Below are 45,209 nucleotides of genomic sequence, written 5' to 3'. Positions count from 1 at the left end.
CAAATCTCTGGTGATGGGATGGGACAGCCGCTGGGGTACGGTGCAAAAGGTGACGGCGGACGGCAGCACCAGCACTGGAACTTACCGCCCATACGGTCTGGATTGCAGCGGATTCGTGGATTGGGTGTTCTACAACGCTACAGACGGCGGGTACATCATCGGTCATGGTGGCGGCGCGGCCAGCCAGCATACCTACTGCACAGCAATCTCCTGGGCAGACGCGCTTCCCGGCGATCTCGTATTTTACCCGGATGACACCCATGTGGGAATCGTCGCCGGTTGGGATGAAAACGGAAATATCCTCATTGTCCATTGTGCCAGCGGCTATAACAATGTGGTCATTACAGGCAAAGAGGGTTTTGTTTCGGTTGGCAGACCCCGATATTTCGCATAATAAAAATCCGGTGAGGTAGTTTCTTACGAAACTGCCTCGCCGGATTTTTTTACTTGATAACTGGCTCCAAATTTTCAAACAGCGGGTCGTCAAAAAATTCCCGGACACTGATGCCTAAACCATCACATATCTTTTGAATGGAAACTACACCGGGATTTTTGCTTTTTGTGTTCAACATACTGTAAATTGTAGATGGTGCTACGCCGCACAGATTTGCCAGAGTATTGACGGCAATGCCGCGATCCAGGCAAAGCGCATGAATACGCCGGGCAACCGCTTCTTTTGCGTTCGTAGAGCACCACCACCTTTCAATTACGATAACAGTTTAGTATTATTTGCGATTTATCGTGTGGGATATATCCCAAATGCAGGAATTGTGATAAGATATGGGATATATCGCAGAAATCAGGTGATCATATTTCCAGTTGTTTTTTTATTGGCCATAGGGACGCAGAGGAAGCAGTTTTCCTAAAACTATTGGAGGCTGTCGAACAGCATATCGTGGAGTATGGCGTGACGGAGTTTTTTGTGGGGCATTATGGGCGGTTTGACGCTTTGGCCGCCCGGGCGGTGAAGGATGCAAAAAAGCGCCACCCTGAAGTGATGCTTACGCTGCTGTTGCCTTATCATACGTTTAACCACCCCATCCAAACGCCAAAAGGATTCGACGGGACCTTTTATCCGCCAGGGATGGAGACTGTGCCAAAAAGGGTAGCTATTGTGCAGGCCAACCATTATATGATCGATACCTGTGACTACTTGATTGTCTATGTCTGGCATCCGGCCAGCAATGCGTTGGAACTTGCAGAATATGCCCAGCAAAGGGGGAAAATACATATTACTTATTTATCGAGAGAAATATAGTTTCCAGCAGATTGAAGTAAAATCGAAAAATGGAAATAGTAAGGATGGTAGATCAGATGAAGACAGCTCATTGGATTGTATGCCCGCTTTGCCAAAGAAACTTGCAAATTAAGATATACGAGGACACAGTGCTTTTGGATTTTCCGGTTTACTGTGACTCCTGCCAAAAGGAAATGATTATCAATGTCGTTAAATGCAGGCTCCAATTAAAAAATGAATCATGTCAAGACAATGCTGAATGATAAGATAGACAAATTGTAGCGGAAGGTCTGCTTCCCTCAGAATTGAGAAAGCAGACTTTTCTAAGTAGAACGAGTATTCGAGAAAACTGTTAATAATCACCTCTTGCGAAAAGCGAACATTTGTTCTATAATGTGGGTGAAAAGTGGCGAATGATACGGGAGGTGACCAAGGCATGAAAAACCGAACATACATCGCCATTGATCTGAAGTCGTTCTATGCTTCAGTGGAATGTGTGGAACGGGGCCTTGACCCTATGACCACCAATCTGGTGGTAGCCGACAAGTCCCGCACGGAAAAAACCATCTGCCTTGCCGTGTCACCCAGCCTGAAAGCCTACGGCATCTCAGGCCGGGCCAGGCTGTTTGAGGTGGTGCAGCGGGTCAAAGAGGTCAATGTGCAGCGGAAGCGAAATGCCCCCGGACGCACACTGACCGGCTCCTCCACAGACGATTTGCAACTGAAAGCTTCGCCGGAGCTGGCGCTGGATTATATCGTGGCACCGCCGCAGATGGCCAAATACATGGAATGCAGCGCACACATTTTTGGCGTGTACCTGAAGTATATCGCCCCGGAGGACATTCACTCGTATTCCATCGACGAGGTGTTTATCGACGCAACCAACTATCTGCCCACATACAAAATGACAGCCAGAGAGCTTGCCATGACCATGATCCTGGATGTCCTGAAGACGACCGGGATCACCGCCACAGCGGGGATCGGGACAAATCTCTACCTCTGCAAAGTAGCCATGGACATCGTGGCGAAGCACATCAAACCCGACAAGTACGGCGTCCGCATTGCCAAGCTGGATGAGATGAGCTACCGCCGTCTGCTGTGGGGTCATCGTCCGCTGACGGACTTCTGGCGGGTTGGCCGGGGATATGCCAGAAAGCTGGAGGCTCATGGCCTCTACACTATGGGCGATATTGCCCGATGTTCCATCGGAAAGCCTACGGACTACTTCAACGAGGATTTGCTGTACAAACTCTTTGGCATCAACGCAGAGCTGCTGATCGACCATGCCTGGGGATGGGAGCCGTGTACCATCGAACAGATCAAGGCATATAAGCCCAGTTCCAACAGCATCGCCTCCGGGCAGGTCCTGCAATCTCCTTACACTTGGGAAAAAGCAAGACTTGTGGTCCGGGAAATGACAGATTTGCTGTCCCTTGACTTGGTGGATAAGGGACTGGTGACAGACCAGCTCATTCTGACGATTGGATATGACATTGAGAATCTGAAAGACCCAAATATCAGAAAAGACTATCAGGGAGCAGTCACCACTGACCACTATGGCCGGGAGATACCCAAGCACGCTACCGGCACCGCCAATCTGGGCCGCCACACGGCATCCACCAAGCTTCTGACGCAGGCGATTCTGGAACTGTATGACCGTATTGCAGATCCCAAACTGCTGGTCCGGCGCATCTCCATCTCCGCAAACCATGTGGTCAGTGAGGAAGATGCACCGAAAAAAGACGCCGCAGAGCAGCTTGACCTTTTCACCGATTACGCTGCCAAACAGCAAAAACAGGCGGAGGAAGAAGCGGAACTGGCTCGCGAAAAGAAGATGCAGGAAACCATGCTGACCATCAAAAAGAAGTTTGGCAAAAACGCGATTTTGAAAGGCATGAATCTGGAGGATGGCGCTACCGCCAGGGACCGGAACAGTCAGATTGGAGGTCATCGAGCATGACCAGTCGTTACGATGACATCATCCATTTGCAGCACCCTACTTCTTCAAAGCATCCCCGTATGGCAGCCCTTGGACGGGCAGCTCAGTTCTCACCATTTGCTGCGCTTACCGGCTATGAGGGTAGTATCCGGGAAACCGCCAGATTGACTGACGCAAAAGCAGAACTGGACGAGGACAAAATAGCTGCACTGGATATGAAACTGCGGTTTTTGGCTGACCATCTCTCAGAATGTCCGGAGGTGTCTATCACCTACTTCAAGCCAGACAGCAGAAAACAGGGCGGTGCCTATCAAGTCATTACAGGCATGGTCAAGAAGATAGACGCTTTTGAGAAAACTGTTTTGATGGCAGAAGGTACGCTGATTCCTATTGCGGATATTTTTGAGATTTCAGGAAGTTTGTGCTCCTCTATTGATAAGAAATAAGGTTGACTATGAGCTGTTAAAATCCCACAAAGTAAATTGCGTCTGAATGATACCAAAAAAATCTTGGAATTCACTTGACAAATAGAGAAGCGTATGCTATTTTATTCATGTGGTTAGCGAATGCTAACCAAGAATCAGAACGGGCGACTGGGCGGCCCGTTTGATTTTGAAGATTAGTTAGCTACAACTAACCTTGAGAAATGAAATCTGCGGGGGAATCGCAAACCCTCCCGCAGAGCAAACAGAGCAAACAGAGCAGACAGGCAGAATGCTCTGCTTGCATGGCAAGAATACAGGCCTTTGCAAGCCATGAAGGAACACCTCCCTGTATTTCTGCCCAGACCCACGGAAGCGCTTTTGGGAAGGAGTGCTTCTGATCCTCCCTAACGCCCAGACAGTTTCATTCCTGACCCCTATGGAGCTGTCTGGGCCCCTCTCTCAAATTCGTCAGAAAGGATGAAATGACATGAATAAACTGGCTATTGTTTACTGGAGCGGTACCGGCAATACGGAGACCATGGCAAACTGCATCGCGGAGGGCGCCAAAGAGGCCGGCGCGGAAGTGGAGCTGATGGGACCGTCTGAGTTCTCCGCGGCGCGCTTCTCTGAGTTCGGCGTGGTGGCTTTCGGCTGTCCCGCCATGGGAAGCGAGGTTCTGGAGGAGGCGGAGTTCGATCCGATGTTCTCCGGTCTGGAGGGCTCTCTCGGCGGCAAGCGGATCGCTCTCTTTGGCTCCTACGGCTGGGGCGACGGACAGTGGATGCGGGACTGGTGTGCCCGCTGCGAAGCGGCTAACGCCAACCTCTATGAGGAGGAGGGCCTGACTGTGAATGAAGCCCCTGACGCAGATGCGCAGGAGGTTTGCCGGGAGCTGGGCCGCAAGCTGGCCACGTGGTAAACAGCCCTTTTTTGCCAAATTGAACTGACCCTGGTTTTGATACTTATCTCCTTTTTTCCCTCATTTGCCCCGCATGGTATGCCATCCATGCGGGGCTACTCCTTTGGGTCGCATACAAAATAAATTGCCTGCAATGCTTGCAGTGACAAATATCTGGTTAAAAAGCATGGGCTCCATAGAAGTGTTTGACTTCTGTGGAGCCCATGCTTTTTTATGTCAGCAGGAAGAAGCTTTCACTACCACCAGGTGCATCTTGAACGCAGTCACAGCCTGTACTGCGTGAGGGATGCCGGCCGGCATGATAATGGATTCTCCCGCGTTCAGGGTGTGGGGAACGCCGTCAATGGTGATTTGTGCCGTTCCCTCCAAAATGGTCGCCATAGCGTCTCCGGGAGCAGCGTGGGTGCTGATAGCCTCACCCGCATCAAAGGCAAACAGGGTGATCCCCGCACCGGGCTGTTGGGCCAGGGTCAGGCTGACAACCTTACCCGCTTCATATTCCACTTGGCCCATCATGGCAAAGGGCTGTGCATGAGGGATATTTTTAATCAGTGTATCCATGAGTCATTCCTCCTAATAGTTATGAAAGCGTGATTTGCAGCAGCTTGCAGCCATCCGGAGCAGCCACTGCGTGGGGAGTGTGGGCAGGAACAGCCAGGCAATCGCCGGTCTGAAGACAACGGCTGTCCTCTCCCGCAGAGACATAAAGCGCCCCCTCCAGAATGTAGTAGAGGGTATCGCCAAAATAGCATTCCTCACTGATACTTTCCCCGTCGCCAAAGGCCAAAAGAGTCATTTGGCAGTGTTCCTGCTGGCTCATGGCCATGCTGACCACGCGGCCAGGTTGAATCTGAATCAGCTGGGTGAGCTGCTGGGGCTGCTGTGTGGGCAGGTTGCGTAAAAAATACATTGCTCATACCTCCATGGGTCGTCTTGTCCTTAGGATACCCCATGATACAGGATCAGTCCATTGCTACAGCAACAACAATCAGGTTGTGATGCGGCCAATAATTTCCCGCCGGATCTCCGTCAGTTCTGGCGCCGAGGCATCCCGGCCTTCCTGGCCGGGCAGGGTGATCCATGTCTGAATAGTGGTTGGCCTGGGAGTCAGGACGGCAATTCGGGTGGCCACGGTCAACGCCTCATCAATTTCGTGGGTGACAAATAGAACGCCCGGCTTTTTGATCTGCCAGATCTTCAGAAGCATATCCACCATCTCCATGCGGATGCCGTAGTCCAGCCCCTGAAAGGGCTCATCCATCAGGAAGAACGCTCCGCCGAAATGGAAGGCCCGCGCCAGCGCACAGCGACGGGCCATGCCACCGGAGAGCTGCGTGGGATAATATCCCTCAAAGCCTTTCAGCCCTACATCGGAAATGAGGGTGCGGACTGCCTCCGGCTCGACATCTTCACGAACCAGACGGATGTTTTCTTCTACCGTTCGCCAAGGCAGCAGGCGGGGACTTTGAAACATATAGCTCAGTCTTGTATCGGTTCCCTCGACGGTACCCGTGTCAGGTGTTGCCAGGCCTGAAATCAGGTTAAGAAGCGTGGTCTTTCCGCAGCCGGAAGGACCGATCAGGGCCACGATCTCCCCCGGAGAAAGCGTCAAAGACAAGTCAGACAGGACAAGCAATCCGTCATAGGACTTGGAGATACCGCTCAGTTTCAGCATGTCACACCTTCTTTCCTGCAAAAAGCCATCCGCAGCAATCTTTGCGTGAGATAGCACCCCAATACCAGCAGCAGCGACCAGGCAATGATGGCGTCGGGCTCGATGTTGAGCCGGGCAGTGGTGATGGCTCCTCCGATTCCGCTGTTTGTGGTAAGAACCTCTCCCATGACTGCCAGCTTCCAGCCCCCTCCGATAACGATCTCCAGCGCTGAGCGTAAGTAGGGACGGATGGAAGGAAGGGTTACATGGCGCAGCGTTTTCCAGCAGGAAAAACGGTAGAGGCGCGCCATCTCCAACAACTGTGGATCTACGCTGCGGACGCCGTGACTGAGATTGATCACCACGGTGGGGACTGTGGCTGTGGCCACAATGAAGACACAGGGCTTTCCGTTAAATCCGAACCACACCAGCGCCAGAACCACCCAGCACACGGGCGGAATGGCCTGAAGCACATGAATCAGTGGGGTTCCCACATCCTCTATCTTGGGACACAGGCCAAACAACAGTCCCAGAACAGCGCCAACTCCCACGCCGATGGCCAGCCCGGCAATCAGCCTCAGGATCGTTGCTCCTATGGTGGCTCCGAAATCCGACTGCGTCATCAACCTAACCAATGTGGAGAGAACTTGGGCAATGGGGGGTACCACCAGCGGCGGGAAAAAGAGAGAGGCCAGCTGCCAGACACCCAGCAGCAGGCACACTCCCAAAGCGCGGCGGAACCACAGTCCCGTCTTACCCCGCATAGAACAGTCCCTCATCGGGCAGCTTTCCGCCGATCATAGAGGGTTCAAAGTTGTAAATAAGGTTATAGAAGGTATCCAGCTCCTCTTTGGCATCTTGGGCGCTCTTAAAGGTCAAGCCCATATTGGGAATAGCTGCCTCCACAATTGCCGCTTTCATGCCCAGATACTCCTCAGCCAGAGCAGCAGCCTCGGCCGGGTGATCCAACACCCACTGCGCGCTCTCCTCATAGGCAGCCTGGAACTGAGCGGCCAGCTCGGGGTTCTCATCCAGGAAAGTCTGGGTAGTACCGAAGCCTGCATTGGGGATCATGGTATCGGTGTTGGTGGATCGCTGCCACTCGGTTTCAAAGCTGAGTGCCCGGCGCACATTCTCATTCTGTGCCATGGCGGAAGTGACCTGAGGCTCGATCAGAGTGGCGTATTCCGCCTCCCCGGAGGCCAGAAGGGCGGCTACCTCTGCGGTGCTGGCGTAGACCACCTGGACATTTTCGCCAACCGTCAAACCGGCCTCACTCATAAAATACTGAGTAAGCGCATCCGGGGGAGAGGACTGAAGGGGAATATATACCGTTTTTCCCTTCAAGTCGCTCCAAGTGGTAAAGTTCGGATCGGTGGTCATGAAGTATGTGACACCCCAGGTGTTCACATTCATCAGGCGAACGTCCAGTCCCTTGTTATAGAGGGTGGATATTACTGTCAGGGGAAAAGCGTACATGTCATGTTCCCCGCCCTGGACCATAGCCAGGAGTTCCTGCGGAGCATTCCATACATTTAGTTCAATGGTCACATTTTCACCCAGAAGCTGCCCCTCCATCATATGAAGAACCGGCAGAGCGGGCGGGGCCGTAGGAACGCCGACAGAGATGGTAACCGGTTCAGTCGCCTGACTGGATTCCTCTGGTTTGTCATTTGGGTTGGTGCTGTCCGTGGGCGCATTACCCCCGGAACAGCCTGCCAGGGCAAAGAGCATCATGGCAGAAGCCAGGATGGACGCAAGAGTTCGTTTCATTTTGGATCCTCCGATCTGAATTATGATGATTGCGGTTAGCCAATACTAACCGCAGGCAAAATTATTACACAAAAAAACATGGCCGTCCGTTGCCATGGCAACGGACGGCCATGTTTTTGTCTATGCGGTCAAAAATTCATTGTCCAGAATTTGAACGACCTGTCCCTGATAAGTGAGGATGCCCTCCTTCTGCATCCGTCCCAGTTCTCGGGAAAGGGCACTGCGGTCTACACACAGATAGTCCGCCATCTCTCCACGTCCCATCTCCAACCGAATCTCCCCATTGGGGGCAACCGGTAATCCTTGGAGATAGACTTTGATTCGGTTGCGAAGCCGGTTCTGTGCCAGAATACGCATCTTCTGATTGAGAAACAAAGCTCCCCGGCCCATTTCCTGCAACAAATTGGCGGTCACCCGCATCCGGTACGGGCACCCATTCTCTTGCTGAAGCAATAAAGGATCAAAGTCCAGATAGAGCACCTCTGTGTCATCGAGGGCGTCAATTTGAATGGGACTGTCTTGAGACATGGAGCAGACCAACGTCTCCCCGAACACGCGCCCCCGATTCAGGCGATCAATGGTTAGTAGATTCCCGTCCTCGCTGTAAAGTGAGATCCTCAAGGTGCCAGACATAACAACGCCAGGGCGTTTTTGACAATCTCCAATCCGCAGGAGCACGGTGCCCTTTGGAATTGCCCGCACCTCTCCATGCAGACAGTTAAGAACATTCTGATATTTTTCTTCCGGGATACCGTCGAACAACTGGCAACGGCGCATTGCTACAAAAATCGAGACCATGAGATTCCTCCGTGTTGCCGTGGCAACCGACAAAATTAAAGAATACTATTATAGTTAGTCTATACTAACCTAAATTATACTACTTAGAAACCAAAAAGTCAATGCGAAGGAAAGAGAGGCTCTCTATGAATGGAATCGGTTTAGACTGTGGAAATTCCACCGTCAAATTAGTGGTGCTCTCGCGGGAGGGTACACTTTTGTGGTCTAAATCCTCCGCACACCACGGTGCCGCGGTTCAAACGACTCAGATGCTTCTTAGCGAACTGCTGCAGGCGGACAGCAATGCCTACGGCTATCCGGTGATGCTTACCGGCAGCGCAGGAGATCGACTTTTAGATGCCTGTCCCGAACTTTTGACTCTGGGCGATATTCCCGCTATCCATCGCGGCATCCATCTGCTGGCACCAGAAGCGAAATCTGCCATCGAAATCGGCAGTCAGAGTGCCCGTTTCCTCACAGATCTGGATCGTGGCACTCCACCCAGATTTGCAGTGAACGAACACTGTGCAGGGGGCACTGGTTCCTTTTTTGAGGACCAAATGTCTCGGCTGGGCCTGCGGATCGAAGACTATTCCGAACTGGTAGCAAAGGCCCGCTCAATTCCCCGCCTCTCCGGCCGATGTGCTGTCTTTGCCAAAACGGATATTATTCACCGACAGCAGGAGGGGGTATCTACTCCGGACATTCTGCTGGGCCTCTGCTACGCTATGGTACGCAACTATAAAGCGGTTATCGTGCGGGGACTTACGGTGGAGAAACCTGTGGCTTTGTGCGGCGGAGTTGGCCGCAATGCAGGAGTTCTTCGGGCTATCCAGGATGTTTTTGGCTTGACAGAAGAAGAATTGATTTTACCAGAGAATTTCCTCTATGCTGGCGCTGCAGGGGCTGCACTGGCTGCTCAGGAGATGGGAGCATGTTCCATGGGGGAACTGCTGGCCTCTCTGTGCGGGCAGGATTCAAACATGGGAGACCGGCTGCACTGTCGTCAGCCACTGAGTACCGATCCCAAGGTTTTTGTATCCGATCCGCCTGTTTCCGGCCATGTCCCACCACAGGGCTGCGCTTTGGGCATTGATGTAGGTTCTACCAGTACGGACCTGGTTCTCATGGATCAATTCGGAGAACTGGTGGACTTCCAGTATCTCCGCACCGCCGGAGACCCAGAGGCTGCGGTGCGAAAGGGACTGGAGAATATCCGCTCCCGTTTTGGGCGGATTCCCCTTCTGGCAGTAGGCGTCACTGGCTCCGGACGAGAGCGGGTCGGCCGGCTCATTGGCGCGGATGCCGTGCGAGATGAGATTACAGCCCAGGCAAGAGCTGCCATCCAATGTATGCCTAAAGCAGATACAGTCTTTGAGATAGGCGGTCAAGATTCTAAATACATCTCCCTTCAGAATGGGCAGATTGCAGACTTTCAAATGAACAAAATCTGCGCTGCCGGAACCGGCTCCTTTGTTGAGGAGCAGGCCGCACGCATGGACATCCCTTTGAAGGACTTCGGCCACCTGGCTCTTACCGCAAAGGCCCCGGTGGAATTGGGAGAGCGATGCACAGTGTTTATCGAGACCGCCATCCAATCTGCCCGGGCACAGGGAGCTACACGGGCAGAGGTAGCAGCCGGTTTGTGCCAGTCCATTGTCCGAAATTATCTTCATAAGGTAGTCGGGAGCAAGCCAGTAGGACACCATATTGTCCTCCAGGGCGGCGTGGCCTACAACCCCGGCATCGTGGCCGCTTTCCGTCAGGAATTTGGAGATCGGCTCACAGTCTCTCCCTGCTTCTCCATCAGTGGAGCATACGGCGCCGCCCTACTTGCCCTGGAATCCACGAAAGGCCCTACCCGCTTTCATGGGTTCGACAAGCAGCCGGAAAAGGAGGACGCCCTGTCCACGGAGGTCCAGCGCAACATCACTTTTTACCAGCGCGGCCCACAGTTGCTGTTGGAGGGATATGATCCAACACCTGTCCCCGGACGGAAAACGGTGGGAGTACCTTTTGCCCTGATGATCCACAAGTTCTTTCCTATGGCCAACGCATTCTTCCGGCAGTTGGGATTCAATGTACTGCTCTCGCCGTCTACCAACGAGGAGATCATCCGCCTCTCCCAGCAGACGACCCAGGCGGAGACCTGTTACCCGGTAAAGCTGATCCATGGTCATATGGCCTGGTTGGTCGAGCACGGTGTTGACTACATCTTTCTCCCCTCCATCCATACCATGAGGCATGAGACCTCTCAGGTGGAGCACAACTACGGCTGTGTCTATATGCAGACCGCGCCCCAATTAGCCGCCCGTGCTCTCCGTCTGGCGGAGCGGGGAATTGAGTTGCTCAACCCTGTGTTCGATCTGGACTTTGGGCAGGAAGCGATGGCGTCAGCTATGCTGGGCCTGGGGAAACAGCTTGGTATCCCGAAACTGCGGTGTCTCCCTGCCCTGATGGCTGGAGCCCAAGCGGTACGCCACCATACAGCAGCAGTAGAGCGGCAGGGCCGCGAACTGCTCGCTTCTCTGAAGCTTGAGGACAAAGTGCTTGTACTGATCACCCGGAACTACGGTCTTTCCGATCCGGTGCTGAATATGGGAATCCCTCGTTTGCTACTGGAACGGGGGCACAAGGTAATTACTCTCTCCCATTTGCCTGCTCACGACCTGGATCTGTCAGCGGACTACCCCAATCTGTACTGGCCCTTCGGGCAACACATCCTCTCCGGGGCTAAACTCGTGGCCCACCACCCCAATCTATACGCCGTATATCTGACCAACCACGGCTGTGGACCGGATACGATGCTCTCCTATCTGTTCCGAAAGGAGATGGGCGAAAAACCCTATCTGCACATTGAGGTGGATGAGCACTTCTCGCCAGTGGGAGTTATTACTCGCATCGAGGCATTTCTCCAGAGCCTGGAGAACCGCCCGTCTCAGCCACTGCCGGAACGCTTTCAGCTCACGGCTGTGGAACACTGTTCCACCAAAGTCGTTGATACCCCGGAATCAAACCGCGGCCCTCTATATGTTTTGAATCTGCCGCCGTTTACCACATATCTTAGGAAATATGCGGAAATGGTATGGAATGTGGAAACCCGTCCCATGCCTCTGGGCGGAACTTCCCTGGTTTTGGGCCGGGCGGAGACCAGTTCCAAAGAGTACCTTCCCTTCCCCGCCTTACTGGGTGGTATTCTGGACGCAGCGGAGAAGGAATCCGATTCCTTTCAGATGCTGATTCCCTCCACCCAAGGCGCAGAGGCCGACGGCCAGTACCCGTGGGCGGTAGAGGCAGTGCTTGCCAACCGGGGACTGGGGCGGGTGACCCTGGTTTCCCCGGAGCTGGAAACTTTGCCGGAAAATGTCCCAGACCCCGACCTGTTGTTCCGGGCTGTGCTGGCAGGAGATCTCATACTGTGCGCCCCACCTGAGCAGCGCAAGGCACTGAGTCCGGAAGACATTCCCAATTGGGACAGTCTTGGCACGCTGGCGGCGCAAATCGGGAGCATGCCTGTCAAAAGCCTGCCCTTGGCTGCGGTGGGAGAGCCCCTTACGCTGTTTGCTCTGGACGACAAGGTACTGGAAACGCTGGAAAGGCAGGGCCGGTTCCTTTGTCGTGCTCCGTTGAGTGAATATCTCTGGTTTCTCTGGCGGGATGCCGGAAGTGCCATAGCTGCTTCCTGGACGGACAAAATGACAGAGCTGGGCCACCTTTTGGGGGCACGCAGCAGCTTTTCCAAAGATCCGGAGGGTATGCGGACTACAGTGGATCATCTGCTGCCGGGATTTTCTGGAGCCAATGGCCGGTATCGTTTGGCCAAGGCACGGGAGCTTGGCCAGACATCGGCTGGTGTGTTGACTCTGGCTCCCCGGTATGAAAACACAGCCACAGTGCTGGACATGACCGGTGAACTGGATGGAATCCCTCACTTACACCTGGCCATGGACAGTGACTGGGACGAGAGCGCCTGGTCCCGCCTGAAGTCTTTCCTCTATTATCTGAAATAAACCAGGAGAGAAAACAGGGCCACCCGCACCATTCCAGTGCGGGCGGCCATGTTCTGCAATCAGTATTCGGTCTATGCAGCTGCGCAGCTTATGGGAGAGAGGGCTGTCTTTGCCATCCCGTTGCCTGCAATAATCCAATCCGCTATCCAGATATGCACCTGCAAACCAAGATGGACACTTCACCTCGGTGGAACCATTTTCCTCATCGTGTAGGCAAGCCTTATGCGGCAACCACCAGTTTTAGAAGGGGAGCACCGTTAGTGTATAATTCACAGTACCGGGAGGTACATCGGCGGCAGAGGTCAAAATAGGCCTTTGCTTTTTCAGGATCGCCGTAGGACTTCCAGCAGCCGCAGCAGGTGTAGTTCCAGCCCTTGTTTTCAATGAAGCCGATCACATCAGAAAGAGGGTAGCCCAGAAACAGGCCAATCTCATGAGGGTAGTCTTGTTCCAGACAGAGCCTTTTGGACAACTGATCCAGCAGAAATTCCGCCGTTCCGCGCTGATAGCCGCAGCGATCCAAAAAACACAGGGATTCTTCGTCGGAGAGTAGACGTCCCACCCAGTCGGGGCGGTAGATGTAAATCATACAGTCGCCGGTGTGGGGACACTCTTTTAAGATGCGTATCCGCAGACCAAGGCATTCCAGCGCGTGGTCCCAGTTTTCAGCAGTCTGCCGGATATTTTCTGCAGAGCGTCTACTGCACCGAAAAAGACTGGCGGGCTTGATTCCCGCAAGCGTGGGTGCGCATTGTTCCACCATGAGTGATTCAAAACTACGTTCCATATGAGGCTCCTATCTGAATGCCAATCGGGTTAGTTAAAACTAACTATCATCTCTAAAAAAGCCCCCCCTAGAGGGAAGGCGGTTAGCTACTGCTAACCTATATGTATAAAATACTACAGCCCGCTTGATTTGTCAAGACCGATAAATGTTCCAGAATAGAGAAAGTAGCAACACCATGATGCTGTGGGAACAGAAAACCCTGTTAAATCACTGTCCCATTCTCGATACAAACAATATGATCGCAGCAGCGCTGAATCAACTCCGGGTCGTGGGTCACGATCAGCACGGTCTGTTTGCCTTTCAGAGAAGAAAGCAACGCCGCCGTTTGCTCCATGTGACGGAAGTCAAGACCGCTGGTAGGCTCGTCAAAGATCAGGATCTCTTTTCCGGCCAGAATGGCAGACGCAATGGCTACCCGCTGCTTTTGTCCACCGGACAAGCTCATGGGATGGCGTTCCCGCAGGTGGGACAGATCCGGCATCTCCAAAACACGCTCAACATCCGAACTGTTTTCCGACCGCATCCCAAGCTGGACTTCGTCAGCTACTGTTTCGCAGAACAGTTGGTGGTTCACATCCTGCATGACCATGTAGCAGTTTTTCAGCAGCTGTCTGTTTTTCCAAAGCTGTCCGTTTATCTTGACCTGCCCTTTGAACTTCTTCTCCAGTCCGCACAGGCAGCGGGAAAAGGTGGACTTACCCGCGCCATTGGGACCGACAAGCGCGATAATACTATCCAAAGGCAGGGAAAGATGAGGAATATTCAGCACTGGCGTTCCATCGTAAGAAAAGCAAAAGTTTTGCAGCTGCATCGTTTCGGTTTCCGGAACACTGTTCTGTACCGGCGCTATATTCTCACCGCGCAAGGATCGAAGTCCCATTTGATGAAGCTGTTCTGTGGAATACTGTGTAAATGCCTGCATAGAAAGGTCGAAAGCTACCTGTCCATCCCGCATGCAGATCACCCGGTCACAGAGATCCCGGAGCCACGACAGCCGGTGCTCCGCGATCAAAATGGTCTTACCTGCAGCTTTCCATCCGAGCAGTGTCTGCTTCAGCTCCTCAATAGCGTGAACGTCCAGATTGGAGGTAGGCTCATCCAGCACCATCACCTCCGGGCGCAGCGCCGAAACGGAGGCGCAGGAGATCTTCTGCTTTTCTCCGCCAGAGAGTTCAAAGATGCTGCGCCCTAACAGTTTTTCTATGTTCAGCTCCTTCGCTGCTTCGTCTACACGAGAGAGTATCTCGCCTTCCGGCATCCCCATGTTCTCGCAGCCGAAGGCCAGCTCGCTGGTGGTGTCCACGCAAAAAAACTGACTGCGGGGGTTCTGGAACACGCTGCCGACGATTCTTGCCGTGTCGTAAAGCTCGGCCTCAGTCACATTCAGGCCATTTACCATGGCACATCCTTCCATCTTACCCTCATAGAAATGTGGGATCAGGCCATTGATCAGGCGGGTAACGGTCGTCTTTCCGCTGCCGGACTCGCCGCAGAGAAGAACACATTCGCCTTCGGCAATGGTCAGGGATACATTTTTCAGGGATGGTTTTTCTGCATTTTCATGCTGAAAGCTGACTTTTTTGATCTCGATCATAGCACCCTCCCCATGATCCAAACCGCATAAGGAATCAGACAAACTACAAACAGAAGATAGTCTTGTATATGAAAGCCGATCTTGCAGATGTTGGTTCGCTTCACCTCGCCGCCAAGCCCACGGGTTAGTGCCGCGGCGGACAGCTCCTCACCGATCTTCACGCAGCAGGTCATCAGCGGCACCAATCGGTATTCCAGCATTTTTCCGACATTCTTTCCGCCCATGTAAATTCCCCGCATCCGCATTGCGGCATTGATGGAGGCGGCCTCATCTATTACCGTGGGGAAAAATCGAAACATGACGGACAGTGGAATGATGATCTTTTCACTCAGGTGCAGGCGCAGCATAGCGGCAGTGAACTCGCTGACCGTGGTAGTGGAAGCCAGATAACCGCCCATAGCGATCCCCGGCAGGAATCGGGAGAGCATTCCGCTGCACCCCAGGAGGATGAAATTGACTACCCCCTTGGTCAGCGGGACAAGCTGCGTATAGGTCAGCCAGGACAGCAGGTAGACGAGCAGATAGGTTGCCGCCCCTTTCCACTTTTTTGCGCTCAGCATCAGCACAGCGGGCATGGCACAGAGGATGGGGACGAGAGGTTCCACGCTCCCGCCCCCGGCAGACCCCAACACGAACAGGGCAATGTCGAAGAGCATCACCAGCTTCGTCCTTGGGTCCAGCACCAAACCTCTGTTTTGAATGCTGGCCTGTAGAATTCCCCGGGCCATCAGACGATGCCCGCCTTGACAAAGTGCTTTTTCAGCAGCGCCTTGCCCAACAGTGCGCCCAGCATACCGCACACAAAGGCGGCTACGATCAACACAGGAGCCGTCCAGGGCTGCATGATGTTTCCCAGCGTATTGATATATTCTGCGCCAAAGCTCTGGCGGGTGGAGAAATAGCCCTCCCTGTCGATGTACAGCGGCAGATAGTTGCCAAACAGAAGAACGCAGAAGGTTCCATAGCTGAGAATGGTTTTCTTCACGCTGGCGTAGCTGCCGCTTTTTGCGATCAGGTCAGCCAGAAAGCCGAACACTACGCCAAAGATAATAGGCCAGAATCCCATACCGGTGACGCATAGATAAATACCAACAATGGTCGCCATAATGGTGATCATGCCGAACTTCTTGACCTTGGTATAGAACAGCATCATGGGAATGCCGAGGATGATCGGTCCGATCACCGCCAGCATGGGCATCATGATAGGAATATATCCCAGCATGGCAATACAAGTCATTAAGACACAGTAGATCGCTGCGTAAATGCCAATGTTGATCAAGTCTTTTCCTTTGAGCTTCTGATTGTTTTTCATCGTTATTTCCTCCTTCTTTATACCTTCCAGCCCACAGCCTGTTCACGAGATTCCACAAACCGACGATAGATACCGCCTTGCTCCATGAGCTGCTCGTGCGTGCCGCTTTGGGCGATTCGGCCATTGTCGATGACCAAAATGTTATCCGCGTGGCGGACGGTTTTCAGCCGGTGGGCAATCATCAGAATGGTTTTTTCTTTTGTCAGGGCTTCCATGGCAGCGGTCAGCTCCTGCTCGCTTTCCGGGTCTACATTCGCAGTCGCTTCGTCCAGGATGATGATAGGAGCATCCTTCATAATGGCTCTGGCAATGGATATACGCTGCTTTTCTCCGCCGGAGAGACTGGCCCCACCCTCACCGATGACCGTATCATAGCCATCCGGCAATGCCATAATGAAATCATGGCAGCAGGCTTTCCTGGCCGCCTCGATGACCTTTTCCATAGGCGCATCCGGCTGGCCGAAGCGGATGTTATTGGCAATGGTATCCTGGAACAGGTACACGCTCTGGAACACAAAGCTGAAATTGCGCATCAGACTGTCCATGCTGTATTCCCGTACATCCACACCGCCAAGCTTCACGCATCCCTTGTCCACATCCCAGAATCGGGAGATCAGGTGGCAAAGGGTGGTCTTTCCTCCACCGGAAGGACCGACGATTGCTGTGGTGGTGTGCTGCGGAATATGGATGGATATCCCATCAATGATCTTCCGCTTGTCATAGGAAAACTCTGCGTTTTCCACATCGATGTCATAGCTGGAGGGAATGATATCCTTTCCGTCAATGTCCATCGTGGGCATATCCAGCACCGCCTGCGCCTTGCCCACATACAAATCCACATTGCGCAGCAGAGCGGAATAGTTGCCCGCCGTGTCCAGCGCACCAAACAGGATGAACGCCGCAAGGATCATGACCACAGCATTCAGCAGTTCCATCGTTCCGTTCAAATAAAATGCCACGGATACAATGGCAACCACCACGCCGAGGAGCTTGGCCGTAAGGTTTTGCAGGAACATAATGGGCACAAAAGCCATTTCCGCCTTGGTATTCGCCGCGCTGTTTTCATCAATGGCTTCATTCAAAGCCCTGCTCTTTTCCCCCGTCAGATGGTAGGCCTTGACCTCTGCAATGCCCTGAACATACTCCAACACCTTTTCCACCAGCTTGCGGTCAGAGGAATCCTTGAGCGGTGCAATCTTTTTGGATTTCTTTTGGAGCAGCGAGTTGACAGCAAAGTACAGCAATACACCCAAAACGGCGATGCCGCCGATTCGCAGGTCAAAAAGAAGGATCATAAGGACTACGAAGATGGTGGTCAGGATTCCCTGCGTCACCATCATGACCACACGGGTCGCCACATCTGCCAACGCTTCCATACTGTTAGTGGCAACTGAGGTGATGTAGCCAAGGCTGTTTCGATTGAAATATCCCATAGGCAGATACTTCAAATGCTCGGCGATTTCAATGCGCTTGTCTGCGCAGGTACCATAGCCCGCCTCGCACTGAAGCATGGTGGAACGGTAATTCGCAAAGGCGTTGCCCGCCACGCTCAGCAGCATGATGCCGAAGGAGAGCAGGATGTGCTGTACGGTCAGATCACCCGACAGTACCCCGTGCAGAGTCACGGCGATGGCCGGGATTTTCATAGCCTCAAAGATGGCTTTCAGTACCCCAAGGAAAATGGAGCGGATAAATTTCTTCCGATTCTCTTTTCCGCTGAACGCAAAGAACCGTCTGAATATCTGGATCATTCCTGCGCGCCTCCTTCCACGGTGTCCCGAACGGAGATATGGGAACGCCACATCTGGGCATACAATTCATCCTGTGCCAGCAGCTCCTCATGCGTTCCGCTGGTACGAATTTTTCCGTCCTCTACCACAAAGATCTGGTCGCTGTTTGTGATGGTAGACAGGCGGTGAGCGATCACGATCAAGGTCTTGCCCTTGGTCAGCTTTGCCACCGCCGATTGAATCATGGCTTCGTTTTCCGGGTCAGTAAAAGCAGTGGCTTCATCCAGAATAATAATGGGCGCGTTTTTCAACATCGCTCTGGCAATGGCGATCCGCTGCCGTTCACCACCGGAGAGATGCCCGCCTGCGCCGCCGACCACGGTATCGTAGCCATTTTCAAGGCCCAGAATAAACGTATGGCAGCCACACGCTTTGGCCGCTTCCATCACTTCCGCATCGGTGGCGTTCTGCTTGCCCATGCGGATATTTTCCATAACTGTGGTATCAAAAAGAAAATTGTCCTGAGATACATAGGCAATATAGCGATGATAGTCCTCCTGCGTCAGCTTCCGTATATCCACGCCGCCCAAGGTGATACTGCCGCCGCTTACATCCCACAGCGATGCGACCAGCCTGGCGATCGTGGATTTTCCACTGCCGGAGGGTCCAACCAGGGCATTGACGGTACCCTCTCTGATCTCCAGGTTGACGCCGTGAAGCACTTCCTTCTCATGATATCCGAAGGTCACATCTTTGAGCTGAATATCCTTGGACTGAGGCTGGCTGGCAGATGTGTCCGGGCGCTTCATGTCCTCCAACGTCAGCAGAGATGTCACCTCACCGATGATGGTACTCAGCTTTGCAAGATCATCGCTGTAAGACATGACGGTGATGAGCGGCGCGATCAGGCCAACGGAAAAAAGAATGACCTGAATGAAAATACCTGCGTCCAGCGTCCCGGTGCGGAATAGCAGACCGCCGATGGGAAGCACTGCGATCATGGTAGCCGGAAAGATAGACATGGCAAGGCAGAAATAGATATTGCACCGCCGCATCCACTCCACATAGCAGCTTGCGCCCTCTTTTGCCGCCACCACGAATTTATCGTAGGAGCTTTGTGCCTTACCGAAGGCTTTGATGACCTCGATGCCGTTGATATATTCCACGGCAGTATCATTCAGAATTTTTGTCTTATTTATGGTATTCTGATAGCTTTCCTCATAGCCACGGGTCATGAGGGCATAGCAGCCAAAACCAATCGGAACCGTTGCCAATACCGCCAACGCCATCCGCCAATCCAGAATAAACAAATACACCAAAAGAGCGATAGGCACCAGCAGATTGGATGTAAACTCCGGTATGATATGTGCCATAGTCGTTTCGATGCTGTCAATACGCTCCACCAGCACATTTTTGATGGAGCCGGAGGGGATGTCCAGCACCGTACCCAAAGGCACACGGGAGAGTTTCGCGCAGACCCGCTTGCGAATGTTGCCCAGCACAGCGAAGGTTGCTTTATGGGAGAGTGTGGTGGAAATGCTATGAAATCCGCAGCGCCCCAACCACAGGGCTGCCATAACAAGACAGTTTTTTATGTATATGCTCATGTCCCTGCATCCACCCAGGAGATCTGAGATGATGCTTGCCATCACAAAATAGGGCAAAATGCCGCAGACCACGCCACAGACCGCGCTTAGAACGCTGAGCACATATTGCGGTCGATGTTGCCCTGCAAAATCCCAGATCCATGCAGGAACAGAGCGTTTCGATTGATCGTTCATGATTCTTACCTCCTGTCATTTCTATATTCAGCAGGGGACATACCAAAGAGTTCCTTGAATGCCGCTGCAAATTTACTTGGGTTATCGTAGCCAACGCTGGCCGCCACATCAATAATTTTCTTTTTTCTGTCAGTAACCAGCATGGAAGCCGCTATATTCATTTTGTAGGTGCGAATGTAGGTATAAACAGGACTGCCGTAGACACCCTTAAAGCCGGTTTTCAGTGCGCCCACGCTGATGTCAAAACGCTTAGCCAGTTCTTCCGTAGTGTAATTCACGGAGAGTTCTTCCATCAGCAGCTTGTGGACAGACTTGATCTTCTCTATTTGACTGGAATAGAAATAAGGGCGCTCATCCCGATAATCGGCAAGTTCCAGCGCGCCGAGGAACACCAGAAGTTCCATGACCTTGATTTTAAAATAATCCATGCGGATCTTCGATGGAACATGATAAAGCTCAGAAAATATATGCTCGATGGCACTGTTTTGACGCAAAATGTATAGTCTGTCCCCACTGCAGAATTTCTGCGCTAAGAAGGCAATATCAACGGAAATCGTTGGCATTGCCTCATGGATGGCCTTTTCCGCCTGATCCATAAAAAAGCCGATTGTAATCCCGTGGTAGTGGGAAAGAGGAAAATCCACATCGCCGGTATGATGTACACGTCGGTCAACGCGCATATCCCCGGCCTCTATATAATAGTGGAGATCCTGCTCCGTTCTGTGTTCCATGCGCCCTTCCCGGCAATGGTCGATACACAGAAGGTTTGCGCAGCTTGTAAACCGACTGTAGCAGTGGGCAAGATGAAAATCGTTATACATAAGATAGACACCGTCAAATACGCGGTAGATGGTCATCAATCCGTCACCGCTGGGGTCATTCAGACGCAGAACCTTGCATTCTTCTGTTTCCACCACTTCTTCGATATTGTCTCCAAAATCAGCCCCGCGGAACATTTCCCAAGGGTCCGTTGCCATTTCCAAAAACACCCCCCTTTTGAGTTAGAGTTGGCTAACTCACCTTGATTAAGAAAAGCCGTACCCTGCGGCTTTCTGAATTATTATATCAGCCCAATGCTTGGGCGCTCTACTCCGATTTGCTTTTTCTGCTCCATTTGGAAAGAAAAGTCGCCTTTCCCACCGGGGCAGGAAAGGCAGGCTTTTTCGCAGTATTGATACAGGTGCGGGATGATGCGGTAAAGCTGTTATTTTTCATTGTCTCCCTGCGAATAAGTGCGCACCCATTGGGCACGCACTTGATTCTACTCCCCTTCGGAAAGGTTTTCTGTTGCGAACAAATTGATCGCGTCGTGCATAGCTTGCTCTGTATAATCAGCGGCAATGGCAGCAGCATTCCAGTAAGCGTAGTTGCCTTCATACCAGCTCTGAAGATCATCGATGTCCTCGGAGTAGCGGAACTCCAAATGGTAGGTAGTTTCCATGGTGTCCGGTGCAAAGGCAAAGTAAGTAAACTGGCCTGCATCAGAATCCTCGGTTTGATAGAAAATAAAGCCATTTTCATTTTCCACATCCAGCAGCTTATAGCTGTGGGAGAAAACCTGATTACCCTGCTCGTCAAGGCCGGTGATGGTATGACCATCCATGACAAACTGATCCACACCGCCGATAAAATAGCAGTCAAAACGCATACTTTCTGGATCGACCGTATACTTTTCTATGGCTTCCGCGCCGTAGATCTCGGCCATACACATATTCAGTAGCATATCCGTTGCAGCGGCGGCGTTATCTTCCCCTACAAGGGGCGTGGTGGCTTCGAGCCAGGTATCCCTGTATTCTTCTTTTGCCATTTCAGGAAACAGCTCCACATAGGTGCCGCTGATTTGGTTCAGATAATCGTCAGCATTGTTTTTTGTCTGACTGCAAGCACTAACAGAGAACAGGCAAACGACACAGAGAATAAATGAAATGATTTTCTTGCGCATATAAGTACCTCCTTATCCTTTGGTTAGCATTGTCTAACCAAAGGATAGAATACCATATCTTTCTTGCGTTCACTATCCCATTTTGTTTTTACTATCCCGTTTTGACGATGGATTTGCCTTCAAGCGATACCGGGATGGGGTCATACCGTGCCGTTTTTTGAAACACTCCGTAAACTTGCTGGCATTATCATAACCCGCGTCCGAAGCGATCTGCGTAACGCTTTTTGTGCTTCTCACCAATTCAACAGCAGCCTGCTCCATGCGATACTCTTTGATGTAATGGTAGACCGGCATACCATAGACCTGTTTGAACAGCTTTTGCAAATGGGAAACGGAAATTTCATGTTCTGCCGCGAGTTGGGACAGGGAAACGTAATTGTCCCGATCCGTCAGCAGATGATCCCGCAAATGCCGGATCAGTTCTATTTGCTTTGCGGAACAATAGACATCCTCCTGCTCTTCCCGTGGAATCCTGCTCAGCAGCATAAGCAATTCTATAACTTTCAACCTAAGATATTGCAAATCGAAATAGGCGGCGTTTTCGTACAGTTCCCGGAATACGTGCTCACATCGGGGACCGGCCTGCCCGTACATATACCATTTTTCCCTAAGAAGATTGTATTTCAGCATGGCAAAATCAACAGAAAAGGAAGGCGCGTTTTGTTCGATCCATGACTGCGCAAGGGAAGGCGCAACTTCTAAACAAATCCCTTCATAATATCCTAGAGGGAAGCGAGATTCTGACTCTGTTCCGTGAGCGCCGTCATAACAACTGACCGCCATATCACCCGGCTTCAAAAGCACATGCTCCCGGTTGGAAAAGTCGGTTTCAAACCGACCGGTGAGGCAAAAATTGATCTCAAGGTCATTTTGTTTGCTGCGCTTTTCTATAAATGCCTGCATTTCAAGGCGCATGAGCATAACAGTCACGCCATTAAATAAAGGACAACAAAGGATTTCTCCTTCTCCGTCCATGGAATCAAAGCTACATAGATTGGGAGGTTCTTGCATTGTATTCGTATCATTTTTGAATGTAATTTTGATCATAGTTTCCTCTTTCAAAGAATCGTGACGATCTCCGCTGTCAGGGCAGCCACGATTGCAAACAGCGGAATTCCCCGCCAGAAGGAACCAAGGTGCTTAGACGGGGCTTGGTAGGCCGCTTTCTCTGGCAAGAAGGAAAAACGGATGCGCTTCGTGTTCCGCCACCAAAGAAGATCAATGAGCAGTAAGTCAAATATGCCCAATCCTTATCAAACTCCGGCAGCTTGCGGATCATCTGCTTAAATGTTCGCTTTGCCTTGGATGTGGCCGTTTTGGAAGCGGCGTTGTCCAGCTCAAATACGGCTATGAGACTTCTTTCAAAGGACATTCCAAATTGCGCCCACACTCTCACAGGCGTTCCGATATATTCCATGTGGAAGTCGTTGAACATCAGATATACGCCATCGAAGACCTGGTACATGGTCATGACACCCTCGCCTGTTTCGTTCGACAGCTTCATCACTTTGCAATTACCTTCAGAAATCACCAGGTCCACATTGCTCCCGGCGGTTCCCTGGTCAAGGAGCTCCCAGACGGTTGGCCTTTCTGTATCCCGCATGGTCCCGTCTCCTTTCTTATCTGATCTGACCTGCCATGGAAATCAACGCATGTGGAGAATTTCATGTCCATAAGTTAGCGATAACTAACTTATGGTTAAAAAAGAAAACCATTGACTGGTTGTTTTTATTATATAGGAACTGAAGCAAAAATGATACACTAAAAACGTCTTTTTTAATCCAATTAGTTTTTATATTGCTTAAGTGCGTAGAAAAGTGCCGCTGCAATATTTGCAGCGGCACTTTTAGCTTGTGGGGTTATGCCAGATTCTCACAATAGCGCGTCAGGATGGTAGCCAGCTGCGCTCTGGTGGCGTTACCCTGGGGAGCCAGAGTATTGTTGCCAATACCGCCGATCAGGCCGGTTTCCACAGCCCAGCGCATGGCGTCGGTAGCATAGCCGCTGACCTTGCCGGCGTCGTTGAAGCGGTCAAGGGAACCCTCCACAACGGGGCTGCCGGAGTAGCGCCACAGCATGGTGGCCAGCTGCTCACGGGTGATGCTGCCGTTGGGGTTGGAGCCGTCGGACACGCCGTTGGCCTTAGCCCATTCCATGCCCTTCTCATACCACACACTGCCGCCGTTGGTGTCCACACCGTCGAAGCGGGCCAGAACGGTCATCAGCTGGGCGCGGGTCATTTGAGAGTTGGGGGTAAAGGTCGTTGCACTGGTTCCAGCGAACATCTCACGAGCCGTCACGAAGGAGATGGCGTCCTCGGCCCAGTGACCGTTGGTATCGGAGAAGTACTTGGCGTTCTCAATGACCTTCACGGTGGCGCTGCCTTCAAGTTTCAGAAGCACGCCGTCTTCAGTGAGAACAGATGTCTTGACGATCTCCTCAGTGCCGTCGGCCTTCACAATTACAGCCACGGTACCGGGAGTGACATTCTCCACGGGTATCTCTACCTTGACGGAGCTGGTGCCCTTAGGCAAAGTAATTTCCACAGAGGGTGCATCCTTGGTGGCCATTGCGGTGGGGACCTCAACGGGCAGGGTCACGGCTTCGCCGTTCTTGGCGGCCTCCGTTACAGCGGCGGAGGAAACGGTGGCTTTAACCTCGGTCACATCGCCGTCCTTGTTGGTGACGACGGTGCCGATGGTGCCGTCGGTGGTCTTGGTGGTTTCCGTCACGGTGCCGGTCTTTTTATCGGTAGTGGTGGTCGTGGTGGAACCGTCGGGATTTTTAGTAGTGGCTGTATTGGAACTGCTGCTGGAACTACCGCCGGAAGAACTGCTGCTGGAGGAGCTGCTACCGGAGGAACCGCTGCTGCTGGAGCCACCGCCAACCCCTTCGTCACTCTGGTGCTTGACATAGGTGAGGGTGTAGGGCTGGCCATCTTCATATCCGGTGAATGTCAAAATCGTCTTTCCGCCGGATGCGGTGATACTGTAATCGGCCCAGGTAAACTCCTCGCCATTGAAAGAAATATAGATACCGGACTTTGCGGCAGAGCTGCCATCGTTATCATAGGCAAAGACCTGGTATTGGCTGGAGACTTCGTTGTAGTAGTAGGAAGTACCATTGCCGTTGCTGTCAACCGTGAAGTGCAGCAGATCTGGAGAGGTGGTTTTGCCGTTGTCCACCGAGTAATCCCAGGTGCCTACGAAATCGGCGATTTGCGCAACGGATTCTGCGGACCGCTCAGCGGAGTAATCGAGATTTTCCACGCAGAACAGGGCGATGCAGTTCTCAATCATCGTTTCGTCTGCATTAACAGGAATACCGGCTGCCAGCCAGTAGGCGTACTCGCCGGTGACGAGGCCCTTCAGGGCGTCCAGATTGCTGCCGTAACGGAACTCGATATGATAGGTGGTGTCAGGGGCGTCATCTCGGAAGAGGAAATACCGGAAAACCTCTGGGATGCTGGAATCCACAGCCCTATACAGGTAAGCGGTAAAATGATAGAGGGTGTTCGGATCACCGATGGTCACGGGGCCCTGATAGGTGTATTCGCTGTCAGAAATCGTATCGCCGGCGGAATTCTTCACGGTGATCCGATTCCCGTTGACGGTGATGGATTCAGCACCATTGATGAAATCGCAGCAATACTGGGTCAGGCCCTCCTGGCCATAAACATTGCCGTTGCAGGATTGCTGCAGGTACTCGACGAGCTGGGCCAGATTGCCGTTTTCGCCGGCCACCGCAGCACAGTAGTCATGCCAATAGGAGTTGTATTCATCTTTCAGGATGCAGTCGAACAGGGGCATATAAGTGGTGCCGCTTTCGCCTGCGATGCCCGGCAGAACATCATCGGCTGTGGTGAACTTATCCGCCCGGTGCATGGCCAACACTACATTGTATTTGGCCAGATCGGACGCGCCCGCGTTGATCATGGTGGCGTACCACTTGGTGTCCTTCATGTCACTGACGGCTCTGCCAGTGGTCTCATTTTTCTCGATGGCGTTGTGATGCTCGCCATAAGCGAGAATTGCATTCAAATCACTGCCGAACTGGAAGTGATAATGTGCGGCGATGGGAGTCTCCTCCTCGCCCTCCATGTCGGGAGCCATGGTGACGAAATACTTGTAGCTGCTGGTATCTTCGAGGCTGTCTGCCGTAAAGACGTACATAGTGGCGCCCTCCAGACCGTTGAGCACCTTGCCGGTCATGGTGTAGGAGTCGGCGGCCAGGACATCGCCATTATTATCCAGCCAAGAAAGCTTGTAAGAGCTATCTTCTTCCTCCGTGACCCGAATAGAGGCAACACCCTTGGTATCGGTCATGTCATACCAATATTTTTTCAGAGAATCGACGTCCGAATACATTTGTTTAATCACAGTTTCCAAAGCGGTCCCCTTGAACGCATTGATGTAAGCGGGATATGCCAGCTCCCAAACGTCGTCCAACAGGGGATAGCGTGCATCCATAGCCGCTTTAACCGTTTCATCGGAAGAGGTCCATGGCTGCCAGCTTTCCCAGGTGCCTACCCAGCGTTTCAGGGTCGTGTCACCCAGTAGTTTAGTTTCCGTACCGATGGTGACCAGATAGGCGGCATCCGCTCCAGCGGGGAACAGGGTCTTGTTGGTCAGGCTAATTGTATCGAAAGTGATCTCACCTGTATGCTCCGTCTCTTTGCCGTCAACGGTAATTGAGGTCGTGGCAAGTCCGGACACTTCATATTGGGCGAGGAACTCATCGGTGGGGGCCTCTGTTCCGGACCAATAGGGAGTGTTGGGATTATCTGCAGTGCTGGTATAAACGACACCATCAATCAGCCGAGCCTGGGTAGTGTCAGCAATATTCACAGTGTTTGTCTTTGCCAGTCCCGGGGTGTAAGAACCACTGCTTGTTCCAAAAACGGAACCACCCTGCAGATAGGCTTCCTTGGTAGAGATAGTACCTGCACCTTGAACGGCATCGCCGCCAGCTTCCAGATAACCACCGCCTCCGACAGAAATCAGCTTTCCGTTACCGGTGATTGTGCCATTGTCCAAAATAATTGCAGCGCCGCCAGTAGCGGTGAGGGCGTACTGTCCGCCGCCGTAGACGGCCAGCAAGGCTTCGTCCGCCAGTGTCAGAGTGCCGTTTTTAACGGAAAGGCCGGCTTGCCCGGTACTTGCGGTGGGAGCCTCATCACCTCTGATAAATACTTGACCCTTGACGGTCACATTGCCTTCTGCAGAGACCACCGGGGCGGCATTGCGGCGAACTTCATCTCCATTGGCAATATAGTTGGTGTTGGAATAAATACTGGAGTTTTCCAGTGTCGCGCCGTCCTTCAGAATCAGCTGGCCGTTGATGGAGGCGCCGGATTCAAACGTGCCCTCGCCATAGTCGTTGTAGTTCATAGAGAAGGTGCCGCCGTCTTCCACTTCTACAATCCCCTGGATCACGGAATCACGGAGTACCAGCTTGCCGCCCTCTTGCACGACGATTTTTACGCTGCTCAGAACATCCATGTTGACCATGGTTAGATTGCAGCCATTGGGAACGATCAGAGTCTGGGTAGGCGCCGCGTCATTGGCGACCGCATAGCCCAGCTTGCCGTAAGTTCCGCTGGTGTGAGAGCCGTACCAAGCCTTGAGGTCTGTGGGGACCGTCACGGTATCATCTGTTCCACCAAAATCAGAGATGGCCCAGGGCTCCATGTCCCACATATATTTGCCGTCGCTGGTCTTCGTGCAGTTTTCCAGTGTCAGGCGGTCTGCAAGCGTTTCGTTGCCGCTGTATACGTTGAAGGAGAGCACGTTGCTGGTGGCAGTGCGCCCCTGCCCATCGCTTACGGTGACGCTGATTTGGTAGGAACCGGCATTTTCAGGTGTTCCCGCCAGTGTCAGCGCACTGTCGAAGATGGAGTACACACCCACCATGCCGCTGTTATCAGGAGAGATAGACACGGAAGTGGTGTTTTTATTGACAGTGATACCAAGCTCATGCAGAGGCTTCCAGTCGCTGCTGACAGGCTCATTACACTGGATCAGCGCGCCCTGCACTTCCACATTGCTGTTCTTGTTGGTGGTTACGTTGGTGGAAGCGCTGCTGACCGCGTCATAATCCTCCTGGCCGACAAGAGCGGCCTCGAAGGAGCCAACCAGACGGACATGGAGGGTATAAGCATCTTCGTCGCCGCCATCATCGGGGCCAATATTGACGGTATCACCCGCAATGGTGACTTTCAGAACAAGATCCTGATAGGAGGGGCTCTGAATAGTGATGATGTCGCCGTTCTTGAAAGTTTCTTCATCGGCAAGAGAGGCTTGACTGGCGAGATACAACTTGTTATCAGCTTTGTTTAAATAGTATTGAGTGCCGTGGATGTAAGATGCGAAGCTTCCTTTTTCACACGCCGTCCCATTTCGCAATACCGTGGTAATGCCGGAGACATAGTCGGCATCAGTAAAGGTCAAAATGTAGTAAGTATCAAATCCTGTTGCCCGAGAAAAGGTCGGGGCAGCTACTGTGGGCAAATTGCTGTTATCATTGTCATCACCTTCAGTGTTTCCGCTGTCCGGTGAGGAAACAACGTTGCCTGCCCAAGAACCGCTGTCTTTAGTCAGCGATATTGTAAGAGGCTGATAACCATCGGCACTAATTACAACGGTGTAAGTACCACTGGAGATTCCCAAATAAATGTACGAAGTAGAAATATAATATTGGCCGCTGAATGTAAACATTTCGGATTGTGCTTTGTTATACGGCGTATTATCTACGGTGATGCCCGTAATTGCGCTTAAATAACTTTGATCTGACTCTGAAAAAGTAATTTTAAGATTCGAGCCATACACATCCGATGAAAACTCACTTGGTGTTGGCGGAGTAGCCTCTGCCGCCAGTGCGGTGGTGGGGAGCAGGGACAGGGTCATGGCAAGGACCAGAAGCCACGAAAGCAGTTTCGAGCTGAACCTTGCGGTCATTTTGTTCATCAATAGAATTCTCCTTTCATAAATCAGGATATTGCGAGGATTTTTATAATTGGAATCAAGCACCTCCTAATGAACTGATACGCGATAGTTAGTTAGAACTAACCATAAACCAAAAAAAGAAAGTATCAATTCTGACTTTATAACAACAGCCTTGGCTGATCGTTAACAGAAACGGAAGCATTATAGACTCTTCTCTGAAATGACTCCCCGGTTGACAACAAACTGGGCGCACAGGCCGGTAAAGGCTCCGGCAATGATGCCGGACAACATCAACACTGGCAAATAACAAATCAGTGCCGGCGTTCTGGTAATGAGGATCGCCACGATGATTTGTCCAATATTATGGGAAATGGCTCCGAGAACACTGCAAACCCAGATTTGACGCTCTGAGACGATTTGCTTTAGGAGGAGCATCATCAGGTAGCACAGCGTACTGCCTGCCAGACTATAAAACAGAGAAGTAATTCTCCCGCTGAAAAAGCTGCCCAGCAGGATTCTTGCAGCGAGGATCAGGGCGGTATCCGCCGGGCCGAAGAGAAACATCGCGCAGACAGTCACGATATTGGCAAGTCCCAACTTGACACCGGGGATGGGAACCGGCGCGGGAATTTGCAGCTCCACGACGAAAATTGTGAGAGCAACGGCTGTTAGCATGGAAATCCGTGTCAATCGTTTGGTTGTCATAGAGTCTCCCTTTACTTTGAAATGGTGTCTATTATGTTGGAGGCGGTGTCCGCAGAGGCGCTTTCCAGCCGGATTACCAGACGGTGCGGCAGGCATACGATTGGCACCGCTCCATTCTCCAGCCAACCGGAGGTCACGCAGATTTGATCAGGACAGTCAGCGTCAGTGATGCGGATACGCCCTGGTTCCACAAGAATCGTGTTGCTTCCTGACGTACAGGTAAGTATAAATTGCTCCGATTCTTTAACAGCCTCAAGATCTACAGAGCGGACGCATTTGCCGTCCACATAGATATTGGCGATGGTTCCGGCGTGGGACAGGTGCTGCATTGACAAAACGATGGCTACAGACAGAAGGAAAATGGAAAAGATCACGCATACCCACGTCTTTGTTTTAATCACAGCGCAGCACCGTCAGTCCGTTTTGGGAATAGGAATCCGCCAGAGAAAAACACCCATCCAGCCCCTCGGTGATGGCGATATTGCCGCTCTCATCCATAAAAATGGCCTCAAAATCGTCGGAAGAGCGCCAGAAGGCTGCGGCATCTTCCAGTCCCATCACAAACAGTGAGGTAGAAAGGCCATCGCATATTACGCCGCTGTCTCCAACAATCGTAACGGAGAGAAGTCCGCTTCTGGCGGGATACCCGGTAGCGGGATCAATGATGTGCCAGTATATATTGCCGTCCTGCTCAAAATACCGCTCGTATCCGCCGGAGGTCACAACTGCTTGGTCCCGGATTTCCAGAACACCGAAATAAACATCGCTTTGTGGGTCCTGGATGGCGACACGCCATGGTGAACCGTCCGGCTTTCCGCCGAGAGCATGAACATTGCCGCCCAGATTCAAAAGGGCGGATTCTACGCCGCTTTCCCGGAGAAGCTCTATGAGGACATCGCTTGTATAGCCCTTTGCGACGCTGCCCAAGTCGATCTCCATACCATCCAGCAATGACACGGATTTGCTCTGGGCGTCGTACTGAATGGCCCGGTAATCAACGTGTTCAAGAAGCGCGGAAATGGTTTCTCCTGAAGGGACTTCGTAGGAATCTGTGGTGAAGCCCCATGCACGGACGACAGGGTAGATAGAAATGTCCAGTGCACCCTTGGTTCGCTTGCACAGGTCGAGAGACTGCTCCAGCAGTGCGGAAGTATCTGCGGACACCACGCCGGAACCCGTGTGATTCAGCCGGTAGATTTCGCTGGATTCATCCGTCACAGAGAGCTGCTCTTCCAATTCTGAAATTCGGCTTTCTGCCTTTTCTAATACAGATTTACTCCCGTAAATAGTCAAGTCCATAACAGTGTCCATCGCAAATACTGTGGCGGTTTGGAGCTGGTCAGGTGTTTCTGTTGGCGCTTGATTTCCGCAGCCAGACAGAAGCAGAAGCAGAAAAACGACTAATGTGACCTTTGATTTCATGGGAATTCTCCATCAATTAAAGCAAATTGTGAGGAACTATAGAATTGTTTAACGAGCGGTTAGTTATAACTAACTTACAATTAAAAGAGAAAGCGGCGAATGTTGCCACTTCTCTGAATACATGGGACATTATAAATCGGCTTGTTTAGAATTGCAAGCATTATCTTGAGTCAGTGACGATTTTGCCGGAAACTCTCAAAAAGTGCAGATCATTTCTTTGTATGCATTTCTTTTTCTGGCCCTTACCCTGAAGTCGGATTTTTTTCGTGCAATGCGAAAATATCCGGAATAATATTAACCATTTTGACATGGATCATGAGTCATTTTTCGGTCGCTGAGAGCTACCTCTTTGATTTTTTCATAGCTTTCATCGCTGATGTCGTGTTCGATTTTGCAGGCGTCTGCCGCAGCGTTTTCCGGAGACACTCCCAACTGCACCAAAAACCGTGTCAAAAGCTGATGCCGCTCATATATTCTTGCTGCAATGGCTTCTCCTGCGGGTAATAATGTGATATAGCCATCAACATCCATCTCAATATATCCGCTCTCCCGCAAGCGTTTCATGGCTACGCTGACACTCGGCTTGGAATAGTCCATATCCCGCACGATGTCAATGGATCTCACCAGGCCGTTTTTTAATCGCAGCATCAGAATTCGCTCCAGATAGTCTTCCGCGGATTCGTGAATATTCATAAAGAATACCTCCCCACAGTCGCGTGATTGCATTTAGGTTAACACAAACTAACCAAAAATGCAAGTTTTTTATCAAACAAGCTTGACACGAGCGGTTAGTGGTGTTAAACTGACAGCGACTTGAGGGTTAGAAACTGCTAACCCAATTTTTAAGCGAGAAAGTTAGGGGTGGCTAACTTTCGGAGAGGGCGATGGTATGATGCCGCTGACAATGGCAAAAACAGGAGAGACTGTCACCATTCGCAAAATTTCAGGCAAGGACGAAGTGCGCCAGCATCTGGCAGAGCTGGGCTTCGTGGTGGACAGCGATGTGACGGTAGTGAGCGAGATTGCCGGAAATCTGATCCTTCAGGTAAAGGACAGCCGGATCGCGCTGGATAAAACCATGGCAAACCGCATTATGATTTGATTGGGCGCCCTGATTCTGGTACCGGAACAGGGTTTTCGTGCTGTGCGGCACGGTTTATTGTTGTGCTTGAGTAAAGTAAATTTCAGATAGGAGGAGAGCGAATATGAAAACTTTGAAGGATGTCAAGGTGGGCGAGACCGTTACCGTGGTGAAACTCCACGGCGAGGGCCCTGTGAAGCGCCGCATCATGGACATGGGCATCACCAAGGGCGTGGAGATTTTCGTCCGTAAGGTGGCTCCGCTGGGCGACCCTATGGAATTGAATGTCCGGGGCTATGAGTTGAGCGTGCGCAAGGCGGATGCCGAAATGATTGAAGTGGGCTAAAACCGGGGCGGTGAAAGGCCGCCTATGATTCAGCACATAAGTTAGTTATACCTAACATTTGAAAGGAGAGCGCTATGGAACTCAAGATCGCGCTGGCGGGCAATCCGAACTGCGGCAAGACGACCCTGTTCAATGCCCTGACCGGCTCCAACCAGTACGTGGGCAACTGGCCCGGCGTTACTGTTGAAAAGAAGGAGGGCAAGCTGAAGGGCCACAAGGATGTGGTCATCCAGGACCTGCCCGGCATTTATTCCCTGTCCCCCTATACTCTGGAGGAAGTGGTGGCCCGGAGCTATCTGGTCAATGAAAAGCCCGACGCCATTTTGAACATTGTGGATGGCACTAACATCGAGCGGAACCTGTACCTCACCACACAGCTCATTGAGCTGGGGCTGCCTGTGGTGGTGGCCGTCAACATGATCGACCTGGTCCGCAAGAACGGCGACACCATCGACCTCGCCAAGCTGGGCGCGGCCCTGGGCTGTGAAGTGGTGGAGATGAGCGCCCTGAAGGGCGAGGGCGGCATGGAAGCTGCTGAAAAGGCGGTGGCTCTGGCCCAGAGCCATAAGGCTGGCGAGCTGCCCCATGTCTTCACCGGCAGCGTGGAACATGCTATCGCCCACGTCGAGGAGTCCATCCAGGGCAAGGTGGATGAGGGGTATCTCCGGTGGTACGCCATCAAGCTCTTTGAGCGTGACTCCAAGGTTTTGGAGGATCTGAAGCTGGACAAAGAGCTGGCCTCTCATCTGGAGGAACATATCGCCGACTGTGAGAAGGAGCTGGATGACGACGCTGAGAGCATCATCACCAACCAGCGGTACGCCTACATCAACACCGTTGTGACCAAGGCGGTGAAGAAAAAGGCTCCCAAGGGCAGCCTCTCCGTCTCCGACAAGATCGACCAGATCGTCACGAACCGCATCCTGGCCCTGCCCATTTTTGCGGTGGTCATGTTCTGCATCTACTCCATCGCCATGGGTGGCTACGCCTTCTCCATCGGTACCATGGGTACCGACTGGGCTAACGACGTGCTGTTCGGTGAGATCGTCCCCGGCTTCTTTGATAGCATCCTGACCTCGCTGGGGGTCGGCGGCTGGCTGTACGGCCTCATCATGGACGGTATTGTGGCCGGTGTCGGCGCGGTGCTGGGCTTCGTTCCTCAGATGCTGGTGCTGTTCTTCCTGCTGGCAATTCTGGAGGATGTGGGCTACATGGCCCGTGTCGCCTTCATCATGGACCGTATCTTCCGCCGCTTCGGCCTGTCCGGCAAGAGCTTCATCCCCATGCTGGTGGCCACCGGCTGTGGTGTCCCCGGCATCATGGCCTCCCGTACCATTGAGCAGGACCGGGACCGGAAAATGACCATTATGACCACCGGCTTCATCCCCTGCGGCGCGAAAATGCCCATCATTGGCCTGTTTGCCGGCGCCGTGTTCGGCGAGTCCCCCTGGGTCGCCACCTCCGCCTTCTTCATCGGCATCGCCGCCGTGGTCATCTCCGGTATCATGCTGAAGAAGTTCAAGGCCTTCGCCGGTGAGCCCGCCCCCTTTGTCATGGAGCTGCCCACCTATCACGCACCCTCCATGGGCAACGTCCTACGGGCCACCTGGGAGCGGGGCTGGAGCTTCATCAAGCGGGCCGGCACCATCATCCTGCTTTCTTCCATCATCCTGTGGTTCCTTCAGGGCTACGGCTTTGTGGACGGCGTGTGGCAGGCGGTGGAGGACAACAACGACTCCCTGCTGGCTATGATTGGCAGCGCTGTCGCCTGGATCTTCTACCCTCTGGGCTGGATCGGCGATATGGCTTGGAAGGCTACTGTCGCTACGATCACCGGCCTCATCGCCAAGGAGGAAGTGGTCAATACCTTCGGCGTCCTGTATCAGTATGCCGGTGAAGCCGATCTGCTGGAGGACAGCCATGATATCTGGATGGCCATCGGCGCGGACTTCGGTGCCATGACCGCTTACAGCTTCATGATCTTCAACCTGCTGTGCGCTCCCTGCTTTGCGGCCATGGGTGCCATCAAGCGGGAGATGAACAACGTAAAGTGGACGCTGGGCGCCATCGGCTACATGTGCGGCTTTGCCTATGTGGTTTCCATGATCGTCTACCAGCTGGGCGGCCTCATCACTGGTGAGGCGGTGTTCAGTCTGTGGACCGTGGTGGCTGTCGCCGCTTTGGCCGGTATCCTGTTCCTTCTGTTCCGCAAGGGCTATCAGGGAGAGCATGAGACCCATAACCTGACCTCCGTGGCCGCAGCTGCGAAGTAAAGAAAAGGAGGACATGACGATGTCTGGTATTTGGGGAAATGTGATCGTTCTGGCAGTGCTGGCCATCGTTGTGGCCCTGGCTGTCCGTTCTCTGTGGAGATCCCACAAGTCCGGCGGACACTGTAATGGAGACTGCGGCTCCTGTGGTGGGTGCCACGGCAGTTGCCACTCCAAATAATCGAATAGGCGAAAACACGGGAAAGGAGGCACGGGCAAAGGGAAGCTGTTCGTGTCTCCTTTCCGTTATGAGGGTGAGGATCAGAACATGGAATTACGGGAATCGCATTTGCGGTATTTACTGGTGATCTATGAACTGGGACAGGTGACCATGGACGTGGGTACAGCGGACATTGCGAAAGCCCTGAACTGCTCCAAGGCATCCGTTACCAATATGATGTCTAATCTCATGGAGATGGGCCTGCTGGTCCGGGAGCGGTACGGGAAAATCTATTTGACGGACAGGGGATTCCTTTTGGCAAAGGACTTGTCCCGCTGTGTAAAGGAAATCAACCAACGGCTCCCGGCTCTGGGATTGGATATGACAGCAGAGGACTCCAAGAATATGGCACACACGATCGTGCTGAATCTGCCGGAATATTACCGCAATGAGTTGGCAGGCAGAACATTTGAGTTGAATAAAGATGGATAAAGTAAAAGAAGATAGGATTGTGGTCCATTCAGAATCGCAGGAACAGGCCGGACTCGCTTGGTATCAGGAGAAGCGTGTCAGGGAAATCTGCTGCTATTTGACGGAGCATCTGGACCGGCGTATGACACAGGCGGAGATTGCAAAGGAATTCCGCATTTCCTTGACGGCGCTGAAGCTGACGTTTCAGTGCCTTTACGGAATGCCGATAGAAACCTATCTGCGAAAGAAGCGTATTTCTGAGGCCAAGCGGCTGCTCCGGGAAACGAAGTTGCCTGTTTCGGAAATTGCTCACCAGGTAGGTTATGACAGTCACAGCCAGTTTTCTGCGATGTTCCGAACCAGTGAGGGGCAATCACCGATGATGTACCGGCAGAATTCAGACACATAAGATTTGTCCAATTCAAACAGAGAAAAAACCAAATCAAACAGTGAACGAATTGAGAATGTGATATTCTATTTTATAAACCAAGTATAGATAAGATGGAGAGTGATCGGAATGAAAGCACATAAGTTCTGGGCGTGGGCGGCAGTTTTCAGTATGCTCATGGTCATGATCACCGGATATAAACATAAGTGAACAGGAGGTATTTCCATGAATTTTGACTGCAAGAAAATCGCCCTGTTTGCGGGCGGTGCGCTGTTTGGTTCCGCCGGCATCAAGCTGCTGACCAGCAAGGACGCCAAAAAGGCATACACCCATGCCACTGCCGCTGTTCTGAGGATGAAGGATAGTGTCATGGAGACTGCGAATCTGGTACAGGAGAACTGCGGAGACATTCTCGCGGAGGCCAAGGACATCAACGAAGCGCGTGCGGCTGCCGCTGAGCAGGTAGTCGATGCCGCAGAGCCTGCGGAAGCCGCGGAATAAGCCGTACATCCAAGCCGTCCGCCTCAGCGGGCGGCTTTCGTATTTGGAGCGATTATCATGAAATGTAAGATTCTGCATGAGAGCAGCGGGCGCATCCGCCTGCATGCTGAAAAGAGCCGCATGACAATGGAGGAAGCGGACCAGCTGGAAGCCTACCTCACCGCCTTGCCCGGCGTGCGGCAGGCGACGGTCTATGAGCGCACCTGCGATATGGTCATCCTCTACCGGGAGGATCGGAAGCAGATCCTGGACGGTGTGGCAGCGTTCCGATTTGACCGGGAGGCCATGGTGTCCTCCACCCCGGAAAACAGCGGCAGGGCGCTGAACCGCCAGTATCAGGAGAAGCTGGTGAACATTGTCCTGTTCCGAGCAGCCCGGATGGTGTTCCTTCCGGCTTCTCTGGAAAAGGCATACACGCTGTTACGCTCCGTCCGATACCTCTGGCATGGAGTCCGGTGCCTGCTGCGAAGAAAGCTGGAGGTCGAAGTGCTGGACGCCCTCTCCATCGGCGTGTCCATCGCCCGGGGAGATTTTGGTACAGCGGCGTCTGTTATGTTCCTGCTGCGACTGGGAGAATTGCTGGAGGAATGGACTCGGAAGAAGTCTCTGGGTGACTTAGCCCGTTGCATGTCGCTGAATGTAGACCGGGTGTGGCTGAAAACAAAGGATTCCGAAGTGCTGGTACCCATCACTCAGGTAAAGGCCGGGGACGCCATCTGCGTTCATACCGGCAACGTGATCCCGCTGGACGGTAAGGTCCTCTCCGGTGAAGCCTGCGTCAATCAGGCGTCCCTCACCGGTGAATCCCTGGCTGTCAGAAAAGCGGAAGGCGCCTGCGTCTACGCCGGAACAGTGGTGGAGGAGGGCGAGTGTGTCATCCAGGTGGAGCAGCAGTCCGGCGCCAGTCGCTACGACCAGATCGTCACCATGATCGAGGAATCGGAGAAGCTGAAGTCCTCCTCAGAAAACCGGGCTTTGGCTCTGGCGGATCGGCTGGTGCCGTACAGTCTGGCGGGGACGGTGCTGACGTACCTGCTGACCCGGAACGCCACCCGGGCCATCTCCATTCTGATGGTGGACTTCTCCTGTGCGCTGAAGCTGTCCATGCCGCTGGCAGTTCTCTCCGCCATGCGGGAGTGCGGCAGCTACCACATCACCGTCAAGGGCGGCAAGTACCTGGAAGCCATAGCGAAGGCGGATACCATCGTCTTTGACAAGACCGGCACCCTGACCCACGCCACCCCCACAGTGGCGCAGGTGGTCCCCTTCGGCGGCCGGGATGAGCGGGACGTTCTCTGCGTTGCCGCTTGTCTGGAAGAACATTATCCCCACTCCATGGCCAATGCTGTGGTGAAAGAGGCAGTTCGCCGGGGAATCTCCCATGCGGAGATGCACTCCGAGGTGGAATATGTGGTGGCCCACGGCATCGCCAGCCGCATTGACGGGGAAAAGGTGGTCATCGGCAGCTACCATTTTGTATTTGAAGATGAGGGCTGTGTCATTCCAACCCAGGAGCAGGTGATGTTTGACGCTCTGCCACCGGAGTATTCCCACCTGTACCTTGCCATCGGCGGCACGCTGGCAGGCGTCATCTGCGTGGCAGACCCGCTGCGGGAGGAGGCCTCTGCGGTACTCAACAGCCTGCGGAAGCTGGGCATTTCCAAAGCGGTGATGATGACCGGCGACAACGAGCGTACCGCTGCCGTCATTGCAAAAGAAGTGGGCGTGGACGAATACTTCGCCGAGGTACTGCCGGAGGATAAGGCCCGGTTTGTGGAGCAGGAAAAGGCGGCGGGCCGGACGGTGGTCATGATTGGCGACGGTATCAACGACTCTCCCGCCCTGTCGGCGGCGGATGTGGGCATTGCCATCAGCGACGGCGCCGCCATTGCCCGGGAGATCGCGGACATCACCATCGCGGCGGACGACCTGTTTGAGCTGGTGCTGCTGAAGATGATCGCCAACGGCCTGCTGAAGCGGATCAATGGGAACTACCGCTTCGTGCTGGGCTTCAATGGCGGCCTCATCGTTTTGGGAGCCGCCGGCATCCTGCCACCCGCCACATCGGCCTTGCTGCACAATCTCTCCACCCTTGGCATCAGCATCCGCAGCATGACGAATTTGTTGGACTAACGAAAAGCGCCGGAAATTGGGCAAAAACCGATTTCCGGCGCTTCCTATATTGACTTTATCTGGAATTGTGCCTATAATTTAAGCAGAAAAGCCGTTTTAAGAGGACGGCATTTTTTGAAAATAGTAGTTAGTTATAACTAACTTTAGAAGGTGAGGAAAATGCTCCCGGATATTTCATTTACCAGAGGAACCTACCAGCTCAATCAGGACCCAAACTTCAATTTTCAGTTGAACCGGGTCATACAATGGGACGGTGGACGACTGGAGGATATTGCGCCTGTATCAGCAGGAATTCATTCCAGTGCGGACTGGAAAAAGACTCTGATTTTCCTCGGAGATGAAGCCGAACAAGAAGGCCGGACGGAAAACGCCATCGCCTACTACCGTATGAGCGAGTTTTTTATGTATGACGGAGACCCTGACAAGCTGGCCTATTATCAAAAGGCGACAGCCATGTTTTATGATTATTACAGGGACTATTTTGAGAGCGGTATGGTGGAACGGATAACTGTCCCCTATGAGGATGTGGAACTGCCAATTCTTCACACGGAGCCGGATGGCCCCCGCAGAGGCGTGATCCTGCTCCACGGCGGCAACGACAGCTATCTGGAGGAGTTCTTCTTCCCCATGCTGTATCTGGCAAAGCAGGGCTACGCAGTCTACCTGTTTGAAGGTCCTGGTCAGGGCGGTGTGGTGCGCGTGCAGGGAAAGAGATTTACCTACCAGTGGGAAAAGCCAGTGAAAGCGGTGCTGGATGCCATCGGCGAGACGAATGTGACGATCATGGGGGCGTCTCTGGGCGGAATGCTGGCCCCCCGCGCGGCAGCTTTTGAACGGTCGCGAATTTGCCGGGTGGTGGGCTGGAGCGTCTTTCCGAACTTCCTGTATGTAGCGCTTTACGCGGTGCCAAAATCCATGTGGGGAGTGATGCGGTGGATGATCCGTCATAATGTCCGGGGACCCATCAACACAATTATGAAAAAGAAAATGGCGTCGGAGCCTACTGTGGATTGGGCTGTCCGCCACGGAATGTACGCATATGACGCATCGGACCCCTTTGGGTACATCAAGAAGCTGGACGATTTTAAGATGACGGACATCGGTCCGCGTTTGACACAGGATATGCTGGTCATTGGGGCCAGCCATGACCATTTTATCGCAAAAGAGCTTTACGCGGCGGAACTGGACGCCCTGCCCAATGTGCGGAGTCTGACCTACCGGCTTATGACGGAGAAAGAGGATGCCGGAGCCCATTGTAATGTAGGGAATCCCAAGCTGGTGCTGGATACGGTGATTGACTGGCTCGGCGGCTTGGAGCGGAGAGATGCCGGAGGGGAGGGCTTATGCTGATTTTTACCTGTGCCGTGGCGCTGCTGACAGCTGCGGTAAGCGCCTGTTCCTGGTATCGAAACAAAGACAACCGGGAGCAAACGCGGGTATGTCTGGCGATTTGCGTGGTTGCAGGTGTCATGGCAGCCCTCAGCGGATTTGGCGCGATACCGGAAAGCGTGCGCAGGGAAAATGCCGTGTATCTCTATATCTCTGCGGCAGCGATTTTGCTGGACCTGATTTTGGTGGAGATTCGGCGGATGTGCCTGAAGAAAACGGCACCGGGAAAGGCGGTGCCGGCGATGCTTGTATTGGGAGTGTGCATGGCGATGTGTATCGCCAGACTTTAAGGAGGAATGGATCATGGTAAAAACCATTTTGAAAGTAGAAGGCATGGCCTGCGGAATGTGCGAGGCTCATGTGAATGACGCTGTCCGAAAGGCGTTTTCGGTGAAAAAGGTCACTTCCTCCCATGCAAAAGGGAGAACAGAAATTCTATCAGAGCAGCCGCTGGAGGAAGAAAAGCTCAGAGCTGCGATTGAAGCTACTGGGTACCAGGTAACTGCCATCAGCAGTGAGCCCTATGAGAAGAAAGGCTTTTCCCTTTTCAGAAAATAAGGGGAAAGGTCCAGATGTGAGGAGGGCGGTTATGAAAATGCAAAGAGAATACTTTTCTGCGGAGAAGGATGGCTTTTTCGGTGCGTATTTTCCGAATCCGAATGCAATCGACCGGTGCATGATCGCTTTGCTGGGGGATGATATTGACGACCGCATGGCGGTGTCCGGTGTGAAATGGCTTCAGAGCCGGAACTGCAACGTGATGACAATGGCGCCGGGAAAGAAGGACTATGGCCATCACAGCTATCCACTGGAGCGTTTTGAAAAAGCTATCGGTGTAATCAAGCAGAGAGGAAACCGGAAAATCGGCATTGTGGGGGGCTCCACCACAGGAATGATGGCCCTTGTTGCTGCGTCTTATTATCGCGACATTTCTCTCACCATAGCCATGACGCCCTGCGATTTCATCATGGAGGGCTTTGTCCGGGATGGAAAAGACGGCATGAAGGAACGTCCGGCGGACGGGGAATCCACCGTCACCGTCGGCGGCAAGCCGTTGCCGTACCTGCCCTATGCCTATCGCCACCCCGAGTATTGGCAGATGATTCAGAGAGAGGCAAAGGCGGGCGGGGATATGGTTGCGTCCCGGAAGCTGTTTGAGGAATCCGAGCGGCTTCACCCGGTGCGGGAAGAAGAAAAGATCAAGGTAGAAAACATCCAAGGAAGGATTCTCTTTGTCGGTGCGGAGGATGATGTTCTCTGGGATACCTGCAAATTCATCCGCCGCATGGATGAGCGCCTGAAAGCGCTACCGCATGCAAGCGAATATGAGCTGGCGCTGTATCCCCACGGGACCCACTTTGTCTTTCCAGAGGGGATGCTCCGGAAGATGCTGCCGGTGGGCTCTGGGCTGCTGACGCGGGCAGCCTTCCGTGCAGGGAGGCAGTATCCTAAAGAGTGCCGGGAAGCACGCATGGATATTGACGCCAGAGTGACACGGCTGCTGCAAAGCTGGTAAAACGAGGGAGCACTGATGAAAGAACAGGGAAATAAAACGTTCTGGAGCCGCTGGTCAGGCTTTTACGACAGGTTCATGTACAGTAATGCACGCCTTTATGACGCAATCGCTGCAAAAATGAAAGGCTCGTTGAACCGGCAGATGAATGTGCTGGAGCTGGCCTGCGGAACGGGGCTGATCTCCGGGCAGATCGCCGGCAGTGTGAAAAGCATTGAGGCGACAGACTTTTCGCCGGAGATGATCGCCGAGGCAAAGAAGAAGCCTCACTCTGCCCGGCTGCACTACAGCGTGCAGGACGCCACAAATCTTCCCTATGGATCGGAAACCTTTGACGCGGTGGTAATCACCAATGCGCTCCACATTATGCCGGAACCGGAGAAAGCTCTTTCTGAAGCACGCCGGGTCTTGAAAGAAAACGGCATTTTGATTGCACCCACCTTTGTCCACGGGGAGGGGATTGGGTTTCGCCTGCGGACACGGATGATGGAGCTGACAGGTTTCCGTACCTATCACAAGTGGGATGCGCGTGACTTTGAGAAGTTCGTCTCCCAGTGCGGATTTACCGCGACGGAGGAGAGACTGATGGGCAGCAGCATTGCACCTCTGTGCTATTTAGAGGCCCGGAAGGATACCAACAAGCAGGGGGAAAAGCTATGAACCGGCATGATGCAATTCAAAACGCCTATGGCGCGCTTGGCAAAGAAGCCACCTTTTACGACGGCATGATCACATGCTCCACACTTTCAGGCAAGGCTGTCTGCAAGCTGGTGTGGAACATGGATCGGGAAACGAACACCCGGTATCTGGAGCGGGCGCTGTCCGGCATACCGGAGGATTTCTCCGGCAGGCTGCTGGAGGTCCCGGTGGGTACCGGCGTACTCACCATGCCGGTCTACAAACAGCTGCCCCATGCGGACATCACCTGCCTGGATTATTCCACCGACATGATGGCGCAGGCACAGCGGCGGGCTGGGATTCTGGGGCTGAAGCATGTGCGCTTTCAGCAGGGAGATGTGGGAAAGCTGCCCTTTGACGATGGAAGCTTTGACCTGGTACTGTCCTTAAACGGCTTCCATGCGTTTCCCGATAAGGAGGCGGGTTACCGGGAGACCTTCCGGGTTTTGAAGCCCGGTGGTATCTTCTGCGGCTGCTTTTACATCAAAGGGGAAAACCGGCGCACAGACTGGATGATTGATCACATCTATACGCCCAAAGGTTTTTTCACCCCGCCTTATGAGACGGCGGACAGCCTGCGAAAACGGCTGAAGGAACTGTACGAACAGGTGAAGCTGGAAACGGTGGAGTCCATGGCTTGCTTTACCTGTCGGAAGGAGAAATCTGAATGAAACCGGATTATAAAAACTGGGTACCCAAAGGGCTAATCTATGGAATGTTTGCCGCGACTGCGCTCACGCTTGTCTGCTTTCTGATTTTCGGTGTGTGCGGACTGGGCGTACATGGCAGTGTGCGGGTTGCTCTGGGCGCTGTGTTCGCTGTTGCCTGCTTGGTATGCGCTAAGTATGCCGAATGGTGTATCCACGCCTATAAGGCCTTTTCCTACGAGGGGGAGCGGAAGCTGTCCCGCCAGATCGTGGAGGGAACAGCGGCATACATCACCCTGCCGGAAGGCGGCAGGGGCCTGGATGTAGGCTGCGGCAGCGGGGCGCTGACCATTGCCTGCGCAAAGCGGAATCCCCAGGGGACAATGGTGGGCATCGACCGGTGGGGCAAGGACTACGCCTCATTCAGCCTTCCTTTGTGTGAGAAAAATGCTAAGGCGGAAGGTGTGATCAACACGGAGTTCCAGCGTGGAGACGCCACGAAGCTGGACTTCCCGGATGAGAGCTTTGACGCGGTGACCAGCAACTATGTGTATCACAACATCACTGGAGCGGACAAGCAGAAACTCCTTTTGGAGACATTGCGGGTGCTGAAAAAGGGAGGCGTCTTTGCCATCCACGATCTGATGTCTCCGGCACGATATGGCGACATGGAAGAATTTGCCCGTCAGCTCAAGGCTCAGGGATACGAAAAGGTGGAGCTGATCGACACCACAGACGGCCGGTTCATGACGCCAAAGGAGGCAAAGCGGCTGATGCTCAAAGGCTCCACCCTGCTGGTCGGCAGAAAATAATTGAGACTGGAGACACAGATAGGTATGGAGAAAAAGCGATCATTCTTTCAAAACACCTGTAAGCCGGAGGGCTTTGGCGGGAAAATGATGGTTCGAATGATGAACACGGGACACGCCGCTCTGGCGGAATGGGGATTTCAACATATTTCTATCGGAGACCATGACGCGGCCTTGGATATTGGCTGCGGCGGAGGGGCGAATCTTCAGAAGCTGTTGACCAAAAGCTCCTGTGGGATCATAAAAGGAATCGATTATTCTCCTGTCAGCGTGGAGCAATCCAGAAAGAAAAATGCTGCCGCGATTCAGGCGGGGCGGTGTGAAGTTATTCAGGGAAATGTAATGGAGCTCCCATTTGAAGACAGCGGGTTTCATGTGGTGACGGCCTTTGAGACGATTTACTTCTGGCCGGATTTATTCAAAGCGTTTCAGCAGGTTTGCAGAGTGCTGGCAGACGGCGGGACGTTTATGATCTGCAATGAATCCAACGGAATGAATCCAAAGGACGAAAAGTGGACGGGCAAGATTGAAGGCATGAAGATCTACAACGCCGGACAGATCAAGGCCGTTTTGCAAGAAGCGGGTTTTTGCAAGATTAAAGTGGACCAGAATCGGAGAGGCTGGATGTGTGTGACGGCCGAGAAAAGTGGGAATGGAAAAGAGTTTGGACAAGAAAAGTAGCATGACAATCTGGTTTTACTGTGGAACCGAAGAGGGAATGGTATGAACAGCGAACAGTATAAACAACTTTCCATACAGGAGTTTACCAAAGTGGCGGACCAGTATGAAACGGATCATGCGGGTATTTATGAAATGTGCAGAAAGGATTACCCGGACATTCTGGAGGAATTGGAAAAGGAGCCATTTGAAAACCTGCTGGACTGCGGATGCGGCACCGGACCGATGATCTCTCTGCTGAATGAAGTTTACCCGGAGCGGCACTATACCGGCATTGATCTGACACCCAAAATGATAGAGGTCGCTCAAAGAAAGCAGCTGCCAAACGCGGAGTTTTTGGTGGGTGACTGTGAGGAACTGCCCTTTTCAGACGATTCTTTTGATGTTGTGATCTGCTCCCAGAGTTTTCACCACTACCCAAATCCACAGGCCTTTTTCAACAACGTCCATCGTGTCTTGCGGCCCGGCGGGCGGTTAATCCTCCGGGACAACACCGGCCCGACGATCCTCATCTGGCTGATAAATCACATTGAGATGCCCCTGTGCCATTTGGCAGGTCATGGAGATGTGCGGGTCTATCACAAAAAGCAGATTCAGGCAATGAGCGAAAAAGCCGGTCTTTCACTGGAAGTGCTGGAACAGCGAAAAGGCTTTCGAATGCACTGCGTTGCGAGAAAAAAGCAGACATAGCTTACTTTACCTGCCGGGAGGAGCAACTCGTAAAAATGAAAAAATGATAGACACTCTGGATGATCGATTTATGACGAAAGAGGAAGATAAAAGTTGATATTTCAAGGAACCACTCTGTTGATGCACAGAAAACAAGCAGCAGTGGAGAAATGAAACTTGGCTTACAAAGGATGATTTGTTAGCGAACTATGAAAGAAGTATCCTCACCCAAATCAGAGGTGTTATGTTTTCTCAGAGATAATAGTAAAGCTGGTTGAATAGGAACATAATAGACAGAATGAAATATCATAACGATTCATATTGGGTTCGATGTCCTACTTGCAACAGTAAAACACGAATTAAAGTGTTGGAAAAAACGGTGCTATTAAATTTTCCACTATATTGTCCAAAATGTAAAAAAGAAACAATTATCAGTATAATAAATCTTAAGATGACGCAGAGCAAAGAGCCAGACGCATAAAGCGCAGAGCCTGCTTCCCCAAATGATGAGGCTGCAGGCTCTGC

The 45,209-nt window shown here is 52.6% G+C and carries 47 protein-coding genes and 1 pseudogene; 25 read left to right on the top strand and 23 right to left on the bottom strand.

The window, feature by feature from the left end; all coding sequences use genetic code 11:
• Positions 1 to 394: NlpC/P60 family protein (locus tag ACQRD3_RS03795; RefSeq protein WP_427779953.1), on the top strand; the 394-nt coding region annotated here is incomplete at its 5' end.
• A 49-nt stretch (positions 395 to 443) separates the two neighbouring features.
• On the opposite strand, the gene ACQRD3_RS03790 is transcribed toward ACQRD3_RS03795, so the two are convergent.
• Positions 444 to 656: a helix-turn-helix domain-containing protein gene (locus ACQRD3_RS03790; RefSeq protein WP_427779961.1), complete on the bottom strand. Its 213-nt coding sequence runs from the start codon at positions 654 to 656 to the stop codon at positions 444 to 446.
• A 215-nt stretch (positions 657 to 871) separates the two neighbouring features.
• On the opposite strand from ACQRD3_RS03790, the gene ACQRD3_RS03785 reads away from it, so the two are divergent.
• From ACQRD3_RS03785 to ACQRD3_RS03765, 5 genes are all read left to right on the top strand, one after another.
• Positions 872 to 1,258 (top strand): hypothetical protein, encoded by a 387-nt coding sequence (locus tag ACQRD3_RS03785; RefSeq protein ID WP_427779952.1) that lies wholly within the window; start codon positions 872 to 874, stop codon positions 1,256 to 1,258.
• A 29-nt stretch (positions 1,259 to 1,287) separates the two neighbouring features.
• Positions 1,288 to 1,500 carry a cysteine-rich KTR domain-containing protein gene (locus ACQRD3_RS03780; protein WP_427779951.1) on the top strand — a complete coding sequence of 71 codons (213 nt, stop codon included), beginning with the start codon at positions 1,288 to 1,290 and terminating at the stop codon, positions 1,498 to 1,500.
• A 173-nt stretch (positions 1,501 to 1,673) separates the two neighbouring features.
• Entirely contained in the window at positions 1,674 to 3,197 is a 1,524-nt protein-coding gene (locus ACQRD3_RS03775; RefSeq protein WP_427779949.1) for a DNA methylase, read from the top strand.
• Positions 3,194 to 3,622, top strand: coding sequence for a hypothetical protein (locus tag ACQRD3_RS03770; RefSeq protein ID WP_427779947.1), 429 nt, complete (start codon positions 3,194 to 3,196; stop codon positions 3,620 to 3,622). The genes ACQRD3_RS03775 and ACQRD3_RS03770 overlap by 4 nt, the downstream gene beginning before the upstream one ends.
• A gap of 466 nt (positions 3,623 to 4,088) precedes the next feature.
• Complete coding sequence (locus ACQRD3_RS03765) at positions 4,089 to 4,520, top strand: flavodoxin (protein ID WP_427779945.1); 432 nt, start codon at positions 4,089 to 4,091, stop codon at positions 4,518 to 4,520.
• A 216-nt stretch (positions 4,521 to 4,736) separates the two neighbouring features.
• Here the strand turns inward: ACQRD3_RS03765 and ACQRD3_RS03760 are convergent, their stop codons facing one another.
• The 6 genes from ACQRD3_RS03760 to ACQRD3_RS03735 all read right to left on the bottom strand — a co-directional run bounded on the left by ACQRD3_RS03760 (position 4,737) and on the right by ACQRD3_RS03735 (position 8,745).
• A complete protein-coding gene (locus ACQRD3_RS03760; RefSeq protein ID WP_427779943.1) occupies positions 4,737 to 5,081 on the bottom strand; it encodes a cupin domain-containing protein in 345 nt (114 codons plus the stop codon).
• Between the two features lie 19 nt (positions 5,082 to 5,100).
• The gene (locus ACQRD3_RS03755; RefSeq protein WP_427779941.1) at positions 5,101 to 5,430 is read right to left on the bottom strand and encodes a cupin domain-containing protein; all 330 of its coding nucleotides are present in this window, start codon (positions 5,428 to 5,430) and stop codon (positions 5,101 to 5,103) included.
• 78 nt (positions 5,431 to 5,508) lie between these two features.
• Positions 5,509 to 6,195, bottom strand: a complete 687-nt coding sequence (locus ACQRD3_RS03750; protein WP_427779939.1) for an ABC transporter ATP-binding protein — start codon at positions 6,193 to 6,195, stop codon at positions 5,509 to 5,511.
• The gene (locus ACQRD3_RS03745) at positions 6,189 to 6,938 is read right to left on the bottom strand and encodes an ABC transporter permease (RefSeq protein WP_427779937.1); all 750 of its coding nucleotides are present in this window, start codon (positions 6,936 to 6,938) and stop codon (positions 6,189 to 6,191) included. Before ACQRD3_RS03745 ends, ACQRD3_RS03750 begins: the two co-directional genes overlap by 7 nt.
• Positions 6,928 to 7,947 carry an ABC transporter substrate-binding protein gene (locus ACQRD3_RS03740; RefSeq protein WP_427779935.1) on the bottom strand — a complete coding sequence of 340 codons (1,020 nt, stop codon included), beginning with the start codon at positions 7,945 to 7,947 and terminating at the stop codon, positions 6,928 to 6,930. The genes ACQRD3_RS03745 and ACQRD3_RS03740 overlap by 11 nt, the downstream gene beginning before the upstream one ends.
• A 120-nt stretch (positions 7,948 to 8,067) precedes the next feature.
• Positions 8,068 to 8,745 carry a Crp/Fnr family transcriptional regulator gene (locus ACQRD3_RS03735; RefSeq protein WP_427779933.1) on the bottom strand — a complete coding sequence of 226 codons (678 nt, stop codon included), beginning with the start codon at positions 8,743 to 8,745 and terminating at the stop codon, positions 8,068 to 8,070.
• A gap of 101 nt (positions 8,746 to 8,846) precedes the next feature.
• On the opposite strand from ACQRD3_RS03735, the gene ACQRD3_RS03730 reads away from it, so the two are divergent.
• A complete protein-coding gene (locus tag ACQRD3_RS03730) occupies positions 8,847 to 12,734 on the top strand; it encodes an acyl-CoA dehydratase activase (protein ID WP_427779931.1) in 3,888 nt (1,295 codons plus the stop codon).
• A gap of 220 nt (positions 12,735 to 12,954) precedes the next feature.
• Here the strand turns inward: ACQRD3_RS03730 and ACQRD3_RS03725 are convergent, their stop codons facing one another.
• The 16 genes and pseudogenes from ACQRD3_RS03725 to ACQRD3_RS03650 all read right to left on the bottom strand — a co-directional run bounded on the left by ACQRD3_RS03725 (position 12,955) and on the right by ACQRD3_RS03650 (position 31,644).
• Positions 12,955 to 13,521 (bottom strand): DUF3793 family protein, encoded by a 567-nt coding sequence (locus tag ACQRD3_RS03725; RefSeq protein ID WP_427779929.1) that lies wholly within the window; start codon positions 13,519 to 13,521, stop codon positions 12,955 to 12,957.
• 202 nt (positions 13,522 to 13,723) lie between these two features.
• The gene (locus ACQRD3_RS03720) at positions 13,724 to 15,115 is read right to left on the bottom strand and encodes an ABC transporter ATP-binding protein (RefSeq protein ID WP_427779927.1); all 1,392 of its coding nucleotides are present in this window, start codon (positions 15,113 to 15,115) and stop codon (positions 13,724 to 13,726) included.
• Positions 15,112 to 15,843 (bottom strand): energy-coupling factor transporter transmembrane component T, encoded by a 732-nt coding sequence (locus tag ACQRD3_RS03715; RefSeq protein ID WP_427779925.1) that lies wholly within the window; start codon positions 15,841 to 15,843, stop codon positions 15,112 to 15,114. Before ACQRD3_RS03715 ends, ACQRD3_RS03720 begins: the two co-directional genes overlap by 4 nt.
• Positions 15,843 to 16,427: an MptD family putative ECF transporter S component gene (locus tag ACQRD3_RS03710; RefSeq protein ID WP_427779923.1), complete on the bottom strand. Its 585-nt coding sequence runs from the start codon at positions 16,425 to 16,427 to the stop codon at positions 15,843 to 15,845. Before ACQRD3_RS03710 ends, ACQRD3_RS03715 begins: the two co-directional genes overlap by 1 nt.
• Positions 16,428 to 16,444: 17 nt before the next feature.
• Positions 16,445 to 18,178: an ABC transporter ATP-binding protein gene (locus ACQRD3_RS03705; RefSeq protein WP_427779921.1), complete on the bottom strand. Its 1,734-nt coding sequence runs from the start codon at positions 18,176 to 18,178 to the stop codon at positions 16,445 to 16,447.
• Positions 18,175 to 19,938, bottom strand: coding sequence for an ABC transporter ATP-binding protein (locus tag ACQRD3_RS03700; RefSeq protein WP_427779919.1), 1,764 nt, complete (start codon positions 19,936 to 19,938; stop codon positions 18,175 to 18,177). Before ACQRD3_RS03700 ends, ACQRD3_RS03705 begins: the two co-directional genes overlap by 4 nt.
• A 5-nt stretch (positions 19,939 to 19,943) precedes the next feature.
• On the bottom strand, positions 19,944 to 20,915 hold the full coding sequence (locus ACQRD3_RS03695; RefSeq protein ID WP_427779959.1) for a helix-turn-helix domain-containing protein: 972 nt from the start codon (positions 20,913 to 20,915) through the stop codon (positions 19,944 to 19,946).
• A 284-nt stretch (positions 20,916 to 21,199) separates the two neighbouring features.
• Positions 21,200 to 21,880, bottom strand: a complete 681-nt coding sequence (locus tag ACQRD3_RS03690) for a hypothetical protein (RefSeq protein ID WP_427779917.1) — start codon at positions 21,878 to 21,880, stop codon at positions 21,200 to 21,202.
• Between the two features lie 72 nt (positions 21,881 to 21,952).
• Positions 21,953 to 22,927, bottom strand: coding sequence for a helix-turn-helix domain-containing protein (locus ACQRD3_RS03685; RefSeq protein WP_427779915.1), 975 nt, complete (start codon positions 22,925 to 22,927; stop codon positions 21,953 to 21,955).
• A gap of 37 nt (positions 22,928 to 22,964) precedes the next feature.
• Entirely contained in the window at positions 22,965 to 23,483 is a 519-nt protein-coding gene (locus tag ACQRD3_RS03680; protein ID WP_427779913.1) for a hypothetical protein, read from the bottom strand.
• 256 nt (positions 23,484 to 23,739) lie between these two features.
• Positions 23,740 to 28,197 carry an S-layer homology domain-containing protein gene (locus ACQRD3_RS03675; RefSeq protein WP_427779957.1) on the bottom strand — a complete coding sequence of 1,486 codons (4,458 nt, stop codon included), beginning with the start codon at positions 28,195 to 28,197 and terminating at the stop codon, positions 23,740 to 23,742.
• 297 nt (positions 28,198 to 28,494) lie between these two features.
• Positions 28,495 to 28,785, bottom strand: a pseudogene (locus tag ACQRD3_RS03670) (hemoblobin-interacting domain-containing protein); the annotation flags it as partial.
• A 240-nt stretch (positions 28,786 to 29,025) separates the two neighbouring features.
• On the bottom strand, positions 29,026 to 29,529 hold the full coding sequence (locus ACQRD3_RS03665) for a Gx transporter family protein (protein WP_427779911.1): 504 nt from the start codon (positions 29,527 to 29,529) through the stop codon (positions 29,026 to 29,028).
• Between the two features lie 11 nt (positions 29,530 to 29,540).
• A complete protein-coding gene (locus tag ACQRD3_RS03660; protein ID WP_427779909.1) occupies positions 29,541 to 29,930 on the bottom strand; it encodes a NusG domain II-containing protein in 390 nt (129 codons plus the stop codon).
• Positions 29,923 to 30,951: an FAD:protein FMN transferase gene (locus tag ACQRD3_RS03655; protein ID WP_427779908.1), complete on the bottom strand. Its 1,029-nt coding sequence runs from the start codon at positions 30,949 to 30,951 to the stop codon at positions 29,923 to 29,925. Before ACQRD3_RS03655 ends, ACQRD3_RS03660 begins: the two co-directional genes overlap by 8 nt.
• A 294-nt stretch (positions 30,952 to 31,245) precedes the next feature.
• Positions 31,246 to 31,644, bottom strand: coding sequence for a metal-dependent transcriptional regulator (locus ACQRD3_RS03650; RefSeq protein WP_427779906.1), 399 nt, complete (start codon positions 31,642 to 31,644; stop codon positions 31,246 to 31,248).
• Between the two features lie 196 nt (positions 31,645 to 31,840).
• Between ACQRD3_RS03650 and ACQRD3_RS03645 the strand changes: the two genes are divergently transcribed.
• From ACQRD3_RS03645 to ACQRD3_RS03560, 18 genes are all read left to right on the top strand, one after another.
• Positions 31,841 to 32,053: a FeoA family protein gene (locus ACQRD3_RS03645; protein WP_427779904.1), complete on the top strand. Its 213-nt coding sequence runs from the start codon at positions 31,841 to 31,843 to the stop codon at positions 32,051 to 32,053.
• A gap of 103 nt (positions 32,054 to 32,156) precedes the next feature.
• Positions 32,157 to 32,378 (top strand): FeoA family protein, encoded by a 222-nt coding sequence (locus ACQRD3_RS03640; protein WP_427779902.1) that lies wholly within the window; start codon positions 32,157 to 32,159, stop codon positions 32,376 to 32,378.
• Between the two features lie 74 nt (positions 32,379 to 32,452).
• Positions 32,453 to 34,651, top strand: a complete 2,199-nt coding sequence (feoB, locus tag ACQRD3_RS03635; protein ID WP_427779900.1) for a ferrous iron transport protein B — start codon at positions 32,453 to 32,455, stop codon at positions 34,649 to 34,651.
• 19 nt (positions 34,652 to 34,670) lie between these two features.
• The gene (locus tag ACQRD3_RS03630) at positions 34,671 to 34,829 is read left to right on the top strand and encodes a FeoB-associated Cys-rich membrane protein (protein ID WP_427779898.1); all 159 of its coding nucleotides are present in this window, start codon (positions 34,671 to 34,673) and stop codon (positions 34,827 to 34,829) included.
• Between the two features lie 87 nt (positions 34,830 to 34,916).
• Positions 34,917 to 35,300 carry a metal-dependent transcriptional regulator gene (locus ACQRD3_RS03625; protein WP_427779896.1) on the top strand — a complete coding sequence of 128 codons (384 nt, stop codon included), beginning with the start codon at positions 34,917 to 34,919 and terminating at the stop codon, positions 35,298 to 35,300.
• Positions 35,293 to 35,688: a helix-turn-helix domain-containing protein gene (locus tag ACQRD3_RS03620; RefSeq protein ID WP_427779894.1), complete on the top strand. Its 396-nt coding sequence runs from the start codon at positions 35,293 to 35,295 to the stop codon at positions 35,686 to 35,688. The genes ACQRD3_RS03625 and ACQRD3_RS03620 overlap by 8 nt, the downstream gene beginning before the upstream one ends.
• A 204-nt stretch (positions 35,689 to 35,892) precedes the next feature.
• Positions 35,893 to 36,168 carry a DUF6110 family protein gene (locus ACQRD3_RS03615; RefSeq protein ID WP_374736641.1) on the top strand — a complete coding sequence of 92 codons (276 nt, stop codon included), beginning with the start codon at positions 35,893 to 35,895 and terminating at the stop codon, positions 36,166 to 36,168.
• A 57-nt stretch (positions 36,169 to 36,225) separates the two neighbouring features.
• A complete protein-coding gene (locus ACQRD3_RS03610) occupies positions 36,226 to 38,301 on the top strand; it encodes a heavy metal translocating P-type ATPase (RefSeq protein ID WP_427779892.1) in 2,076 nt (691 codons plus the stop codon).
• A gap of 159 nt (positions 38,302 to 38,460) precedes the next feature.
• Positions 38,461 to 39,651: an alpha/beta hydrolase gene (locus ACQRD3_RS03605; RefSeq protein ID WP_427779890.1), complete on the top strand. Its 1,191-nt coding sequence runs from the start codon at positions 38,461 to 38,463 to the stop codon at positions 39,649 to 39,651.
• Positions 39,645 to 39,980, top strand: a complete 336-nt coding sequence (locus ACQRD3_RS03600) for a hypothetical protein (protein ID WP_427779888.1) — start codon at positions 39,645 to 39,647, stop codon at positions 39,978 to 39,980. Before ACQRD3_RS03605 ends, ACQRD3_RS03600 begins: the two co-directional genes overlap by 7 nt.
• 13 nt (positions 39,981 to 39,993) lie before the next feature.
• Positions 39,994 to 40,248, top strand: a complete 255-nt coding sequence (locus tag ACQRD3_RS03595) for a heavy-metal-associated domain-containing protein (RefSeq protein ID WP_427779887.1) — start codon at positions 39,994 to 39,996, stop codon at positions 40,246 to 40,248.
• 37 nt (positions 40,249 to 40,285) lie between these two features.
• Positions 40,286 to 41,206 (top strand): acyl-CoA thioester hydrolase/BAAT C-terminal domain-containing protein, encoded by a 921-nt coding sequence (locus ACQRD3_RS03590; RefSeq protein ID WP_427779955.1) that lies wholly within the window; start codon positions 40,286 to 40,288, stop codon positions 41,204 to 41,206.
• A gap of 15 nt (positions 41,207 to 41,221) precedes the next feature.
• Positions 41,222 to 41,863 carry a class I SAM-dependent methyltransferase gene (locus tag ACQRD3_RS03585; protein ID WP_427779885.1) on the top strand — a complete coding sequence of 214 codons (642 nt, stop codon included), beginning with the start codon at positions 41,222 to 41,224 and terminating at the stop codon, positions 41,861 to 41,863.
• On the top strand, positions 41,860 to 42,552 hold the full coding sequence (locus ACQRD3_RS03580; RefSeq protein ID WP_427779883.1) for a class I SAM-dependent methyltransferase: 693 nt from the start codon (positions 41,860 to 41,862) through the stop codon (positions 42,550 to 42,552). The genes ACQRD3_RS03585 and ACQRD3_RS03580 overlap by 4 nt, the downstream gene beginning before the upstream one ends.
• Positions 42,549 to 43,340: a class I SAM-dependent methyltransferase gene (locus tag ACQRD3_RS03575; protein ID WP_427779881.1), complete on the top strand. Its 792-nt coding sequence runs from the start codon at positions 42,549 to 42,551 to the stop codon at positions 43,338 to 43,340. The genes ACQRD3_RS03580 and ACQRD3_RS03575 overlap by 4 nt, the downstream gene beginning before the upstream one ends.
• A gap of 24 nt (positions 43,341 to 43,364) precedes the next feature.
• Positions 43,365 to 44,018 carry a class I SAM-dependent methyltransferase gene (locus tag ACQRD3_RS03570; protein WP_427779880.1) on the top strand — a complete coding sequence of 218 codons (654 nt, stop codon included), beginning with the start codon at positions 43,365 to 43,367 and terminating at the stop codon, positions 44,016 to 44,018.
• A 42-nt stretch (positions 44,019 to 44,060) separates the two neighbouring features.
• Complete coding sequence (locus ACQRD3_RS03565) at positions 44,061 to 44,705, top strand: class I SAM-dependent methyltransferase (protein ID WP_427779878.1); 645 nt, start codon at positions 44,061 to 44,063, stop codon at positions 44,703 to 44,705.
• A gap of 277 nt (positions 44,706 to 44,982) precedes the next feature.
• Entirely contained in the window at positions 44,983 to 45,165 is a 183-nt protein-coding gene (locus tag ACQRD3_RS03560) for a cysteine-rich KTR domain-containing protein (RefSeq protein WP_326207505.1), read from the top strand.
• Positions 45,166 to 45,209: the final 44 nt, after the last annotated feature.

It is taken from the genome of Candidatus Pseudoscillospira sp. SGI.172, from assembly GCF_050313575.1.
In the GTDB taxonomy this organism is placed as follows: domain Bacteria; phylum Bacillota; class Clostridia; order Oscillospirales; family Oscillospiraceae; genus Vermiculatibacterium.
The sequence above is the reverse complement of the archived record's forward strand: the minus strand, read 5'-3'. Positions and strand labels throughout refer to the sequence as shown.

Bases quoted from the DNA above. Each gene is read 5' to 3' on its own strand.
- ACQRD3_RS03770 (WP_427779947.1), top strand. From the start codon at position 3,194: ATGACCAGTCGTTACGATGACATCATCCATTTGCAGCACCCTACTTCT.
- ACQRD3_RS03665 (WP_427779911.1), bottom strand. From the start codon at position 29,529: ATGACAACCAAACGATTGACACGGATTTCCATGCTAACAGCCGTTGCT.
- ACQRD3_RS03640 (WP_427779902.1), top strand. From the start codon at position 32,157: ATGAAAACTTTGAAGGATGTCAAGGTGGGCGAGACCGTTACCGTGGTG.
- ACQRD3_RS03725 (WP_427779929.1), bottom strand. From the start codon at position 13,521: ATGGAACGTAGTTTTGAATCACTCATGGTGGAACAATGCGCACCCACG.
- feoB (WP_427779900.1), top strand. From the start codon at position 32,453: ATGGAACTCAAGATCGCGCTGGCGGGCAATCCGAACTGCGGCAAGACG.
- ACQRD3_RS03650 (WP_427779906.1), bottom strand. From the start codon at position 31,644: ATGAATATTCACGAATCCGCGGAAGACTATCTGGAGCGAATTCTGATG.
- ACQRD3_RS03560 (WP_326207505.1), top strand. From the start codon at position 44,983: ATGAAATATCATAACGATTCATATTGGGTTCGATGTCCTACTTGCAAC.
- ACQRD3_RS03605 (WP_427779890.1), top strand. From the start codon at position 38,461: ATGCTCCCGGATATTTCATTTACCAGAGGAACCTACCAGCTCAATCAG.
- ACQRD3_RS03710 (WP_427779923.1), bottom strand. From the start codon at position 16,427: ATGAAAAACAATCAGAAGCTCAAAGGAAAAGACTTGATCAACATTGGC.
- ACQRD3_RS03595 (WP_427779887.1), top strand. From the start codon at position 39,994: ATGGTAAAAACCATTTTGAAAGTAGAAGGCATGGCCTGCGGAATGTGC.
- ACQRD3_RS03690 (WP_427779917.1), bottom strand. From the start codon at position 21,880: ATGCGCAAGAAAATCATTTCATTTATTCTCTGTGTCGTTTGCCTGTTC.
- ACQRD3_RS03585 (WP_427779885.1), top strand. From the start codon at position 41,222: ATGAAAGAACAGGGAAATAAAACGTTCTGGAGCCGCTGGTCAGGCTTT.
- ACQRD3_RS03750 (WP_427779939.1), bottom strand. From the start codon at position 6,195: ATGCTGAAACTGAGCGGTATCTCCAAGTCCTATGACGGATTGCTTGTC.
- ACQRD3_RS03740 (WP_427779935.1), bottom strand. From the start codon at position 7,947: ATGAAACGAACTCTTGCGTCCATCCTGGCTTCTGCCATGATGCTCTTT.
- ACQRD3_RS03680 (WP_427779913.1), bottom strand. From the start codon at position 23,483: ATGCGGGATACAGAAAGGCCAACCGTCTGGGAGCTCCTTGACCAGGGA.
- ACQRD3_RS03695 (WP_427779959.1), bottom strand. From the start codon at position 20,915: ATGGCAACGGACCCTTGGGAAATGTTCCGCGGGGCTGATTTTGGAGAC.
- ACQRD3_RS03625 (WP_427779896.1), top strand. From the start codon at position 34,917: ATGGAATTACGGGAATCGCATTTGCGGTATTTACTGGTGATCTATGAA.
- ACQRD3_RS03700 (WP_427779919.1), bottom strand. From the start codon at position 19,938: ATGAACGATCAATCGAAACGCTCTGTTCCTGCATGGATCTGGGATTTT.
- ACQRD3_RS03590 (WP_427779955.1), top strand. From the start codon at position 40,286: ATGCAAAGAGAATACTTTTCTGCGGAGAAGGATGGCTTTTTCGGTGCG.
- ACQRD3_RS03775 (WP_427779949.1), top strand. From the start codon at position 1,674: ATGAAAAACCGAACATACATCGCCATTGATCTGAAGTCGTTCTATGCT.
- ACQRD3_RS03610 (WP_427779892.1), top strand. From the start codon at position 36,226: ATGAAATGTAAGATTCTGCATGAGAGCAGCGGGCGCATCCGCCTGCAT.
- ACQRD3_RS03655 (WP_427779908.1), bottom strand. From the start codon at position 30,951: ATGAAATCAAAGGTCACATTAGTCGTTTTTCTGCTTCTGCTTCTGTCT.
- ACQRD3_RS03565 (WP_427779878.1), top strand. From the start codon at position 44,061: ATGAACAGCGAACAGTATAAACAACTTTCCATACAGGAGTTTACCAAA.
- ACQRD3_RS03620 (WP_427779894.1), top strand. From the start codon at position 35,293: ATGGATAAAGTAAAAGAAGATAGGATTGTGGTCCATTCAGAATCGCAG.
- ACQRD3_RS03615 (WP_374736641.1), top strand. From the start codon at position 35,893: ATGAATTTTGACTGCAAGAAAATCGCCCTGTTTGCGGGCGGTGCGCTG.
- ACQRD3_RS03755 (WP_427779941.1), bottom strand. From the start codon at position 5,430: ATGTATTTTTTACGCAACCTGCCCACACAGCAGCCCCAGCAGCTCACC.
- ACQRD3_RS03745 (WP_427779937.1), bottom strand. From the start codon at position 6,938: ATGCGGGGTAAGACGGGACTGTGGTTCCGCCGCGCTTTGGGAGTGTGC.
- ACQRD3_RS03720 (WP_427779927.1), bottom strand. From the start codon at position 15,115: ATGATCGAGATCAAAAAAGTCAGCTTTCAGCATGAAAATGCAGAAAAA.
- ACQRD3_RS03630 (WP_427779898.1), top strand. From the start codon at position 34,671: ATGTCTGGTATTTGGGGAAATGTGATCGTTCTGGCAGTGCTGGCCATC.
- ACQRD3_RS03705 (WP_427779921.1), bottom strand. From the start codon at position 18,178: ATGATCCAGATATTCAGACGGTTCTTTGCGTTCAGCGGAAAAGAGAAT.
- ACQRD3_RS03685 (WP_427779915.1), bottom strand. From the start codon at position 22,927: ATGATCAAAATTACATTCAAAAATGATACGAATACAATGCAAGAACCT.
- ACQRD3_RS03575 (WP_427779881.1), top strand. From the start codon at position 42,549: ATGAAACCGGATTATAAAAACTGGGTACCCAAAGGGCTAATCTATGGA.
- ACQRD3_RS03765 (WP_427779945.1), top strand. From the start codon at position 4,089: ATGAATAAACTGGCTATTGTTTACTGGAGCGGTACCGGCAATACGGAG.
- ACQRD3_RS03570 (WP_427779880.1), top strand. From the start codon at position 43,365: ATGGAGAAAAAGCGATCATTCTTTCAAAACACCTGTAAGCCGGAGGGC.
- ACQRD3_RS03730 (WP_427779931.1), top strand. From the start codon at position 8,847: ATGCGAAGGAAAGAGAGGCTCTCTATGAATGGAATCGGTTTAGACTGT.
- ACQRD3_RS03760 (WP_427779943.1), bottom strand. From the start codon at position 5,081: ATGGATACACTGATTAAAAATATCCCTCATGCACAGCCCTTTGCCATG.
- ACQRD3_RS03780 (WP_427779951.1), top strand. From the start codon at position 1,288: ATGGAAATAGTAAGGATGGTAGATCAGATGAAGACAGCTCATTGGATT.
- ACQRD3_RS03735 (WP_427779933.1), bottom strand. From the start codon at position 8,745: ATGGTCTCGATTTTTGTAGCAATGCGCCGTTGCCAGTTGTTCGACGGT.
- ACQRD3_RS03715 (WP_427779925.1), bottom strand. From the start codon at position 15,843: ATGGCCCGGGGAATTCTACAGGCCAGCATTCAAAACAGAGGTTTGGTG.
- ACQRD3_RS03580 (WP_427779883.1), top strand. From the start codon at position 41,860: ATGAACCGGCATGATGCAATTCAAAACGCCTATGGCGCGCTTGGCAAA.
- ACQRD3_RS03645 (WP_427779904.1), top strand. From the start codon at position 31,841: ATGATGCCGCTGACAATGGCAAAAACAGGAGAGACTGTCACCATTCGC.
- ACQRD3_RS03600 (WP_427779888.1), top strand. From the start codon at position 39,645: ATGCTGATTTTTACCTGTGCCGTGGCGCTGCTGACAGCTGCGGTAAGC.